Here is a 57,671-nt window from a genome sequence, read left to right as displayed (position 1 = left end):
GAAATGGCGATACAGTTTTATGATTATGATAACACCTATGATGAGTATGAGACAAGAAAAATATGTGTGATATTGAGAAAATAGAACTTATGTGTTACTATATAAAAAACATTTTAACAAAATGCGTATATACACGTAATGGAGGCCGCATTATGACAATTGATAAGAAGTTGGAAGGAACAAAACTGGAAATTACTTTGGAGGGAAGACTGGATACCATCACAGCCCCCACATTAGAGGGAGAGTTAAAACAATCTCTGGATGGGATTACAGAGTTAGTCTTTGATTTTGGAAAGCTGGAATACATATCTTCAGCAGGACTGCGTGTTCTTCTTGCAGCTCAGAAGATTATGAACAAGCAGGGAAGCATGATCATAAAAAATGTAAATGATGTGATAAATGATGTATTTGAAGTGACTGGCTTTTCAGATATCCTGACGATAGAATAGAATAAAAATATGGCTTTGTGGAATAGCTTCGCAAAGCCATATTTTTATTATAAAGAATGAATATAACCAACAACTTTATGAATATTATGTTGGAATATTTGAAAAATGGAGATATAATATTTGTAAGTGCGTAGCTGTAAATATTTCTCACGATCATAGCTGGAGATTATGCACTGATATTCAGAGGAGACCGTATGAAATCAGATACAAAAAAATATTATAAAATACCACAGAAAATGCTGGAAAGCTTCCTTGCGCGTGGTTATCAGGAACTTAGAGTGGAGGATCAGAGCCTGTTTGATCCGTATTATGACAGTATGAATGAACACTGGTCAGCCAACACCAGCTTTTTGAATTTGATCGGATGGAGGGATTCCTATCCTACCTACTTTAAAATAGCAGAAGGGCTTTTAATCAATATTACATATTTGAATACAGAAGGGTATCCGGTAGCTGTTCCGTTTGTAGGAAACTATACGGAGGAAAAGATAAAGAAAGCTATGCAGATCCTGAAGGAAGATTTTGCGGAATTTGATGCACAGCTGATCATTATGGATGTGGTTCCATGGATGCTTCCTTATTATGAAGCCAGCGGCATTCAGTTTGAAATAGAGGATAACCGTGATTATATGGATTATACCTTTACGCCTGAGCAGTTTCTGGCAGGTATGGATACGCAGGATGACCGTTACCGTTATAATTATTTCAAACGCAGATTTGCATATGAGACAGAAGAGATAACCCCTTTCCATCGGGAGGAGATCCGGGAATTTATGGAAAGGGAATGGTGTGGGGAGAAAACTTGTGAGGAGTGCCACTGTGGCTGCCTGCTCCGGGTGATCGACAATCTGGTTCCTGTTTTTGACAAAATCAGGATCAATGGAATCCTTGTACGGGTAGAGGAAAAAATGGCAGGACTTTGTATTGTGAGCTGTCGTAACGGGCTTGGAGTATATCAGTATAAAAATGCAGTTAACCGGATCAAGGGAATTAATGAGTATTTGCTGAGGGAAAGCTTTGAACGATATCTGCAGTCTGCAGATACGATCAATTACACAGAAGATATGGGAGTTGAAAATCTGCGTTATTATAAAGAGCATATGGCACCTGCCCATACCCTGTTATCAAAACTTACATTAACAGAAAGAGGTTAAGGTGCATGGAACATAAGAGAAAAAAACAGTGGATTCTAATAATTGTGCTGCTTTTGACAGTATGTTCTGTGCTTGCAGTGTATGCAGGCAGGGAATGGATGTTTACCAATCCTTTTAAACTTTATACATTTTCAGCAGTGTCCTATGCATCCGGAGATGGGGATGGATGTACTTATGTGATTGATGATTCCAACAGGAAAATATTGAAAATATCTGCTGACGGAAGGCTTTTATGGCAGACATGTGCCTCTGATAAAAGTTTTCTGAGTGCCGAGCGGGTTGTGGCAGACGGAGACGGAAATGTATATCTTCATGATGTCCGTATTGAGCAGGGCGTTCAGATTGCCAGGGAAGGAATCGTCAAACTGTCATCAAAGGGAAAATATATATCAACGGTTGCTTCTGTAGAAGCAGAGAAAGGCAGTGTAAGGCGCAACATTGTGGGAATGGTACCCACAGAGCATGGTGTGATCTACATGCAAAAGGAAGATGACAGTATTCTGGTCAGCAATACAGAGCAGGGAAGCTCAAAGGCTTTTTCTGTTGCTGATGCGCAGGACAGGATTTTGTGCTGTGCTTATGACAGAGACAGTGATAGCCTGTTTTATGTGACTTATGATGGTAAAATTTATAAATATACAGACAGCGGACAGGATGAACTGCTCTATGACAGTGATACAGTTGACGGAAGTATTCCGCAGGAAATCAGTTACTCAGATGGAGTGCTTTATTCAGCCGATATAGGCCTCAGGGATATTATACGGATATTCTGTGATGTCGAAAATACCGGAAGTACAGACAGACTTACTGTGGAAGAGCCTTTGAAGGAAAGAGAGATCGCATATCATGTGAGTGCACCGGGAATCTTGGTTTCTTCCACCAATTATTCTGTTATATTGTGGAACGGAGAGGATTATGAACAGTTCTGGGACGTTCCGTTATCAGGAAAACTGCAGGTATGGAACTGCCTGTTGTGGGCTGCCTGTGCAGTGATTGTCGCTGCTGCTTTGCTTTTTGCGGTGACTTTGTTAAAGATACTGGTAAAAAAATTCAGCTTTTATGCAAAGATTACCATGGCAGTCATAGGGATTATTGTGGGAGTTGCGGTTCTGTTTATTGGCACCTTGTTTCCGCAGTTTCAAAGTCTGCTGGTCGATGAAACCTATACAAGAGAGAAATTTGCCGCATCAGCAGTAACAAACAGACTTCCTGCAGATGCATTTCAGAGGCTGGAAAAGCCTTCTGATTTTATGAATGAGGATTACAGACAGGTCCGGCAGGTGGTACGGGATGTATTTTTTTCAGATTCTGACAGTTCACAGGATTTGTACTGTGTGCTTTATAAAGTAAAAGACGGAACTGTTACCCTGGTTTATACCCTGGAGGATATTTGTGTGGCTTATCCTTATGACTGGGAATATGAAGGCACAGATCTTCAGCAGGTTATGGAGCAGGGGGCTACAAAAACCTATGCTACAAATTCAAGCTCCGGAAGCTTTGTATTTATCCATAGTCCCATCCGGGATAAAAGCGGAGATATTATTGGGATTATAGAAGTCGGAACAGATATGAACAGTCTGACAGAGAAAAGCAGAGAGATCCAGGTGTCTCTGATCATCAACCTGATCGCAATTATGGTAGTATTTTTCATGCTTACCTTTGAGGTGATTTATTTTATAAAGGGAAGGCAGGAACTGAAAAGACGAAAACAGGAGGAAAACAATAGCAGACTTCCTGTGGAAATTTTCAGATTTATTGTATTTCTTGTTTTCTTTTTTACAAATCTGACCTGTGCGATTCTTCCCATCTATGCAATGAAGATTTCTGAGAAGATGTCAGTACAGGGATTATCACCGGCCATGCTTGCAGCAGTTCCTATATCTGCAGAGGTGTTATCCGGCGCCATTTTCTCAGCATTTGGAGGAAAGGTAATACATAAGCTTGGGGCAAAGAGATCTGTTTTTGTAAGTTCTATACTACTTACAGCAGGACTTGGATTGCGAGTGGTTCCCAATATATGGCTGCTTACGTTAAGCTCCCTGCTTCTTGGAGCAGGCTGGGGAGTATTGCTTTTACTTGTCAATCTTATGATCGTGGAGCTTCCTGATGAGGAGAAGAACAGAGCCTATGCCTATTACAGTGTATCCTCCCTGAGCGGTGCAAACTGTGCAGTTGTGTTTGGTGGCTTCCTTCTGCAATGGATGTCCTATACAGCGTTGTTTGCTGTCACTGCAGTACTCAGTGTGTTGCTGTTTCTGGTAGCAAATAAGTATATGAGTAAATATACTTCAGATAACGAAGAGAAAAACTGCGAAACAGAAGACACGCATATGAATATTGTTCAGTTTATCTTTCGTCCAAGGATTATTAGTTTTTTCCTGCTGATGATGATTCCGCTTCTGATCTGTGGATATTTCCTGAATTATATGTTCCCTATTGTTGGTTCTGAATGGGGACTTTCGGAAACCTATATTGGATATACCTATCTTTTAAACGGAATTTTTGTACTGATCCTGGGAACTCCTCTCACGGAATTCTTTTCCAACAGAGGATGGAAGCATTTGGGGCTTGCAGCAGCTGCGTTTATTTATGCAGCAGCTTTTCTGGAGGTGGCAATGCTTCAGAATATACCATCTCTTCTGATCGCACTGGCATTGATCGGAGTTGCAGACAGCTTTGGGATTCCATTACTTACCAGTTATTTTACAGATCTGAAGGATGTAGAACGATTTGGATATGACAGAGGACTTGGGGTTTACAGCCTGTTTGAGAACGGTGCACAGTCTCTGGGTTCCTTTGTGTTTGGCTATGTGCTGGTCCTTGGTGTAGGCAGAGGTCTTATCTTTGTGCTGATCCTTGTGAATGTGCTTTCAGCAGCTTTCCTGATCAGCACCACATTTGCAGCACACAGAGACAAAAAAGGAGGTCAAAGAGCATGGAAAAAAGACGAAAGCTGAATGTTGAACTGATTAAATTTCTCATCGGTTCTATGTTGGTGGTTGGGGTTTTAATGCTTCTTGGAAGTTCTCTTGTGAATAACAGACAGTATAGAAAACTCTATAATGACAAAGCGCTTGAAATCGCGAAGACGGTATCAGATCAGGTAAATGGGGATTTTATCGAAGAACTGTGTAAAGAGATAGATACAGAGGAATTTGAACAGATCCAGGAAAAAGCAGTAGCAGCTGATGATGAACAGCCGATCATAGACTGGCTTAAAGCGAAAGGCATGTATCAGAATTATGAGAGGATAAATGAATATCTTCATTCTATACAGGCAGATATGAATATTGAATATCTGTATATTCAGATGATCCAGGATCATTCCAGTGTGTATCTGTTTGATCCTTCGTCAGGCTATCTGACTCTTGGCTATAAGGAAGAGCTTTCGGAAAGATTTGATAAACTGAAAGGAAACGAACGCCTGGAGCCTACTGTGAGCAGAACAGAATTTGGATGGCTGTCATCTGCCGGAGAGCCGGTACTTTCATCTGACGGAGAAAAATGTGCAGTTGCCTTTGTAGATATTGACATGACAGAGATTGTCAGAAATACCATTCGTTTTACTGTACTGATGGTATGTCTTTGCATTCTGATCATCCTGGCTGCCGGTATGGGCATATCCAGAAAAATCAAAAAGAGAATATCCAGGCCTATTGAACTGCTTACGGAAGCAACACACAAATTTGGCAATGGCGAGGAAGGGTATGATGAGAACAACATCGTAGATCTTGATATTCATACCAGAGATGAGATAGAAGAACTTTATCACGCAACCCAATCCATGCAGAAAAGCATTATTAATTATATGGATAACCTTACCCGGGTGACTGCTGAGAAAGAGCGTATTGGAGCAGAGTTGAATGTGGCAACACAGATCCAGGCTTCTATGCTTCCCTGTATATTCCCTGCATTTCCTGACAGAGACGAGATGGATATTTATGCGACCATGACACCGGCAAAGGAAGTTGGCGGAGATTTTTATGATTTCTTTATGATTGATGACAGACATATGGCAATTGTTATGGCTGATGTTTCCGGCAAGGGAGTTCCGGCAGCCCTTTTCATGGTTATCGGCAAAACCCTGATCAAGGATCATACACAGCCAGGCAGAGACCTGGGAGAGGTCTTTACAGAGGTCAATAATATTCTGTGTGAATCCAATGAAAACGGAATGTTTATTACAGCCTTTGAGGGTGTGCTGGATCTTGTGACCGGTGAATTCAGGTATGTAAACGCCGGACATGAAATGCCATTTGTTTACCGCAGGGAAACCAATACCTATGAAGCCTACAAAATACGTGCTGGTTTCGTCCTTGCAGGGATAGAGGACATCGTATATAAGGAACAAAAGCTTCAGCTGAATATCGGAGACAAAATATTCCAGTATACAGATGGAGTGACAGAGGCAACGGATAAGGACAGAAAGCTGTACGGAATGGACAGACTGGATCATGTTCTGAACCAGCAGTGCTTAAGCAGTAATCCGGAAGAAACCCTGAAGCTTGTAAAGGCGGATATTGACGCTTTTGTAGGAGACAATGACCAGTTTGATGATATTACAATGCTGTGTCTTGAGTATACAAAGAAAATGGGGGACTAGCCAATGAAGGAAATAACTGTTGATGCTGTTGCCGCAAACATAGATAAGGTAACAGAATTTGCAGATGATATTCTGGACAGCTATGGTTGTCCTGTAAAAGTCAGAATGCAGATAGATATCGCGATTGATGAGATTCTCAGCAATATTGCATATTATGCCTATGGTGAGCAGGGAGGAAAGGTGACTGTAGGATTTCAGATCCAGGATAATCCGAAAATGGTCTGTGTAACATTTTCAGATAAGGGAATTCCCTATAATCCACTGGAAAAAGAAGATCCTGATATCAGTCTGACCGCAGAAAAACGGGAAATTGGCGGTCTTGGCATTTATATGGTTAAAAAAAGTATGGATGAAATGTCTTATTGCTATTCTGATGGGAAGAATATACTTGTTATAAAAAAGAATTTATAGTATATGCTTGATAAAATGATGAACAGGAGGAAATGATTATGAGCAAAAAGGTTTATATTTTTCTGGCAGATGGTTTTGAGGATATTGAGGGGCTTACAGTTGTGGATCTGCTGCGTCGTGCAGGAGTAGATATTCGTACGGTTTCTATAAAAAACACAAAAGAGGTGCAGACTGCCCATGGTATTTGTCTTCTGACAGATGAGGTATTCGGAGAAGTGGATTTTTCAGATGCAGATATGCTGGTGCTTCCGGGAGGTATGCCGGGGACAAAGTATTTGGCAGGCTATAAGCCACTTACAGAACTGCTTACAGAGTTTTACGATGATGGCAGGAAAATTGCGGCAATCTGTGCCGCTCCCAGCGTTTTCTCAGGGCTTGGTTTCCTAAAAGGCAGAAGGGCAACTGCTTATCCTTCATTTATGGATGTGATTGAGAGAGACGGAGCAATGACCAGTACAGATAGTGTAGTGGTTGACGGGAATGTTACTACAAGCCGTGGACTGGGGACTGCCGTGGACTTTGCACTTTCTATTATCACTCAGCTGGAGGGAAAAGAAAAAGCACAGGAAATTGCAGAATCTGTAGTATACAGAGCATAGAAGATATACCGGAAAAAGAAAAAAGATGGATAAAACCGCGATTTTTATGTAAAAAACACTAGCACTTTTTATTTTTTTGTGATATACTGCTACAATGACTGTAAATATATAGATGAGTATAAGGAGTTCTCCCGCTTCTGCAATAGTGGGAGCGGAACCTGAACTTAAATATATAGAAAATAGAGCTGCCAGGCAGCGAATAGTGTCAAAAATTAAAATGATATAACCTGAAAATTAAGGAGGAACATGTAACATGAGTTTACAGGTGGAGAAAATGGAGAAAAACATGGCGAAACTTACCATTGAAGTTTCCGCTGAAGATGTAGAAAAGGCTATGCAGAGCGCATATCAGAAAGCCAAAGGAAGAATTTCTATCCCAGGCTTCCGTAAAGGTAAAGCTCCGAGAAAGATGATTGAGCAGATGTATGGAAAGGGAGTTTTCCTGGAAGATGCTGTCAACGCTCTGATTCCTGAGCATTACAGCAAAGCTTTAGGAGAATGCGAACTTGAAATCGTTTCTCAGCCAAAAATCGATCTGGTACAGACAGAGCCTGGTAAGGCACTGATCTTCACCGCAGAAGTAGCTGTTAAGCCAGAAGTAACTTTAGGTGAGTACAAAGGTGTAGAAGTACCGAAGTCTGAAATTGAAGTAACAGACGAGGAAGTAGAGGCAGAAGTTAAAAAGGAACAGGAGAAAAACTCCAGAACTATCAATGTTGAAGATCGTGCAGCTCAGTTAAACGATATTGTGACAATTGATTTCGAAGGTTCTGTAGACGGAGTACCTTTTGATGGCGGACAGGCTACAGAATATCCTCTGACACTTGGATCCAACACATTCATCCCTGGATTCGAAGATCAGCTGGTTGGCGCTAAAGTTGGCGATGACGTAGATGTAAAAGTTACATTCCCTGAAGAATATCAGGCAAAAGAACTTGCAGGAAAAGAAGCAATCTTCAAATGTGCAGTTAAGAAAATCGAAGCAAAAGAACTTCCTGAGCTTGATGATGATTTTGCAAAAGACGTTTCTGAGTTTGATACACTTGCTGAGTACAAAGAGCATGTTAAGACAAACCTGGTAGAAAAGAAAGAAAACGAAGCAAAACATGCAAAAGAAGATGCAGCAGTTGATAAGATCATCGAGAATGCACAGATGGATATTCCTGAAGCAATGCTTGAGACACAGTGCCGTCAGATGCTTGATGATTTCAGCAGAAGAATGCAGTCTCAGGGTCTTTCCATGGATCAGTACTTCCAGTTCACAGGCATGACAGCTGAGAAAATGATGGAAGATATGAAACCACAGGCATTAAAGAGAATCCAGACAAGACTGGTTCTGGAAAAAGTTGCAGAAGTTGAGAACATTCAGCCTACAGAGGAAGAAGTAAATGAAGAGATTTCCAAGATGGCTGAAGCTTATAAAATGGAAGCAGACAAGTTAAAAGAATTACTGGGAGAGCGCGAGCTTGAGCAGATGAAGAAAGATATGGCTGTACAGAAAGCAGTTACTCTGGTAGCGGACGCTGCAAAGGAAGTTTAATTCAGCCAAAATGGAGGCGTTTATATGAGTTTAGTACCTTATGTCATTGAGCAGACAAGCAGGGGCGAGAGAAGCTACGACATTTATTCAAGGCTTCTGAAAGACAGAATCATTTTTCTTGGCGAAGAAGTAAATGATGTGAGTGCAGGACTGATCGTATCACAGCTTCTTTTCCTGGAAGCAGAGGATCCCGGAAAGGACATCCAACTTTACATCAACAGCCCGGGTGGTTCCGTAACAGCAGGTATGGCTATCTATGATACCATGCAGTATATCAAATGTGATGTTTCCACTATTTGTCTGGGAATGGCTGCCAGCATGGGAGCTTTTCTCCTGGCAGGGGGTGCAAAGGGTAAGAGATTTGCTCTTCCGCATTCTACGATCATGATTCATCAGCCGTCAGGCGGTGCACAGGGTCAGGCAACAGAGATCCAGATCGTAGCAGATCATATCGCACAGACCAAGAGAACTTTAAATGAATTATTGGCTGCAAATACCGGTCAGCCGATAGAAGTTGTTGAGCGTGATACAGACCGGGACAACTATATGACTGCCGAAGAGGCTAAGGCATATGGACTGATTGATGGTGTAGTCATGCATAAATAATGCGAAAGATAAGACTCCTGTGAATCGTCACAGGAGTCTTTTTAGAGTTATTGTATAGAAAGGATAATAAAATCCATGGCGGAAAAGATAAGAGAAGGAAAAATAAGATGCTCTTTTTGCCAGAAAACGGAAGATCAGGTGAGAAAGCTGATCGCAGGTCCGGACGGCAAGACGTTTATCTGTGATGAGTGTATCGGTATCTGTTCAGAAATCATGGAAGAGGAACTGAATTATGAGGATGAGGCTCTGGAGGCAGGGATTAATCTGCTGAAGCCGGAGGAAATCCATGCAATTCTGGATGACTATGTAATTGGACAGGACGAGGCTAAGAAAGCACTTTCTGTAGCTGTATACAATCATTATAAAAGAATTACTGCTGCAGCTTCCTCTGATGTGGAGCTTCAAAAAAGTAATATTCTGATGCTGGGACCTACCGGATCAGGAAAAACACTTCTGGCACAGACTCTGGCAAGACTGTTAAATGTACCTTTTGCTATTGCAGATGCCACAACTCTTACTGAGGCTGGTTATGTGGGTGAAGATGTGGAAAATATTCTGCTGAAGATCATTCAGGCTGCAGATTATGATATCGAACGTGCACAGTATGGAATTATTTATATTGATGAGATCGATAAGATTACCAGAAAATCTGAGAATGCATCTATTACCAGAGATGTTTCAGGTGAGGGCGTACAGCAGGCACTTCTGAAGATACTGGAAGGAACAGTTGCCAGTGTACCGCCTCAGGGTGGACGTAAGCATCCTCATCAGGAGTTTATCCAGATTGATACTACAAATATTCTGTTTATCTGTGGCGGTGCCTTTGACGGAATTGAAAAAATTATTGAATCCAGACAGGATACCAAATCTATTGGATTTGGTGCAGATGTTTCTGTCAAGGAAGAGAGAAATGTAGGAGAAATCCTGAAGGATGTTATGCCTGAAGACTTTATCAAATTCGGACTGATTCCGGAATTTATCGGACGTGTTCCGGTGGTAGTTACACTGGATGCACTGGATGAAAAAGCACTGATCAGCATTTTGAAGGAGCCGAAGAATTCTCTGACGAAACAGTACCATAAGTTGTTTGAACTGGATGGTGTGGAACTGGATTTCCAGGATGATGCGCTGGAACTGGTGGCAAAGAAATCTCTGGAACGAAAGACAGGTGCCAGAGGACTTCGGGCTATCATGGAAGGATCTCTGATGGATCTGATGTACAAGATTCCTTCTGATGATACAATCCGCAAATGTACAATTACAAAAGACGTAGTAGAAGGTACCGGTGAACCGGAAATCGTCTACGGGGAAGCTCCTGCACCGGCCAAGAAGACCAATAGCAGAAGAACAGCCCGTACACGCCAGAAGGGTAAACCGGAGACAGCCTGATGGAAGGGACTAGATAATAAATGACGAATCAAAATGCGATATTGCCAGCTATTGCCTTACGGGGAACTACAATTCTTCCGGGAATGATTGTTCATTTTGATGTGAGCAGAGAACGTTCAAAGAAAGCAATTGAGGCGGCAATGCTTCATGATCAGAAAATATTTCTGGTGACACAGATAGATCCGGAAGTAGAAAATCCGGATGTGTCAGGAGTTTACCGGGTAGGTACGATTGGCTATATCAAGCAGGTAGTGAAGCTTCCCCAGGATATTCTGAGAGTTCTGGTGGAGGGCACAGGCAGGGCAGTTCTGGAGGATTTTCAGCAGGATTTCCCTTATCTCACAGGTGTGATATCACCTGTGAAAGAGGAGGAGACCTTGTTACCGGATACAGTGACAGAGGCAATGTACCGAAGTCTGAAAGAACTGTTTCACAGATACTGCATGGAAAATGGAAAAATCAGCAAAGAGCTGATTTCGCAGATCCTGAATATTGAAAGCCTGGAAGAACTGATCGAACAGATTGCTGTGAATATTCCTTTATCCTATCAGAACAAACAGAAGATTCTGGAAGCCTTGACTCTGGAAGAGCGCTATGAGGTTCTGGGAGGAATTCTGGGCAGTGAGATTGAGGTCATGCAGATCGGCAGAGATCTTCAGAAAAAGGTGAAAGCCAGAATTGATAAAAATCAGAGAGAATATATTCTGAGAGAACAGCTGAAACTGATTCGTGAGGAACTGGGAGAGGATAATTCTGCAGATGTTGCAGATGAATTCAAAAAGAAGCTTCAGGAGCTTTCTGCCAGTGATGAAGTGAAGGAAAAGATCAGCAAAGAAATTGAACGTTTCAAAACTACAAATAACAATGTGTCCGAGAATTCGGTGCTCAGGGGATATATTGAGACTTTGCTGTCCCTTCCCTGGGACAACAGATCCGAAGATTCTGAGGATCTGAAGGAAGCATGGGAAATACTGGAGAGAGAGCATTATGGTTTAAAGGATGTAAAGGAACGTATTATGGAGTTCCTTTCTGTCCGTAAACTGACACATAAGGGTAAAAGTCCTATCCTTTGTCTGGTAGGGCCTCCTGGAACAGGTAAGACATCGGTTGCCAAATCTGTGGCTGAGGCTTTGCATAAAAAATATGTACGGATCTGTCTGGGCGGTGTTCGGGACGAGGCAGAAATCCGTGGCCACAGAAAAACTTATGTGGGAGCAATGCCGGGAAGAATCACAGTCGCTTTGCAGCAGGCCGGGGTAAATAATCCGCTTATGCTGCTGGATGAGATTGATAAGACCAGCAGTGATTATAAGGGGGACACTTCTTCTGCCCTTCTTGAGGTTCTGGATCCGGAGCAGAACAGCAGGTTTATGGATCATTATGTAGAACTTCCACAGGATTTATCTGAGGTGTTGTTTATTGCTACTGCCAATGATGTACAGGAAATTCCCAGACCATTGCTTGACCGTATGGAACTGATTGAAATTTCAGGTTATACAGAGAACGAAAAAGAGCATATTGCCAAAGAACATCTCATTCCGAAACAGATGGAAGAGAATGGGATCTCCAAAGGTGAGCTGACGATTCAGTCGGCAGCATTGAAGAAAATTATTAATAATTATACAAAAGAAGCCGGTGTACGAAACCTGGAAAGGATGATTGGACGGATCTGCCGGAAAACTGCCCGTGCCATTATGGAAGAGGGCAAAAAGAAGGTGACAGTTACAGCTAAAAATCTGTCGGATTTCCTTGGCAAGGAGCATTTTAATTATCTCATGGCAAACAGGAAAGATGAAATTGGTATTGCAAGAGGGCTGGCATGGACACAGGTAGGAGGAGATACTCTCCAGATTGAGGTCAATGTAATGCCCGGTAAGGGTGAACTGCTGCTTACAGGACAGCTGGGAGATGTGATGAAAGAGTCTGCCCAGGCAGGAATCACCTATATCCGTTCCGTTGCAGAGGGCTATAAGGTAAAACCGGAGTTTTTCCAGGAAAATGATATACATGTACATATTCCGGAAGGGGCAGTCCCAAAGGATGGTCCATCTGCAGGTATTACTATGGCAACAGCCATTCTTTCAGCAATTATAAGAGAGCCTGTCCGTGCAGATCTTGCCATGACTGGTGAGATTACACTGAGAGGACGTGTTCTTCCTATTGGTGGGCTGAAGGAGAAGCTTCTGGCTGCCAAGTATGCAAAAATAAAAGAGGTTCTTGTGCCGGCAGAGAATAAGCCGGATGTACAGGAACTGGATAAGGAAATTACAGACGGGCTTACGATCACTTTTGTAAGTTCCATGAAGGAAGTATTAAACAGAGCGTTGGTATAAGGCCAGGGAAGGTCTGCTTTACGCTGAAACCATAAATCAGTAAAAACAGAGGAAAATAATGGTTATTAAGAATGTATCTTTAGATATTGTATGTGGTATTACAAGTAAGCTTCCGGATACCGGAAGACCGGAGGTGGCTTTTGCAGGTAAGTCAAATGTGGGGAAATCTTCCCTGATCAATGGACTGATGAACCGTAAATCTCTTGCCCGCACCAGTGCACAGCCTGGAAAAACGCAGACCATTAATTTTTACAATATCAATGAGGAAATGTATCTGGTAGACCTTCCTGGTTACGGATACGCAAAGGTGTCCCAGTCCGAGAAGGAAAAATGGGGCAAAATGATTGAGAGATATCTTCATACCTCAAAAAATCTTAAGGCAGTTTTTCTGTTGGTGGATATCCGCCATGATCCTTCTGCCAATGATAAAATGATGTATGACTGGATTCTGCACAATGGTTATCAGCCCATTATCATAGCTACCAAGCTGGATAAGCTGAAACGAAGCCAGGTGCAGAAAAATATAAAAGCAATCAGAGAAGGACTGAAGCTTGGCAAAGATGGAATCATTCTTCCTTTTTCAGCAGAGACAAAACAGGGAAGAGAGGAAATCTGGGCTTTGATCGACGAGTTGACCGGGCTGGTTCCGGCGGCTACTGAAGAGGTTGAAAACTGATTGACAGACTGACAAGAAAAGCAGCAGGTATGAAAAAGATACCTGAAATATTAAGAGGAAAAAATATTATGGGAATTATCAAGGCATTCAAGCTGGGATTTGACTATCTCAAGTATGATGAAGACGGCAATGTGCAAGATACACAGCGTGCTGTCAATGATGTAAACCTGGACATTGAAGCCGGACAATTCGTGGCTGTACTGGGGCATAACGGCTCCGGAAAATCTACTCTGGCAAAGCATCTCAATGCACTTCTGATTCCAACAGAGGGTACCTTGTGGGTAGATGGAATTGACACGTCTAGGGAGCCGGAATTATGGAAAATCCGACAGAAAGCAGGGATGGTTTTTCAGAACCCTGATAACCAGATCATCGGTACAGTGGTGGAAGAGGATGTAGGTTTTGGCCCTGAAAATATGGGAGTTCCTACTGAAAAAATATGGGAACGTGTAGATGAAAGCCTGAAGAAAACAGGTATGACATCCTATCGTTACCATTCCCCTAACAAGCTTTCGGGAGGGCAGAAGCAGAGAGTTGCCATTGCAGGCGTTATGGCAATGCGTCCAAAATGCATTATCCTGGATGAACCAACAGCAATGCTGGATCCTAACGGACGAAAGGAAGTTCTGGAGGCGGTCAGTGACCTTAACAGACAGGAAGGAGTGACAGTCATTCTGATCACCCATTATATGGAAGAAGTTGTTCATGCGGACAAGGTATATGTTATGGACAATGGAGAAGTGGTGATGCAGGGAACACCCAGAGAAATTTTTTCACAGGTGGAAACCCTGAAAGAATACAGACTGGATGTGCCCCAGGTAACACTTCTGGCACATGAACTTCATAAAGCCGGAGTGGATGTTCCGGAGGGAATACTGACTACAGAGGAGCTGGTGAATGCCTTATGTCAATAGAATTAAAAAATGTAACTTATACCTACAGTCCGGGAACTGCCTATGAGATCCATGCGCTGAAAGACATCAATCTTTCTATTCCGGACGGACAGTTTATCGGAATTATCGGACATACAGGAAGTGGAAAATCTACACTGATCCAGCATTTCAATGCTCTGATCCGTCCGACTTCCGGTACCATCACTTACAATGGAGAGGATATCTGGGGAGAGAAATATGACCGGCGTACCCTGCGAAGCGAGGTAGGACTGGTATTCCAGTATCCGGAGCATCAGCTTTTCGAGAATGATGTACTTTCTGATGTCTGCTTTGGTCCCATGAATCAGGGATTATCCAGGGAAGAGGCAGAAGTAGAAGCAAAGAAAGCACTGCAGCACGTAGGCTTTAAGGAGAAAAATTTCAGTAAATCCCCTTTTGAGCTTTCCGGCGGACAGAAGAAAAGAGTTGCTATTGCCGGTGTACTGGCAATGAATCCGAAAATTCTGATCCTGGATGAGCCAACTGCAGGCCTGGATCCAAAAGGTCGGGATGACATCCTTGACCAGATCGCAGAGCTTCATAAAGTAAGAGGGATTACCATTATCCTTGTATCTCACAGTATGGAGGATATTGCAAAATACGCAGAGAGACTGATTGTAGTCAATGACGGAGAAATTGCATATGACGATGCTCCCAAAGCAGTATTTGCCCATTACAGAGAGCTGGAAGCCATGGGACTTGCGGCACCGCAGATCACTTATATCATGCATGCACTGAAGGAAAAGGGGCTGGATGTGGATGTGACTGCTACTACAGTGGATGAGGCGAAAGAGAACATCCTGGCAGTACTGAGAAAATGTAATTCCGGGAAACTAGTTCAGTCAGACAGGACTTTATCTGACAACGGACAGAAAAAAACGGAAAGAAAAACTTTGGTCAGTGAAATGGAAACAGATCTGACAGAAGATAAAAAGGGAGGGCAGGAGATATGATCCGAGATATTACAATAGGACAGTATTATCCTGCAGATTCCGTTCTGCACAAAATGGACCCCAGAGCAAAGCTGGTAGGTACGCTGGTGTTCATCCTTTCTGTCTTTGTGTTCCATACATTTCCGGGATATGCGGTAGCTACTGTATTTCTGGCAGCAATGATCATTCTTTCTAAAGTACCTTTGAAATTTATGTTCAAGGGACTGAAGGCGATCGTAATGCTCCTTATGATCACAGTGGTATTTAATATCTTCCTGACACCCGGAAAGGTTCTCTGGCAGTGGGGAATCCTGCATGTGACAGAGGAGGGCCTGAAGCTGGCTGGCAGAATGGCCATCCGCCTGACCTATCTGGTAATCGGTTCTTCTCTTATGACGCTGACTACCACACCCAATCAGCTTACAGATGGCTTGGAACGACTTCTCAGACCGTTGAATAAGCTTCATGTGCCAATCCACGAGATTGCCATGATGATGTCTATTGCGCTGCGTTTTATTCCAATCCTTCTGGAGGAAACAGATAAGATTATGAAAGCGCAGATTGCCCGTGGTGCAGACTTTGAGAATGGAAATATAATTCAGAGAGCCAAAAATATGGTACCTCTTCTGGTGCCGCTGTTTATCTCTGCTTTCCGCAGAGCCAATGATCTGGCAATGGCCATGGAAGCAAGATGCTACCATGGCGGTGACAATAGAACTCAGATGAAGCCATTGCATTATGAGTCCAGAGACTACATTTCCTATGTGGTGATGTGGACTTATCTGGGAATCGCCATTGTTTTCCGAATTGTGGGAATCTGAGAAAGTACTGATATAATTTATAAGGATATTTTATATGCTGTAATTCGGTAAAAAGGATTACAGCATATTGTTTATTTTATATATAGCAAAAGTTTTCAATTTATGGAGGAAAACAGATGAAAAGAATTGGTCTTGTAGTTGCATATGACGGAACCAACTACTGCGGCTGGCAGACACAGCCAAACGGGATTACCGTACAGGGGGTTTTAAATGATACGCTGTCAGAGCTTCTTGGTGAGAAAATAGAAACCATCGGTGCCAGCCGTACAGATGCAGGTGTTCATGCTATGGGAAACGTGGCAGTATTTGATACTGATACACGGATTCCCGGGGAAAAGATTTCCTATGCATTAAACCAACGTCTTCCGGAGGATATTCGTATTCAGCTCTCTGAAGAGGTAGAACCGGATTTCCATCCCCGTTACTGTGACAGTGAGAAAACCTATGAATACCGCATTCTGAACCGCAAATTTCCGGTTCCCACAGAGCGCTTATACACCTATTTTTATCACTATAAACTGGATGTAGATAAAATGAAAGCTGCAACCTCATATCTGATCGGACAGCATGATTTTGCATCCTTCTGTGGGGCAAAAGCGCAGGTGAAAACAACGATCCGCACAGTAACCGGAATTGATGTGTGGCGTGACGGAGATCTTGTAACCATCCGGGTAACAGGAACCGGATTTCTTTACAACATGGTCCGTATTATCTCCGGAACTCTGATCGAAGTAGGAAACGGACAGTATCCACCTGAGAGAGTAAAAACAATCCTGGAAGCCTGCAACCGGGAAATGGCAGGACCGACAGCTCCGGCCCAGGGACTGACACTGATGGGAATTGAATTTTTTGACTGAAAAATAAAAATGAGAGAGTAACGAAAAAAATTGAAAAAACGACACAAAACCTATTGACAGAACAGAACCCTTATAATATAATAACCAAATGTGACGTAGTGCGAGATGCTTAAGCCAAATAGCCCAGGCGAAAGTATTTATCAGCGGTTTCGGACATTTCCGCATTTTTAGCACCGGCGTTTCCAATAACTTATATTCGCGGGAAATTCCGCGGTTAATTAAACTATCGTTGATAAATAACAGGAGGTAAAACCATGCAGACTTATATGGCTAATCCAGATAAAATCGAAAGAAAATGGTATGTAGTTGACGCTGATGGATGTACTCTTGGCCGTCTGGCTTCTGGAGTAGCAAGCGTTTTAAGAGGAAAAAATAAACCACAGTTTACACCACATGTAGATACAGGTGATTATGTAATCATCGTAAACGCTGACAAGATCAAAGTTACAGGTAAGAAATTAGATCAGAAAATCTATTACAACCACTCCGATTATGTTGGTGGAATGAGAGAAACCACATTAAAAGAAATGTTAGCAAAGAAACCTGAAAGAGTTATCGAGCTCGCAGTTAAAGGTATGCTTCCAAAAGGACCTTTAGGAAGAAGCATGTACACAAAGCTCTTCGTATATGCAGGACCGGAACACAAACATGAAGCTCAGAAACCAGAAGCTTTAACATTTTAATTAGGAGGTAGAAAACATTGGCTAGCGCAAAATTCTACGGAACAGGAAGAAGAAAAAAATCAATCGCAAGAGTTTATCTTGTACCTGGAACTGGTAAGATCACAATCAATAAAAGAGATATCGATGAATATTTTGGATTAGATACACTGAAAGTTATCGTTCGTCAGCCTTTAACTGCAACAGAAACAGAAGGCAAATTCGACGTATTAGTTAACGTTCATGGCGGTGGATACACAGGACAGGCTGGTGCCATCAGACATGGTGTTGCAAGAGCACTTCTTCAGGCAGACAACGACTACAGACCAGTTCTGAAGGCTGCTGGATTCTTAACTCGTGACCCACGTATGAAAGAACGTAAGAAATACGGCCTCAAAGCGGCTCGTCGCGCTCCGCAGTTCAGCAAGCGATAATCGACTGCTCAGACTATATCAAAATGGTTCAAAAAGCCCGGAAAATCAAGGTTTTCCGGGCTTTTGCTATATCTAAACGGGCTGATATGGTTTGACCAAATTTGGCAAAACGAGAGCCGTTTTCACCCAATTTTTAGTGGTTAAATATAGGACAACCGGCAAAAATGGGGTCAAAAAACGGCCTTAGTGGTTAAAAAATAGGACAACCAGAGAGCAATTTCGGGGGTATTTTTGAGGGTGATTTTGGCACTCTCAGACACCGGATTTTTCTCTGGAGGGTTTGGCATAATCTGACCAAATCTGAACAATTAAATACGATTCTAATGCAGGCATTCAGTAACAAATAACTGGGTGCTTTTTTGTTTCAGAGATTCCGGCATTAGAAAGGGCCGTCACTTTATGATTTTGAAGTGGCGGCTTTTTCTATTTCCAGAAGCAACAGCGATAATTAGAAATGAGGTGAAGTCAATGAACACGCAAATCATCGCCATCGCCAACCAGAAAGGCGGCGTTGGCAAAACAACAACCTGTGCGAACTTGGGAATAGGTCTGGCACAGGCCGGAAAGAAAGTGCTTCTGATCGACGGGGACCCGCAAGGAAGCCTGACAATCAGCTTGGGAAATCCGCAACCGGACAAGCTGCCATTTACACTGTCGGATGCAATGGGCAAAATTCTGATGGATCAGCCTATACGCCCCGGAGAAGGTATTCTGCATCATGCAGAAGGCGTTGACCTGATGCCCGCCGACATTCAACTTTCCGGTATGGAAGTATCCTTGGTAAATGCTATGAGTCGTGAGACTATCTTGCGGCAATATCTGAACACACTGAAGGGGCAATACTCCCATATCCTCATCGACTGCCAGCCCTCCCTTGGTATGCTCACAGTCAATGCGCTGGCGGCTGCGAACAGGATCATCATTCCCGTTCAGGCAGAGTATCTGCCCGCTAAAGGGCTGGAACAGCTGCTCTCCACGGTAAACAAGGTAAAGAGGCAAATCAACCCCAAGCTCCAGATTGACGGTATCCTGCTGACGATGGTGGACAGCCGAACCAACTTTGCCAAAGAGATTTCCGCGCTCCTGCGGGAGACCTATGGCAGCAAGATCAAAGTATTCGGCACAGAGATCCCCCATTCTGTCCGGGCAAAGGAAATCAGTGCAGAGGGAAAAAGTATTTTCGCCCATGACCCTGGCGGCAAGGTGGCAGAGGGGTATCGAAATCTGACGAAGGAGGTGTTGAAACTTGAAAAGCAGCGCGAAAAAAATAGAGCTGGCCTCGGTAGATGATCTGTTCTCCACCGAAGAAGGTCGGCAGGATGCAAAGCTGGAAAAGATTCAGGAGATTCCGCTGTCTGAACTGCATCCCTTTAAGAACCACCCATTCAAAGTCAAGGATGACGAAGCCATGATGGAGACCGCTGACAGTATCAAGCAGTATGGCGTTCTGGTTCCGGCGATTGCTCGACCGGACCCGGAGGGCGGTTATGAGCTGGTAGCCGGACACAGACGGCACAGGGCCAGTGAGCTGGCAGAAAAGGAGACCATGCCGGTCATTGTTCGGGATTTGGATGATGATGCCGCCACGATCATTATGGTTGACAGCAACCTGCAACGAGAAAGCCTGCTTCCAAGTGAGAGGGCCTTTGCCTATAAAATGAAGTTGGAGGCTATAAAACATCAAGGAGAACGCTCAGATTTAACTTCTCGCCAAGTTGGCGAGAAGTCGCAGACATCAATTCAGCTGGTTGCAAATCAAGCAGGAGAAAGTCAAAGGCAGGTTCAGAGATTTATTCGCTTGACTGAGCTGATTCCCGAACTGCTGGACATGGTGGATGAAAAGAAAATTGCCTTAAATCCCGCCTATGAGCTGTCCTTTCTCAAAAAGGAGGAACAGGTAGACCTGTTGGACGCGATGGACAGCGAACAGGCTACCCCTTCTCTTTCTCAAGCCCAGCGGCTCAAGAAATACAGTCAGGAGGGGCATCTGACCCTCGATATGATGCGTGTCATCATGGGTGAGGAAAAGAAAAGCGATCTGGACCGAGTGACATTTACCTCTGACACCTTGCGGAAGTATTTCCCTAAAAGCTATACGCCCCAGCGGATGCAGGAAACCATCATCAAGTTGCTGGAGGCATGGCAGAAAAAGCGTCAGAGAGACCAGGAACGATGAAAGGAGCCGCCTATGAAAGATATTTCAGCAAGGGAGCTGAAAGGACATAACATTCTTGCCGTGGAACGCTTTGAGGACAGCACCCGATGGATGATTGAGTTTGTTGTTCTCCATCCGTGCAGTGCTTACGGGAGCAGAGGTGATGAAATGCGTCTGTTTCTTGCAGAGGACAGCTATCAGAACGCTCTCCAAGATCATCAGCTCCGGAAAATCAAAATCAAGCGGTATGCCCGTGTTGTTGAGGGACACATTCTCGACTTTAAGCCGGGAAAGAAATGCACAAGAAAATATAGAGAAAGTTGAACGCCACAATTCTTTGATTTAGGATTGCGGTTTTTTGTACCCAAAATTCGGAAGGAGTGAGGTCGATGGCCGTTTTTCGCATTGAACGGACCCGTGATTATACCGTGATGAGCAATCATCATTTACGAAATGCAAACCTGTCGTTAAAAGCCAAGGGACTGCTTTCCATGATGTTATCTTTGCCAGAGGACTGGAATTACACCACCCGTGGTCTTGCAAAGATCTGTAAGGAGGGCGTGGATGCCATAGGCGCTGCGTTGCGGGAATTGGAGGCTGCTGGTTACATTGTGCGGCACAAGCTGCGTGACCGGCAGGGACGCATCAGCGATATAGAGTATGTCATATACGAGCAGCCACAGCTTAGAAAACCGGATACGGATTCACCAGATACGGAAAACCCGGATATGGATAAACCGGATACGGAAAAGCCCGCAGAATTAAATATAGAGAAATCTAATACTCAAAAACAAAATATTTATGGATCAAGTACCGATTCCATTCCCTTCCGGGATTGCGCGGCAGATTGTCTGCCGGAACGGAAAGGAAGGGATGCGATGTCACTCACAGAGATAGAGAGTTATCGGGAATTGATTCAGGAGAATATCGGGTATGAATACCTGTGTCAGCAGTATGAAACTTATCGGGAGGATTTGGATGAGATTGTGGAGCTAATCGTGGAAACGGTCTGTGCAAAGCGAAAGACCACCCGTATTGCAGGAAGTGATTTTCCGCATGAAATCGTTCGTTCCAGGTTCTTGAAGCTGGATAACTCGCACATTGAGTTTGTCATGGACTGTTTACAGAAGAACACCACGGAAATTCGCAACATGAAGCAGTATCTTCTGACCGTTCTGTTCAATGCACCGACCACGATAAGCAATCATTACACCTCACAAGTAAATCACGATCTGTATGGCGGCTGGTAAATGGTCGCTTTTTTATTGCCCGGAACTGCCGGGAGAAAGGAGCAAGCATGATGTCTGAGGGAAAGACCATAGGGCAGCTGATGGAAGAAATGCGGGCAAAGGCAGGAGCGCAGAATTATCACGGTCATGGATATATGGACCTCCAGCGTTTTGCGGAGGACACCCGGCACATGATTATTTTTGATGTGCTGACGAACGATTCCCCTGTTGGCTGGAAAGGCGAACGAACCCGCCTGTTCCTGTCGGATACCGGTTATGAAAAAGCACTGGATAGTCAGGAAAAGGGACAGATTAAGATTTTGAGCCACGCAAAGGTACGTCAGGGCAATCTGCACTATGACCGTTCTGACCAGTTACGCTAAGGAGGGCGGTATGAAGCGTTATCTTCTGCGGCGGCTGGTGGTTCCGCCTTAGCAAAAAAAGAGATTCCCTGCAAACTTCGTGGAAAGGAGGCGAGAAAATGCAGGAAGAAGTGGAAAACAGAACTTTGACGCTGGTTGTCAGTGGAACAAAGTTTACCGGCAGAATGTTTAAGGCTGCCATAAGCAAGTACATGGCACATCGCAAGGAAAAGAAGCTGGAAAAACAGAGAAGCCGTGATGCGCCGGTTGTTCCGCATGGGAAACAGACTGTGAAGCAGCTTGTCGGGCAGAATCAGGGAATATCCAATATTGAGATCACAGACCCCTCTATCAAGGCGTTTGAGAAAATTGCCCGGAAATATGGTGTGGATTATGCGGTGAAAAAGGACCGCAGCAGTTCTCCGCCAAAGTACCTGATTTTTTTCAAAGGCCGTGATGCAGATGCTCTGACAGCAGCTTTTACAGAGTACACCAACAAAAAGGTCAAAAAGGCAACGAAAACAGAGCGCCCGTCCGTACTGGCAAAACTTAACCAGTTCAAAGAGATGGTTAAAAATGCTGTGGTGGATCGCACCAAGCGAAAGGAGCTGGAACGATGAAAAAGACATTGGACATCAAAAAGCTCATTTTGCTGAATATGCCGTATATCCTGCTGGGGCTGTTTGCTACCAATTTTGGAGAGGCATGGCGAATGGCACAAGGGGCGGATGCTTCAGAAAAGTTTCTTTCGCTGGTTGCGGTTCTGCCTGGGGCGCTGCAAAGTTTCTGGCCCAGCCTTCACCCGTTGGATCTGCTGGTGGGGCTGTGTTGCGGTGCTGGTCTGCGTCTGGCGGTGTACCTCAAAAGTAAAAACGCCAAGAAATATCGACATGGTTTGGAATATGGTTCGGCCCGCTGGGGAACCCGTGAGGATATTGCACCTTACGTTGATCCTGTATTTCAGAACAATGTGATTCTGACGAAAACGGAGAGCCTGACAATGAACAGCCGCCCCAAGGACCCAAAGACCGCCAGAAACAAAAATGTGCTGGTGATTGGCGGCTCCGGTTCCGGTAAGACCCGCTTCTGGCTCAAACCGAATCTGATGCAGATGCACAGTTCCTATGTGGTCACAGACCCGAAGGGAAACATTTTGGTGGAGTGCGGAAAGATGCTCCAAAGGGGCGCACCCAAACTGGGGAAAGACGGAAAGCCCATGAAGGATAAGCACGGCAAGGTCATTTATGAGCCGTACCGAATCAAGGTTCTAAATACCATCAACTTCAGGAAGTCCATGCACTATAACCCTTTCGCCTATATCCATAGCGAAAAGGACATCTTGAAGCTGGTCACAACGCTGATCGCCAATACCAAAGGCGAAGGCAAGGCCGGAGACGATTTCTGGGTAAAAGCAGAAACCTTGTTGTACTGCGCGCTTATTGGCTATATCCATTATGAGGCCCCGGTGGAGGAGCAGAACTTCTCCACCCTCATTGAGTTCATCAACGCTATGGAAGTCCGTGAGGATGACGAGGAGTTCAAAAACCCCGTAGACCTGATGTTTGACGCATTAGAAGCCGAGAAGCCAAACCACTTTGCGGTGCGCCAGTATAAGAAATATAAGCTGGCCGCCGGAAAAACAGCCAAGTCGATTTTGATTTCTTGCGGTGCGCGTCTTGCCGTATTTGATATTGCGGAGTTGCGTGAGGTCACAGCTTATGACGAGCTGGAGCTGGACACTCTGGGAGACAGGAAAACTGCCCTGTTCCTCATCATGAGTGATACGGACGATAGCTTTAACTTCCTAATCTCTATGTGCTACACCCAGCTGTTTAATCTGCTCTGCGAAAAGGCGGACGATGTGTATGGCGGCAGGCTTCCAGTCCATGTGCGCTGTCTCATTGATGAAGCCGCCAATATCGGGCAGATTCCTCGTCTGGAAAAGCTGGTGGCCACCATCCGAAGCCGTGAGATCTCCGCCTGTCTGGTGTTGCAGGCGCAGAGTCAGCTCAAGGCGATTTATAAGGACAACGCCGATACCATTATCGGAAACATGGATACTTCCATCTTCCTGGGTGGTAAAGAGCCGACTACCCTCAAAGAGCTGGCTGCCGTGCTGGGCAAGGAAACCATCGACACCTACAACACCGGAGAGAGCCGTGGCCGGGAAACTTCCCACTCTCTCAACTATCAAAAATTGGGGAAAGAGCTGATGAGCCAGGATGAGCTTGCAGTTATGGATGGCGGCAAGTGCATCCTCCAGCTGCGCGGTGTGCGTCCTTTCCTTTCGGATAAGTACGACATCACCAAGCACCCCAATTTCAAGTACACTGCCGACGCGGATGATAAGAACGCTTTTGACATTGAAGCATTCTTGTCTGCAAGGCTGAAACTCAAGCCCAATGAGGTCTGCGATGTATATGAAGTAGACACGGAGGGCGTGTAATACGGTTCCGCTGAGAAAGGAGTGATCGTATCTATTTGCCGCAACTGCCTCTGTTGAGGCCATTGGCGTACAAAGCGGACAATCGCAAGAAAAATAATGAAAAAGGAGGACAGCCGGAATCATGCCCCCGGAAACCGGGCGGCAGATTGTTCCGGCTTTTGTATGCCTATGAAACATGACAAACCTAATTTTTAATCAGATTCCGGCTAACAAACTATATGGCATTTTTTGAACAGGCAATCACCGTTCTTCAGACCCTCGTTATCGCGCTCGGTGCCGGTCTCGGTATCTGGGGCGTTATCAACCTGCTCGAAGGTTACGGCAACGACAACCCTGGTGCAAAATCACAGGGCATGAAGCAGCTCATGGCCGGTGCTGGTGTAGCCGTAGTCGGCATGGTCCTTGTACCTCTGCTCTCCGGGCTGTTCTCTGTCTAAGCGTCCCTGCATGAAATCCTTGCCGCTCCCGCAGTTTTGCGGGGGCGGCGGAAAGGAGGTTGACACCGTATGGATTTCTTACTTGAAGCCCTGACAAATTGGCTGAAAGAAATGCTGGTGGGCGGTATTATGAGCAACCTTTCGGGGATGTTTGACAGCGTAAACCAACAGGTCGCAGATATATCCGTACAGGTAGGCCAGACACCACAGGGATGGAATGGCAGTATTTTCAGCATGATTGAGAATCTGTCCAACTCCATCATGGTGCCGATTGCAGGCGTGATCCTGGCTATTGTGATGACCGTAGACCTGATCCAGATGATCGCAGACAAAAACAACCTGCATGATGTGGATACCTGGATGATTTTCAAGTGGGTGTTCAAATCAGCCGCCGCCATCCTCATTGTCACAAACACATGGAATATCGTGATGGGCGTCTTTGATATGGCGCAGAGCGTGGTGGCACAGGCGGCAGGGATCATCGGTTCGGATGCGTCTATTGACATTTCCTCAGTTATGACCGATCTGGAACCGAGGCTGATGGAAATGGATCTGGGACCGCTGTTCGGGCTGTGGTTCCAATCCCTCTTTATCGGCATTACCATGTGGGCGCTGTATATCTGTATCTTTATCGTCATTTATGGCCGTATGATCGAGATTTATCTTGTGACTTCGGTGGCTCCCGTTCCAATGGCTGCAATGATGGGTAAAGAATGGGGCGGTATGGGACAGAATTACCTCCGATCCCTGCTGGCGCTGGGCTTTCAGGCGTTTCTCATTATCGTCTGCGTGGCAATTTATGCTGTGCTGGTGCAGAACATCGCTCTGGAAGATGACATCATCATGGCAATCTGGAGCTGCGTGGGCTACACCGTACTGCTGTGCTTTACACTATTCAAAACCGGCAGCCTCGCAAAATCAGTCTTTCAGGCGCATTAAAACGGAAGGAGGTTTCCACATTGGCTTATGTACCCGTACCCAAGGACTTAACAAAAGTCAAAACAAAGGTCATGTTCAATCTGACCAAGCGGCAGCTTATCTGCTTCACGGGCGGAGCGCTTATTGGCGTACCGCTTTTCTTTTTGCTCAGAAAACCTACCGGGAACAGCGTAGCGGCTATGTGTATGATGCTGGTTATGCTGCCCTTCTTTATGCTGGCTATGTACGAAAAGCATGGACAGCCCCTGGAAAAGATTGTGGGCAACATTCTCAAAGTAGCTGTGATCCGTCCCAAGCAGCGTCCCTACCAGACCAATAACTTTTATGCCGTATTAAAGCGGCAGGAAATGCTCGATAAGGAGGTGTATGACATTGTTCACCGCAATAAAAAAATGGCTGCATCGTATGTTCGGGAAAACCGAGGAAAAAACTGTGCAGCCGGTAAAGACAAAGAAAAAGCTGTCCCGCGCCGATAAGAAGCAGATCGACGCGGCCATTGTCCGCGCCAACCGCACGGACAAAAAAGGAAAATCTGCGCAGGACAGTATCCCTTATGAACGGATGTGGCCGGACGGAATCTGCCGCATATCGGACAGCCACTACACAAAGACCATTCAGTTTCAGGACATCAACTATCAGCTCTCCCAAAACGAAGATAAGACGGCAATCTTTGAGGGTTGGTGTGATTTCCTCAATTATTTTGACAGCTCGATTCATTTCCAGCTGTCTTTTTTGAACCTTGCGGCATCGGAGGAGACCTTTGCTAACTCCATTTCCATCCCGCCCCAGAGGGACGCCTTTGACAGTATCCGCGAGGAATACACCACAATGCTGCAAAATCAGCTGGCCAGAGGTAACAACGGTCTCATCAAGACCAAATACCTGACCTTTGGTATCGACGCGGACAGCATCAAAGCCGCCAAGCCCCGTCTGGAGCGTATTGAGACCGATATACTTAATAACTTCAAGCGTCTTGGTGTGGCTGCCAGAACGCTGGACGGTAAAGAAAGGCTTTTTCAGCTTCATGCGGTATTCCACATGGATGAACAACTCCCGTTTCAGTTTGAATGGGACTGGCTGGCTCCTTCCGGTCTGTCCACAAAGGATTTTATTGCACCAAGCTCCTTTGAGTTCCGCACCGGCAAGCAGTTCCGTATGGGTAAGAAATACGGAGCTATTTCTTTTTTGCAGATCCTCGCACCGGAACTGAATGACCGTTTGCTGGCTGATTTTCTGGATATGGAAAGTTCGCTCATTGTGAGTATGCACATTCAGTCGGTGGATCAGGTGAAAGCCATCAAAACGGTAAAGCGGAAGATTACCGACCTGGACCGCAGCAAGATCGAGGAACAGAAAAAAGCAGTCCGTGCCGGATACGACATGGACATCATTCCATCTGACCTTGCTACCTACGGCAGTGAAGCGAAAAAACTCTTGCAGGATTTGCAGAGCCGCAACGAGAGAATGTTCCTTTTGACCTTTCTGGTGCTGAACACAGCGGACAATCCCCGTCAGCTTGGCAACAACATCTTTCAGGCAGGCTCTATTGCCCAGAAGTATAACTGTCAGCTGACCAGGCTGGACTTCCAGCAGGAAGAAGGGCTGATGAGCTGTCTGCCTCTGGGTCTCAATCAGATTGAAATTCAGCGAGGACTGACCACCAGTTCCACAGCTATCTTTGTGCCCTTTACTACGCAGGAACTGTTCCAGAACGGGAAAGAAGCCCTATACTACGGCATCAATGCTCTGTCAAACAACCTCATTATGGTGGACAGAAAGCTGCTGAAAAACCCCAACGGCCTGATTCTGGGTACGCCGGGTTCCGGTAAGTCCTTCAGCGCAAAACGAGAAATTGCCAACTGCTTTTTGCTTACCAATGATGATGTCATCATCTGTGACCCGGAAGCGGAGTACGCACCTCTTGTTGAGCGTCTGCATGGTCAGGTCATCAAGATCTCGCCCACCTCTACCAACTACATCAATCCGATGGACTTGAACCTGGACTACTCGGATGATGAAAGCCCGCTGTCACTCAAGTCTGACTTTATCCTCAGTTTGTGTGAGCTGATCGTGGGCGGTAAGGAGGGCTTGCAGCCGGTGCAGAAAACCATTATTGACCGTTGTGTACGGCTGGTTTACAACGAATATCTCAATGACCCAAAGCCAGAGAATATGCCGATTTTGGAGGACCTTTATAACCTGTTGCGGGAGCAGGAAGAAAAAGAAGCTCAGTACATTGCAACGGCATTGGAAATCTATGTAACGGGTTCGTTGAATGTGTTCAATCATCAGAGCAATGTGGACATTGATAACCGGATTGTCTGCTACGACATCAAGGAACTGGGCAAGCAGCTTAAAAAAATCGGTATGCTGGTAGTTCAGGATCAGGTGTGGAACCGTGTCACCATCAACCGTGCCGCTCACAAGTCTACCCGCTACTACATCGACGAGATGCACTTGCTTTTGAAGGAGGAACAGACCGCTGCTTATACGGTAGAAATTTGGAAGCGATTCAGAAAATGGGGCGGCATCCCCACCGGAATCACGCAGAACGTCAAAGATCTACTTTCCAGCCGCGAGGTGGAAAATATCTTTGAAAATTCCGACTTCGTGTATATGCTCAACCAGGCAGGCGGAGACCGTCAGATCCTCGCCAAGCAGCTGGGTATTTCCACACACCAATTATCTTATGTGACCCACTCCGGTGAGGGCGAGGGCCTGCTGTTTTATGGCTCTACAATCCTGCCTTTCGTGGATCACTTCCCGAAGAATACCGAGCTTTACCGCATTATGACCACCAAACCTCAAGAATTGAAAAAGGAGGATGAATGATGATGAACCCCAACATTTTGAATAAAAACCCGTTGATGTTTTTTGACAGGGCGGTAAATGCCCAGCGCAGCCAGCTGCTTACGGTCATGGCTGAAGCAGTCAGCGAGTGCCGCACAGCGGCAGACCAGGCAGCCGAACTGAATGAGACCGGTCAGGTGGGGCTGCTCCGTTTGGCAGAGGTGTGGAGCACCATCCGTGCCAAAGAAGGTATGGGGGGTCTGGTTCTGGAAGGAACCGAAGCGAAGATCCTGTCCGATGTGGTGGCACAGTTTTATGCCTACCTGTCCGGCTGTATGTTCAACGATCCGGTGGGAATGGCCATTTATGCAGAGCTGCACTACATGATGTCCTCCCTCATGCTGGGAGAATGGTTTGAATAAGGAACCGCGCCTGCGCTTTACTGATGAGGAACGGTCTGACCCTGCACTGGAAAAGCCGATCCGTAAAGCGGAGAAAGCTGCGGCCAGAGCAGATAAGGCGCAGGCCAATATCCCAAAGAAAAAGGTCAGGCAGACGGTCATTGACCCGGATACCGGAAAAAAGACCTCGAAGCTGACCTTTGAGGACAAGAAAAAGCCACCTTCCAAAGTTTCTCAAGGAGTCAGGGAAGCTCCCGCCCATCTGGTCGTGGGCAAGCTCCACAAAGAGATACGGGAAACAGAGCAGGACAATGTGGGCGTGGAAAGCGCCCACAAGTCCGAGGAGGCGGTGGAGACCGGCGCTTATCTGGTGCGGGAGGGCTATCGCAGCCACAAGCTGAAGCCGTACCGCAAAGCAGCACAGGCAGAGCGCCAACTGGAAAAGGCAAATGTAAATGTTCTGTACCAGAAATCTTTGCAGGAAAATCCCCAGTTTGCCAGCAATCCGCTTTCCCGCTGGCAGCAAAAGCAGGCCATCAAAAGGCAGTATGCCGCCGCCAAACACGCCGGTCAGACTGCCGGAAATACCGCCCAGGCTGCGTCCAAAACCGGAAAAGCCGCAAGGACGGTGAAAGAAAAGGCACAGCAGGCAGGGGCGTTCGTCGTGCGCCACAAGAAGGGTTTCCTGATGGCAGGGGTTTTGTTCCTCATTACCTGTATGCTGATGAATACCATGTCCTCCTGCTCCATGATGGCGCAGAGCATCGGTTCCGTTCTCTCCGGTACCACTTATCCGTCGGATGACCCGGAAATGCTGGCAGTGGAGGCAGATTATGCAGCCAGAGAAGTCCAGTTGCAGGAGGAAATCGACAACATTGAAAGCAGCCACCCAGGGTATGACGAGTATCGCTATGACCTTGGTATGATCGGCCATGACCCTCATGAGCTGGCAGCATTTCTGTCTGCCGTCTTGCAAGGTTACACCCAGCAGAGCGCTCAGGCAGAGCTGGCGCGTGTGTTTGCAGCACAGTATCAGCTGACGCTTACTGAGGAAGTGGAGATTCGCTACCGCACGGAGACCTCCACCGACCCGGAGACCGGCGAGACCACCTCAGAAGAAGTCCCCTATGAGTATTACATTTTGAATGTGAAACTCACCAGCAAGCCCATTTCCGCTGTGGCGTCGGAGTTACTGACCCCGGAGCAGATGGAAATGTATCAGGTTTACCGGCAGACCATGGGCAATAAGCCGCTGTTGTTTGGCGGTGGTTCCCCTGATACCAGCGGCTCGGAAGATCTGTCCGGTGTGCAGTTCATTAACGGTACCCGCCCCGGCAATCCTCAGCTGGTGGAACTGGCCAAGCGTCAGGTGGGCAATGTGGGCGGCTATCCTTATTGGAGCTGGTATGGCTTTGACAGCCGCGTGGAGTGGTGCGCCTGCTTTGTATCCTGGTGTTATAACCAGGCTGGAAAAAGTGAACCGCGCTTTGCAGGCTGTGAGTGGCAGGGCGTTCCGTGGTTCCAGTCTCATGGACAATGGGGTGCAAGAGGCTATAACAATCTGGCTCCCGGAGATGCAATTTTCTTTGATTGGGATTTGGATGGGACAGCAGACCATGTGGGTATCGTGATCGGTACGGATGGCAGCCGTGTTTATACGGTGGAGGGAAATTCCGGCGATGCCTGCAAGATCAAAAGTTATGACCTGAATTATCAAAGTATTAAGGGCTACGGCCTGATGAACTGGTAACAGACTTTGTGGAAAGGAGTGAACGGTTATGGCAAAAAACAAAATTGAACGTATCGACCAGGAAATTGAGAAAACCCGTGAGAAGATTGCGGAATATCAGGAAAAGCTCAAGACCCTGGAAGCACAGAAAACGGAGGCAGAGAATCTGGAAATCGTTCAGATGGTTCGTGCGTTACGCATGACTCCAGCACAGCTGAACGCTATGCTTTCCGGTGGAATGAACCACGGCAGAGATACAGCACTGTCGGAATCAAATAATCAGGAGGTTACCGCTTATGAAGAATAAAAGAATTTGCAAAACACTTTCCACCCTTTGCCTGACAATGGTTGTGGTATTTGGCTTTACGATCCCTGCTTTCGCACAGGGGTCAGAACAGGCTCCGGCGGCACCGGCAGAGGATTCTACCAATGACAGCAATGTGATTGTGGAAGAAACAGAACCGGCACCGGCACTTACACCAGATGGCAATGCCGCTCTGGTGGATGATTTTGGTGGCAATAAGCAGCTCATTACCGTTACCACCAAGGCTGGCAACTATTTTTACATTTTGATCGACAGGGCTAATGAGGATAAAAAGACTGCTGTTCACTTTCTGAATCAGGTGGATGAAGCGGATTTGATGGCATTGATGGAAGATGAAAATGTCAAAGAGGAGCCGGCTGCTGTGTGTAGCTGCACGACAAAATGTGAAGCAGGGGCAGTCAATACGGCCTGCCCGGTCTGCGCAACTGATAAGAGTAAATGTACGGGCAAAGCACCGGAACCTCCGGCAGAAACATCGGAGCCGGAAAAAGAGAAGCCTGCCGGATTGAACCCGGCTGCGCTGGCCCTTTTGCTGGCTCTGCTTGGTGGCGGTGGCGTATTTGCCTACTCGAAGCTCGTTAAGAATAAGCCTAAGACCAAGGGCAATGACAGTCTGGACGATTATGATTATGGCGAGGAAGATTCCGAGGAATGGGAAACCGAGGATGAGGAGTCGGACGAACCGAATGCTGACGGGGGCAGCACAGAAGAAGATGATGAGGACAGTGTGAAATGACCCGTTTCACAGACAGCCCCTACGAACGCATGATGACACGCAGGCCGGAGGGCGGGAAGGAAACTTCCCGTCCTCCTTCTTTACCCCACAGCCACCCCTGCTATGGTTGCGGGAATTATGGAAGACCATGCGTAGGTATCTGTCACCGGGAAATGTCCCGATGGCTCAAAGAGAGGAGGAACCATCATGGCTCAACATAAATTGGTAATTGCCGAAAAACCATCAGTTGCCCAGAGTTTGGCGGCGGTGATCGGCGCAACCGTCCGTAAAGACGGGTATCTGGAGGGCAACGGCTGGCGTGTCAGCTGGTGCGTGGGCCACCTGGCCGGTCTTGCGGATGCAGACAGCTATGACCCAAAGTATGCCAAGTGGCGATATGATGATCTGCCTATCCTGCCGGAACATTGGCAGATGGTGGTAGGAAAAGATAAGAAAAAGCAGTTTGATATTCTCAAAAAGCTGATGAATGCCCCGGATGTGACGGAAGTGGTAAATGCCTGTGATGCCGGACGCGAGGGCGAGATGATCTTCCGTAGCGTCTATGAGCTGGCAGGTTGCAAGAAGCCGATGAAAAGGCTCTGGATTTCTTCGATGGAAGACTCCGCCATAAGGGAAGGCTTTGCAAACCTGCGCCCCGGTGCGGACTATGACGGACTTCGGGATGCTGCCCTCTGCCGTGCCAAGGCCGACTGGCTGGTGGGGATCAATGCGACAAGGCTTTTTTCCGTGCTGTATCACCGAACCCTCAACATCGGGCGCGTGATGTCCCCGACGCTGGCGCTTATTGTTCAGCGAGAAGCTGAGATCGACACCTTTAAGCCGATTCCCTTTTATACCGTGGCGCTGGAGCTGCCCGGTCTTACCGTATCCGGGGAGCGCATGGCGGATAAGGCTGCTGCTGAGCAGCTGAAAGAAGCCTGTCAGGGTGTAAATGTCACAATCAAAAAGGTGGAATGCAAGGAAAAGTCCGAAAAGCCGCCTGCCCTCTATGACCTGACTACTCTGCAAAGAGATGCCAACCGCCTGCTTGGATTTACAGCCCAGCAGACCCTGGACTATCTGCAAAGCCTGTATGAAAAGAAGCTCTGCACCTATCCCCGTACTGACAGCCGCTATCTGACTGGCGATATGGCAGACAGCCTGCCGGTGCTGGTGAATCTGGTTGCCAATGCTATGCCGTTTCGCAAAGGAATCGCCATTACCTGTGATCCGCAGACGGTAATCAACGATAAGAAAGTAACCGACCACCACGCAGTAATCCCTACCAGAAATCTCAAGGACGCAGACCTTTCTGCCCTTCCTGTGGGAGAAAAAGCGGTGCTGGAGCTGGTGGCTCTGCGTCTGATGTGCGCCGTAGCCCAGCCCCATATCTATTCGGAAACCGTTGTGATTGCAGCGTGTGCCGGTGGGGAGTTTACCACAAAAGGGAAAACAGTGAAGCACCTCGGATGGAAAGCACTGGAGGACGCTTATCGTGCCAAAATGAAGGATGCAGAGCCGAAAAAAGAGGGCGTAGAGAAAGCCTTGCCGGAGCTGACCGAAGGACAGACACTTTCGGTTTCTGCGGCAATCGTCAAAGAAGGCAAAAGCAGTCCGCCTCAGCACTTTACGGAGGACACCCTATTGTCCGCAATGGAGACTGCCGGGAAAGATGATATGCCAGAGGATGCTGAGAGAAAAGGTCTGGGGACACCGGCCACCCGTGCCGGTATTTTGGAAAAGCTGGTATCTGCCGGTTTTCTGGAGCGAAAAAAGAACAGAAAAACGGTGCAGCTTCTTCCTTCCCACGATGCAGTATCCCTTATCACGGTGCTGCCGGAACAACTGCAATCGCCGCTTCTGACTGCCGAGTGGGAGTATCGCCTGGGCGAGATCGAGCGCGGGCAGCTTGCCCCAGAGGAGTTTCTGGACGGGATTAGCACCATGCTGAAAGATCTGGTGGGGACTTATCAGGTCATCAAGGGAACTGAGTACCTGTTCACTCCGCCCCGTGAGGTGGTGGGCAAATGCCCTCGCTGCGGCGGTGAAGTTGCAGAACTGCAAAAAGGCTTCTTCTGTCAGAATGATTCTTGCAAATTTGCAATCTGGAAAAACAACAAATGGTGGGCTACCAAGAAAAAACAGCCGACCAAAGCTGTGGTGTCTGCGCTGCTGAACGATGGCTGTGTCCGTGTGACGGGGCTATATTCGGAGAAAACCGGCAAGACCTACGATGCCACTGTGGTTTTGGAGGACGATGGACAGTATGCCAACTTCAAGCTGGAATTTGACCAGCGGAAAGGAGGCAGCCGATGAAGCTCTCTTTAGTGGAACGGGAAACCATTCTCCTCTATAACCAGGCAGAACCAATGGCTGAGGTCTATACCCACGATCCTCGTCTGATGGAGAAGCTGGAACTGCTGGCAAAAAAGCATCCCGACCAGATCACCCGAAAGGACGCCCATAACTTTACCGTCCCCAAGCGGTGTGTATCAGTCCGGGAGCCATACAGCACCGAGCGTCGCAAAGCTGCCAGTGAGCGTGCGAAAGCCGCCGGATACCAGCCCCCTGTGAAAAAGTCCGGCAGTTAAAGGCACATGGCAGAGAATGTATTTGAAGCGGTCAAGCAGTCGGTCAGCACCAGAGAAGCGGCAGCGTTTTATGGGATCGAGGTCAAACGAAATGGTATGGCCTGCTGTCCCTTTCACGATGATAAGAACCCCAGCATGAAGGTAGACCAGCGGTTCCACTGCTTTGGTTGCGGTGAAGATGGGGATGTGATCGACTTTACCGCAAAGCTCTTTAACCTCTCCCCAAAAGAAGCGGCGGAGAAACTGGCACAGGACTTTGGCCTGATCTATGACAGTCAGGCCCCGCCCCGCAGGAGATATGTCCGGCAAAAAACCGAGGCACAGAAGTTTCGGGAGAATCGACAGCGCTGTTACCGTGTACTGTCCGATTACTACTATCTGCTGAAAAAATGGGAAGCCGACCGTTCTCCCAGGACACCGGAGGAAGAACCGCACCCCCGCTTTGTGGAAGCAATCCAGAAGAAACCCTATGTAGAGTACCTGCTGGACCTTTTTCTTTATGAAAGTGAAGAAGAACAAAAGGCATGGATTGCAGAACACACAGCAGAAATCACACACTTGGAAAGGAGATTGAAAATCATGGCTGAGAACAAACCCACCAACCGAGAACGGCTAAGGGAAATCACAGATGGCATCGAGCAGGGCATCAAAGAACTGTTTGAGAGTGAAAAGTATATGCGCTATCTGTCCGTCATGTCCCGCTTCCACCGCTATTCGGTAAACAACACCATGCTCATCTATATGCAGAAGCCGGACGCCACATTGGTAGCCGGATACAATAAGTGGAAAGACCAGTTTGAGCGTCATGTAAAAAAGGGCGAGCATGGCATTACCATCATCGCCCCAACACCGTACAAGAAGAAAATCGAGGAGCAGAAGCTGGACCCGGATACCAAGGCTCCGATTCTGGATAAAGACGGAAAGATCGTCACAGAGGAAAAAGAAATCGAGATTCCCATGTTCCGCCCAGTCAAGGTCTTTGATGTGAGTCAGACCGACGGGAAACCTTTGCCGGAGCTTGCTTCCTCCCTTTCCGGCAATGTGCCAAATTATGAGGCATTCATGGAGGCCCTGCGCCGCAGCGCACCGGTGCCGATTACTTTTGAAGCAATGGCCGCCGATACGGACGGCTATTTTTCTGCCGATCATCAGAAAATTGCCATTCGTCAGGGCATGAGCGAGGTGCAGACGGTTTCGGCCACAGTACACGAGATTGCCCACAGCAAGCTCCATGACCCTAAAAAATATGAAATGCTACCGTCATGGAAGGTTGTGCAGGAGAGTGAAGGTGGAACCAAGCATGATTTCAAGTTGGATTTTGCCACAGAAAAAGAAGCCGAACAGTTTGCTTCTGATATGGATTGGCGTTATGTGGACGAAAATCAGTTTGAATGGCGTCTTGCAGTTGAGGAAGATGCAACCGCAGAAAAACAGGCAATCAAAAACCGTCACACGGAAGAAGTGGAGGCTGAAAGCATCTCCTATGCAGTCTGCAAATATTTTGGCATCGAGACAGGAGAAAACAGCTTTGGCTATATTGCCAGTTGGAGTCAGGGCAAGGAACTGAAAGAGTTGAGAGCCAGTTTGGAGACCATCAACAAAACCTCCGGCACTTTGATCTCCGACATTGAGCGCCACTATAAGGAAATCTGCAAAGAGCGCGGAATCGACCCTCATGCAAAGGTAGAGCCGGAAACCGCCCCGATAGAGCAGCCAGCAGATGCCATTAAGGTATCTGATAGGCTGCCGACCGGCGATCTGACCTACTATGTAGCAGAGTGCATGGAATTTCCAAACCTCGGAAAATACCACGATAACCTGTCTTTGGAGGAAGCAATCCGTATTTATCAGGAGATTCCGGCAGAACGAATGAACGGGATCAAGGGCATTGGTTTTGAACTGAAAGACGGAAGCGACTATGAAGGACCGTTTCCGATTTTGACCGGGCAGACCATTGACCTGGACACTATTCAGGCAATCGACTATTACCGTGACAATCCGCTGGTACAGAAAGCGGTAAAGGAACTGGCTGCGGCAATGCCGGAAATGGAAGTGCTGGGGGCGGACGCCAATCAGCAGGAGGCTTTGTTTCTGATCGACAATGCCATCTATCTTCATATCCAGTCCTGTGACAGCGGCTGGGACTATACCCTTTACGATGCCGCATCCATGAAAGAGTTGGATGGTGGTCAGCTGGATATGCCGGGGATTTCCCGCATGAAGGCAGTTCTCCAGATTTGTGATGACAACGATTTGGACAGAGACTCGGTAAAATACGCACCGTTGTCCATGATTGAGACCTTGCAGGAAGCCGCCTACCAGCAGATGCAGGCAGAGGCCAGTCAGATGGCTGCTTCTTCCCAGCTGCCGGAAGCACAGGAGCAGGCGCTGGATGAATACCCAACGCCGGATGAGCAGGTCTCTACACCGGATATGCAGGAATACGGATACTCCTATGATGGGATGCTCCCTGTTACCAGAGAACGGGCGCTGGAACTGGATGCCGCTGGTTTGACTGTCTATGTGCTGCATGAGGACAATACGGAGAGTATGGTATTTGACTCGCAGGAAATCATGGATCATGGCGGCCTTTTCGGTGTGGACCGTGAGGAATGGGAGAAAAGCCCTCAGTTCCACGAAAAGGTCATGGAGCGCCAGGAACATCAGCAGGAACGGGAACAGGCATTTCTTGCTCAGAACAGAGATTGCTTTGCCATCTATCAGGTGAGCCGTGACGATCCACAGAATGTGCGCTTTATGAATCTGGACTGGTTAAAGTCCCATGCCATTTCCATAGACCGCAGCAATTATGATCTCATTTACACTGCTCCGCTGAGGGAGTCTGGCACGGTACCGGAGCAGCTGGAAAAACTATATGAGCAGTTTAATCTGCAAAAACCGGCGGATTTTCACAGTCCTTCTATGAGTGTCAGTGACATCGTTGCGATCAAGCAGGATGGTAAGGTATCCTGTCATTACTGTGACAGTGTTGGTTTTACCCAGATCCCCGGATTCCTGCCGGAAAATCCGCTGAAAAATGCGGAGATGGCCGTGGAGGACGATTACGGCATGATCGACGGTATCATCAATAATGGCGCAAAAGAGCCTACGGTGGCAGAGCTGGAACAGCAGGCCCGCAGCGGTCAGCTCATTTCCCTGATGGATCTGGCTGCCGCTGCCCATCGGGAGGAACGGGAAAAGAAAAAGTCCGTCATGGAGCAGCTGAAAAGCCAGCCCAAGGCAGAACACAAAAAGATAGCGCCAAAAAAGAGTGCGGAAAGGGAGATTTGATATGGGAAACTTTACTTTTGAGGAAATGAACCTGATGTGCATTTACAATACCGGCAGCCGTACCGGACTGATCGACAGCCTGCGTGAGATGCGCGGCGAGCTGGCCCCGGAGGAAACCGAGCTGCGGGAGTTGACAGACAGCGCACTGGGCAAGCTCCAGGCCATGAGTGATGCCGAGTTTGCCGAGCTGGAGTTGTACCCGGACTTTGACCAGTAAACACCATAATCGCAGGGATGGGGTGGCAATATGCCACCCCACCTCTTTACCCCAAAACCGAAAGGAGGACAGGACACTATGCCAACCAAAGCTGAACTATATGCACAGATGGCGGAGAAGGTGACAACGCAGCTCACGGGGAGTTGGCAGGAATGGGCAGGGTTTCTCACTACTGCTTCCCGCCTTTACAAGTACCCGTTCCATGAGCAGCTGATGATCTATGCCCAGCGACCGGACGCCATCGCCTGTGCGGAGTACGATTTGTGGAATGAAAAGATGGGCCGGTATGTAAGGCGCGGTTCCAAAGGGATTGCTCTGGTGGACGATTCCGGGGACAGACCTCGCCTGCGTTATGTCTTTGACATTTCCGACACCGGAACCCGTGAACATTCCCGCACTCCCTGGCTGTGGCAGCTGGAGAAGCGCCATCTGGATTCCGTGCAGGCCATGCTTGAGCGCACCTATGATGTTTCCGGTGATGACCTTGCCGGACAGCTCACGGAGGTAGCCGGAAAACTGGCTGAGGAATACTGGACGGAGCATCAGCAGGACTTCTTCTATATCGTTGACGGTTCCTTTTTGGAGGAATATGATGAGTTTAACATCGGAGTACAGTTCAAGGCAGCAGCCACCGTCAGTATCACTTACGCTTTGATGTCCCGCTGTGGACTGGAACCAGAACGCTACTTCGACCACGAAGATTTCATGGCGATCTTTGATTTCAATACCCCGGCAACTATCGGGGCGCTGGGAACAGCGGTCAGTCAGATTAACCAGCAGGTGCTGCGGCAGATCGGCGTTACCGTCCGAAATGCAGAGCGCGAAGCCAACCAAGAAAGGAGCAAGCAAGATGAACAATCCCATGACCTACATCCAGAACGGAGACTATCAGATTCCCGACCTGAAGCTGAGCCAGCAGCGGTCGAAACCCCTGGGCAAGTACGGCAGGATGAGGAAAACCTACCTGAAGGAACATCGTCCCATCCTCTACAACCAGATGCTGCTGAGCGAGAAGTTGTACCAGCACCTTCTGGAGATCGACGAGACCGCCCAGAGCAGACTGGAGCAGATGATGCCCCAGCTGGCGAAAGAAGCGGGAGCCACCGAGGAACTGAAAGCCAGCGATCCCATGAAGTGGGTGGGGCTGATGAACACCTGCAAAGCCCAGGCAGAGGAGATCCTGATGGCGGAGCTTATCAACAGCTGACCCTAAACCTGTTCCTCTCCGAAGCGGAGCAGATCCAATCCATAGATGAAGCAGAGAATGTAGCGCATACATCCTCTGCTTTTTCTTTTGCCCAAAATGATATTGACCATGTGCTGCGTTTGGGAGGCAATACAGATCGTCAGAGAGAGCGTGTGGTTGCAGCCTTTGAAAAGCAGAAAACCACCGCTGAGATTGCCGAGATACTGAAAACGCTGTATCACGGCGGTAACGGCCTTGGCAGTGTGAGTGCATGGTATGCCGAGGATGGTATCCATCTTTCCCACGGGAAGTTTGTCCGTTATGACAGGTCTGCCCAGGTCATTTCCTGGGAGAGTGCCGCAGAGCGTATCGGGGAGCTTTTGAAAAGTGGTCAGTTTGCCTCCAATGTGGAGCTTGCAGAAGCGGCAGGCTATGAACGCTCCCTTCTCTCGGAAAAGCTCTGGCATCTGTATCACGATCTCAGCGAGGACGCCAGAAAAGCCGGATATTTGTCCTGCCTGTCAGAGATCAAAGGCAATGGTTTCCCAGAGGAGACCCGCCGCCTGACGGAGCAGCTGAGTGACCCGGCTTTCCGCCAGACACTCAAGGAAGAATACGCCGCCTTCTGGACTGCCTATCAGCAGGATCGTGACCTGTTGCGTTTTCACTATCACAGACCAAGGGAGATCTGGGAGAACCTGAAGGACCTTAACCTGCCACGCAGGACCTTTTCTTCAGACCTTTCCCAAGTGCCAACCGTTCAGCACTTCATTACCGAGGATGAGATCGACGCCGCTATGACCGGCGGCAGCAGTTTCGCCGGAGGAAAAGGCCGTATCTATGCGTTCTTCATGGCAAACCATACGGATAAGGAGAAAGTGAGATTCCTCAAAGACGAGTATGGCATTGGCGGACGCTCTCATGCCCTGTCCGGCGCAACACACAGCGGCGAAGATCACGATGGGAAAGGACTGCACTATAAAAAGCAGGACTGCCCGGATGTTCACTTGAACTGGGAAAAGGTTGCCAAGCGCATTACCTCACTTGTCCAGAAAGACCGCTATCTTACCGAACAGGAACAGGCACAGTATGACAAGATCCAGTCTGAACAGGAACTGGCCGAAGAAGATGCCATTCAAGCCCAGCAGCCGGAGATGGATGAAGAAACACCAAAGCCTACCCTTGGGGAGCAGTTTGAGCAGTATAAGCCTGTGGTGACTGCCGCTATTTCCGAGGATGCCGCATACCGCAATGCCTGCGGGCATTCTGACCGTGAAAATGCTGTCATCGAGGGTAATGCCGCTGTGCGCCGTGCAGTCCTTGGTTCTAAGGATATGGAGCTGATCCGACTCTATTCGGATGTGCCGGAGTTCCGTCAGCGTTTACACCGGGAAGTGATCGACGAGACCTATCCAAAGCTCCATGAGCTTCTGCGCCCTCTTTCTCAGGAAGATATTGATACTGCCCTTTGTGCATGGAACGGCAATATCGAGAGTAAACACGCTGTTGTCCGCTATATGAAAGACCATGCAAGAGAAAAAGATACCGCCGCATGGCTGGCTCAGGAATACGGCGGCAGTAACAGCAACAGCCTGTTCGTTGTCCGTGCCGGCAGCCCGGAGGAAACGCAGCTGCCCTGGCCGAAGGTACAGCGCAGGCTTGCCCAGCTCATTCAGGAGGACCGGTTCTATACCGAAGAAGAACAGGACCGTTTTGACGACATCGACCCAATCGCCATCCGGGAAGCTCTGGAGGAAAGAGGGATTGTCAACGGCCAGGTGGCAGACCCGGAAAAACTGGACAATGATCCGTTTATCCAACAGGTGATGTCGGATGTAGAGCAGATCGCAGCTGCTGAGACAGAGCAGACTTCCGAAGTTGCTATTTCCGATGAGGAATATGATGCAGTTCGCCGCCCAACTCCGCAAAGAACATCCTATGACCCTGCTGCCCTGGTCTATGCCGTGGGCGATACCGTGTATATCGAGGATGACGCCTATCAGATCACCGAGCTGCGTGAGGACACCGTACAGCTTCTGCCCACCGGGATGGTATATCCCATCTACCGGGCAGAGCGCAAAGAACAGTTCGAGCAGCTGCTTCGGGCAGACCGCCGCAATGCTTACTATACCGAGTTTCTTCCTACTGACCCGGACAAGGCAGATCAGGACTTGCGGGATGTATTGGCTCATGGACTGATGGATGAAGCGGATAAAAAGAAGATTTCCACGCTGCTGCAATCCGGCAGGAGCAACAGCGAGATTGCCTACTGGCTGAGCAGAGCCTATTCCGGTGAGATCGAGACACTGAATCTGGAGACCGGCGATATTGCCGATTACCGTACCACGGCACAGGGCATAGAACTGGAAGTCATGGATGCAGAGGAAAAGCGTCTGGCTATGCTGTATTTCCGCTGGGATGAGGTTGCGCCTTTGCTGCGCGGGATGTATGCCCGTCAGCAGGACGGTTTTGGACAGGAACAGCCCCAACCGGCTACCGAATCCCCAACCTTCCATTCCGAGACCATGGCCGTCTATCCGGGCGATAAGAACAATCTGCCTTATGATGTGGTGGTGGAACGACTGCATATCGAGGAGCCGGAGCCACCAGCCCCTGTGACTGAGCCGGAGAAAACCTTTGAGGAAGTGCTGGACGAACACCCGGTTTCCATTCAGGTCAATGGCCAGTGGCAGACCTTCCCCAATGCCAAAGCTGCCGAGAAAGCCTCCTATGAGGAATACAAGGCTAACCTGCGCCGCAATGCAAAAAACTTTCGCATTACCGATGAGCATTTGGGCGAAGGCGGTCCGAAAGCCAAGTTCCAGGCAAATGTCAATGCGATTCGTTTGCTGAAAGAGCTGGAAGCTGCCGGACAGCAGGCGAGCCCCGAACAGCAGGAGGTTCTTTCTCGATACGTGGGCTGGGGCGGTCTCTCTGATGCGTTTGACCCGGAGAAACCGGCATGGGCTTTAGAGTATGCCCAGCTAAAAGAACTGCTGACCCCGGAGGAATATGCCGCCGCCAGAAGCTCTACCCTCAACGCCCATTACACCAGCCCTACGGTCATTCAGGCCATCTATGAAGCGGTGGACCGTATGGGATTTGAGACCGGAAATATTCTGGAGCCGTCTATGGGTGTGGGCAATTTCTTTGGTATGCTGCCGGAGAAAATGCGAAACAGCCGTCTGTACGGCGTGGAGCTGGACCCTGTTTCCGGGCACATCGCAAAGCAGCTCTATCCCAAGGCGGACATCACAGTAGGCGGCTTTGAGACCACCGACAGGCGTGACTTCTTTGACCTTGCCATCGGCAATGTGCCGTTCGGTCAGTATCAGGTCAACGACAAAGCCTACAACAAGTTGAATTTCAGTATTCATAACTATTTTTTTGCCAAAGCACTGGACCAGGTGCGTCCCGGCGGTGTGGTAGCTTTTGTGACCTCTCGATATACCATGGACGCCAAGGATTCCACCGTGCGCCGATATCTTGCCCAGCGTGCTGAGCTGCTGGGAGCTATCCGTCTGCCTAATGACGCGTTCAAAAAGAATGCCGGTGCCGAGGTGGTATCGGACATCATCTTCTTCCAAAAGCGGGACCACCCGTTGGACATCGTGCCGGAATGGACCCAGACCGGACAGACGGAGGACGGGTTTACCATCAACCGGTATTTTATCGACCATCCGGAAATGGTGCTGGGCAGACAGGAGCCGGTAAGCACTGCACATGGTATGGACTACACCGTGAACTCCATCGAGGGACTGAAGCTTTCCGACCAGCTGCATGATGCTGTGAAGTACATTCATGGCACTTATCAGGAGGCAGAGCTGCCGGAGCTGGGCGAAGGCGAAGCCATTGACACCTTCATTCCTGCCGATCCTAATGTGAAGAACTATTCCTATGCCATTGTAGACGGGCAGGTGTACTACCGGGAAAACAGCCGCATGGTGCGCCCGGATCTCAACACCACCGCAGAAGCCCGCGTAAAAGGTCTTGTGGGACTGCGTGATTGTGTGCAGGAACTGATCGACCTTCAGATGGATGCAGCGGTTCCGGACAGCACCATTACCCAAAAGCAGGCGGAACTGAACAGCCTGTATGACAGCTTTTCTGAAAAATATGGCCTTATCAATGACCGTGCAAACCGACTGGCCTATGCAGATGATTCTTCCTATTACCTGCTCTGTGCGCTGGAAGTCATCGACGAGGACGGAAAGCTGGAACGCAAGGCAGATATGTTCACCAAACGGACCATCAAGCCCCATCAGGCGGTGGCTGTGGTGGATACGGCAAGTGAAGCACTGGCGGTGTCCATCTCGGAAAAAGCCTGCGTGGATATGGACTATATGAGCCAGCTTACCGGAAAAACAAAAGAAGAACTGGCCGGAGAGCTGCAAGGCGTCATCTTCCGTATACCGGGACAGTTGGAGCAGGACGGAACGCCCCATTATGTGACTGCTGATGAATACCTCTCTGGCAATGTACGCCGCAAACTGCGTCAGGCGCAGCGGGCGGCACAGCAGGACCCGGTTTATGCAGTCAATGTGGAAGCTCTTACCGCCGCCCAGCCCAAAGACCTGGATGCGTCGGAGATTGAGGTGCGTCTGGGCGCTACCTGGATCGACAAAGAGTACATCCAGCAGTTTATGTACGAGACCTTCAACACCCCGTTTTATCTCCAGCGCAGTATCGAGGTCAACTATTCGTCCTTTACCGCTGAATGGCAGATCAAGGGGAAATCTTCTGTATCCTACAACGATGTGGCAGCTTATACCACCTATGGGACCAGTCGTGCCAATGCCTACAAGATTTTAGAGGACAGCCTGAACCTGCGGGATGTCCGCATCTATGACACCATAGAGGATGCAGACGGAAAAGAGCGCCGCGTGCTGAACGCCAAGGAGACCACCCTGGCGGCTCAAAAACAGCAGGCGATCCGGGAAGCCTTTAGGGACTGGATCTGGAGAGACCCGGAGCGCCGCCAGACTTTGGTGCGTCAGTACAACGAAGAAATGAACTCTACCCGTCCCCGCGAATATGATGGAAGCCATATCACTTTTGGGGGCATGAACCCGGCCATTACCCTGCGGGAACACCAGAAAAGCGCCATTGCCCATGTGCTGTATGGAGGAAATACCCTGTTGGCACATGAAGTAGGCGCAGGCAAAACTTTTGAGATGGTGGCCGCTGCGATGGAAGCCAAACGCCTGGGACTGTGCCAGAAATCTCTCTTTGTGGTTCCCAACCACCTGACTGAGCAGTGGGCATCGGAGTTTCTGCGCCTCTATCCTTCTGCCAACATCTTAGTCACAACCAAAAAGGACTTTGAGACCCATAACCGCAAGAAGTTCTGCGCCCGTATTGCGACCGGTGACTACGACGCCATCATCATGGGACACAGCCAGTTTGAGCGTATCCCCATCAGCCGGGAGCGTCAGGAACGGCTTCTCTATGAGCAGATCGACGAGATCACCGAGGGTATCGCAGAGGTGCAGGCCAGCGGCGGCGAGCGTTTTACCGTCAAGCAGCTGGAGCGTACCAGAAAGTCTCTGGAAGCCAGACTGGAAAAGCTGCAAGCCGAGGGGCGAAAAGATGATGTGGTAACTTTTGAGCAGCTGGGTGTGGACCGGCTGTTTGTGGACGAGGCCCACAACTACAAGAACCTGTTTTTATACACAAAAATGCGGAATGTGGCTGGTCTTTCCACATCGGACGCGCAGAAATCCTCCGATATGTTTGCCAAGTGCCGCTATATGGATGAGATCACCGGAAACCGTGGCGTGATCTTTGCCACCGGTACACCGGTCAGCAACTCCATGACCGAGCTTTACACCATGCAGCGTTATCTTCAATATGAACGCCTGCAAGAACTGAACATGACCCACTTCGACTGCTGGGCTTCCCGATTTGGGGAGACCGTCACAGCATTGGAGCTGGCACCGGAAGGCACCGGATACCGGGCAAGAACGAGATTCAGCAAGTTCTTTAATCTGCCGGAGCTGATGAACCTGTTCAAAGAAGTGGCGGACATTAAGACTGCCGACCAGTTAAATCTCCCTACCCCGGAAGTGGAGTACCACAACATCGTGGCGCAGCCCACCGAACATCAGCAGGAAATGGTCAAGACCCTTTCGGAGCGCGCATCGCTGGTACACAGCGGAACTGTTGACCCGTCCCAGGATAACATGCTCAAGATTACCTCGGATGGCCGTAAGTTGGGGCTTGACCAGAGGATCGTCAACCAGATGCTGCCGGACGAACCTGGCACAAAGGTCAATCAGTGTGTGGACAACATCATGCAGATCTGGCGGGACGGCAAAGCTGACAAGCTGACCCAGCTGGTGTTCTGCGACATTTCTACACCACAGGCCAAAGCTCCTGCAAGCAAGGCGGCGAAAACGCTGGATAATCCACTGCTTCACGCATTGGAAGGCGCTGTGCCTCTGCCGGAACAGGAACCGACCTTTACGGTATATGACGATATTCGTCAGAAACTCATTGCTCAGGGGATGCCTGCCGACCAGATCGCTTTTATCCATGAAGCCAATACCGAAGTGCGGAAAAAGGAGCTGTTCTCTAAAGTCCGTACCGGTCAGGTTCGTGTCCTTTTGGGCAGCACCGCCAAGATGGGCGCAGGCACCAATGTGCAGGACCGTCTGGTGGCACTTCATGATCTGGATTGTCCGTGGAGACCCGGAGACCTTGCCCAGAGAAAGGGGCGTATCGAGCGTCAGGGCAACCAGAACCCCCTTGTTCATGTGTACCGCTATGTGACCGAGGGAACCTTTGACGCATACCTCTGGCAGACAGTGGAGAACAAGCAGAAATTCATCAGCCAGATCATGACTTCTAAATCGCCGGTGCGCTCCTGCGATGATGTGGATGAAACCGCCCTCAGTTTTGCAGAGATTAAGGCTTTGTGTGCCGGAGACCCCCGTATCAAAGAGCGTATGGATTTGGATGTGGAGGTATCCCGCCTGAAGCTGATGAAAGCCGACCACCAGAGCAAGCAATATCGTCTGGAGGACCAGCTGCTCAAATACTTCCCGGAGGAGATTGAAAAGCACAAAGGCTTTATCAAGGGCTTTGAATCCGATCTGGAGGTTTTGACAGCTCACCCGCACCCGGAGGACGGTTTTGCTGGTATGGAGATTCGTGGAGACCTGCTGACCGATAAGGAGAACGCCGGTGCAGCCCTTTTGGATGCCTGCAAGGAGGTCAAAACCTCCGATCCGGTGCAGATCGGCAACTACCGGGGTTATGCCATGTCCGTGGAATTTTCCGCTTGGAAACAGGAGTATACGCTCCTGCTGAAAGGACAGATGACCCACCGGGCAACCCTTGGTACAGACCCTCGCGGAAATCTTACCCGTATCGACAATGCCCTCGCCCAGATGCCCCAGCGTCTGGAGGCGGCAAAGGCCCAGCTGGATAACCTCTATCAGCAGCAGGCTGCCGCAAAGGAGGAAGTCGGAAAGCCATTCCTTTATGAAGAAGAACTGAGAAGCAAAAACGCCCGTCTGGTGGAGCTGGATACCCTGCTCAACATCGACGGAAAGGGGCAGGCACACACTGAGTCTGTTGTTGCCAAAAGCACACGGCCTTCGGTGCTGGATAACCTAAAACGCCCGGTGCAACCCCGCAGTACAGACAAGAAACCAAAACAGCATGAGGAGGTGCGGTAACATGAATACTAACGATCTGAATACAGCTCTTTATGAAAAGATGGCTGCCGAACAGGACAAGTTCCGGGACTGGCTGAAAAGCCAGCCCCCGGAAGAAGTCTTAAACCATGCCTATGAGTACACCACCCGCGAGGACATCGTGATGGCAATGGAGGAACTGGAGTTGACCGACACCCAGGCTCAGGCACTTTTGGAATCTCCCTCTCCATTGGCGGATGTGTACCGCTATTTTGAAAAGCTGGAGACCGGCTATATGGGTGTGATCCGGGACAGCATTGAAAGCCGTGCCGACGATGTGTGCAGAGCCAAAGAGGAACTGCGAACAACACCGGTCTATCCCCATTCAGCTGCCTATGCGAGAGAACATGGGGGGCTGGAGCAGTACCGAGCTTCCAACAATGTAAATCGCCAATGCAAGGAGTCTATTGAAGCGGCGGTGCGGGAGCACTTCGACGGAATGTATCTCAGCCACGATGCGGCAAAGGGTGTGATCGAGACCTATGGCATGGAGCGTGTGTCTATGGTTCTGTCTAACACGGTCCAGCTCCAGGACTGGGATGGGCGCTACTCCCGACGCAACAAAGAATGGGCTAAGACCATTCCTAATGATAATCCCGAAACCGTCCGTTGTGGTTATGCCTTAAACAGCCACCCTGCTGTTCTGGATGGTTTTATTGATCTGGTGCGTGAAGAACAGCAGCGCAGCCGTACCCAGAGAGAAAAGCTGGAACCGTCCCGTCCCTCAGTACGGGATAAGCTCAAACAGGAACTGCCCGCCCATAAGTCTGCCGCCCCGAAAAAATGGGAGCCGGAGCGATAACCATGGCAAAGCGCAAGCGGGATGTTCCGGTTTTGTTTTGGGTGTCCGCAGAAGAACTGGAACTGATCCATCAAAAGATGCAGCAATACGGGACAGAGAATTTGAGCGCTTATCTGCGGAAAATGGCGCTGGATGGTTATGTGGTCAAGCTGGAACTGCCGGAGCTGAAGGAGTTGGTCTCCCTGATGCGCCGAAGCAGCAACAACTTGAATCAGCTGACCCGTAAAGTGCATGAGACCGGACGGGTTTATAATGCTGACTTGGAGGATATATCCCAGCGGCAGGAACAACTGTGGGAGGGAGTGAAGGAAATCCTTACCCAACTCTCCAAACTTTCATAACAGGGATAGATACTCCATTTGCGGAGGGAGGAACGGCATTTCTTCGCCGCACCTTCCTCCGCTTTTTCTTTTTGTCTGTATCCTTGTCTTTTGACTGTCCGTACCGGATAATATGAGTAGAATAAGAAGCGTAGTAAAGGAGTGAAAACAGATGCTGACCTTTGAAAAGGTGCTGGAGATTTTTGCGGATTACCTGACCGCAGACGAGACCATAGAAGTTTATATCAGCCGCCATGGATGTGTAAGAGTTGAATTTGACCAAGATTTTCACTATTGCTCTGGCGAGGTGTGCCATACTCCCAAGGAACTGTTCGACCTCTTAGCCGATGATTACCGGACTTATCTGGAGATTGAACTGACCAAAGGAAAACGGGAAGTGACGGAAGATGATGAGAGAGAAGCGGATGCCCTGTGCAAACGGCATCTGGAGCGTTGGAAGGAGGAACAGGAATGAAGATTTTGAAATGTCTGCTGATGATCGTAACTGCACCAGTCGTTTTGGTGTTGACGCTTTTTGTCTGGCTCTGCACGGGGCTAATCTATATATCCAGTCTGGTGCTTGGTCTGCTCAGCACGGTAATTGCTCTGCTTGGCGTGGCTGTGCTTATTACCTATTCCCCGCAGAATGGTGTGATTTTACTGGTTATAGCTTTTTTGATTAGCCCGATGGGATTGCCGCTTGCGGCGATCTGGCTGTTGGGTAAGGTGCAGGATTTGAAATTTGCGATCCAGGATTGGATGTATGGGTAAATGATGTGAATAAATCTGGAATGAAAAGAAGCAGGACAATGGGAGATGAGACCCAGTGCCCTGCTTCTTGGTTATTTGGAATGAACGGTAGTGTATTTCTGGTTTTTGCTTTTGGGTTTGTCTGGAAACATCATTTCAAGTTTACCAGAAGATAATAAAGGCTTGAGGTAATATTTGCTGAAGTGAGAACGGCTGGAAACATCAATATATGCTTGCATTTCATCTCGACTTTTAGGGTCTGCACAAAATTCCAATAGCAAGTTTTGCTTGCTGATCACAGATGTATCATGTGCGGCATCATGTGCTGTATCATGTGCGGAAGCACCGCACATGATGTAGTTTACATTTTTCAAGATGACTCTGAAATCTGTCGGTGTTGAGGAAAATTCGGGCTTATATGCCTCTGTGTATCCAGGCAGCTTTTCAGTTTCACTGACGATTTTGCGCAGACCACTTCCACGGCGTTCCATGTACTTCATGCGGTGGAACAGGTCAGCGATCACAGGGTTTCGTCGCATCGAACGAATACTGTAAATATCGTATTCCTGAATTGAGCCGCCGCCAAACATACCGCCCGGAGATGTGATTTCCACCCGATCATCAAACATATCAATGTGGACTTCGCTGCCAAGCACAATATAATCACGATGGATGAGAGCGTTGACAAGAGCCTCTGTTACAGCTCGTTCAGCATAATCCGGCTTGTCTACCCGATACTGAGCTTCTTTGACAAAACGGACTTTGGAATTATTGCGAATAAATTCACTGCCGCTTTTCAGTAAATAAATCAAATTCCCCTCGTATTCCTTATCGTCCAGCGCATCATCAAAGATAGAGCCTTTTTCCAAGCCATTCCACCGGGTACAGAACATACGGGAGTTATAAACTGTGTGCTGATCGGTCATGAGCTTTCCGGCATTGGTCAAGAACCCATTTTTGTCAGCCAAACCGAAGGAGACATAATCGGATGGCTCGAAGCGGAGGCCGGTTCGTTCCAGATAGGTTGCCTCCAGGAGTGTGAAGCTGTAATCCTTTTTCACAGCTTCTGTTGTTAAGGTGTCAAAGGACTGATTGGTTCCCTTTAAGATCAGTTCATTCACAATGTAATCCGGTGCAATTACGCTTTCATTTCCAACACGGATGTATGCCTCCATCACGCCGTCTGCCTTGTAATAGTATGGGGTGCTGCGGCCAGAAGAAACCTCCAGAGCCAACAGGTTTTTACCATCTTCCTGCAATGGCTTTAAGATAAACTGCGGTAATGGTGTGATACGTTCTTTGATTAAGCGGCTGATCGCTTCAGCATCCTTTTGAACATCGGACAAGCCGATAGGCTCCCGGTCATCAGAGACTCCGAAAAACAGAGTGCCGCCGATCCCATTGGAAAAGGCACTGACACTTTTTAACCAGCTTTTTGGCTTTTTTGTTTCGAGAGCAACTTTGAAATCACATTCCGTTGCTTCGGCAATGAGCTGTTCTATCATAAAATCCCTCCCTTGAGGTTGTAGAATGTTCTTTTTTATTATACCCAGCGGAGAAAGTTATTGCAACGATAGAAGCAAAGAGTTCAGCGAAAAAATATTTATGAGAGGAGGGCCTTCTATTATGGCAACTACAAGAATCATGCCGCTTCATGTTGGCAAGGGTCGCACAGAAAGTCGGGCAATCAGTGACATCATCGACTATGTAGCAAATCCACAGAAAACAGATAACGGCAAGCTCATTACCGGCTATGCGTGTGACAGCCGGACTGCGGATGCGGAGTTCCTTCTGGCAAAGCGGCAGTACATTGCCGCTACTGGACGAGTGCGTGGCGCAGATGATGTGATTGCCTATCATGTGCGCCAGTCCTTCCGCCCTGGTGAGATTACCCCGGAAGAAGCAAACCGGCTGGGCGTAGAATTTGCAAAGCGTTTTACTAAAGGCAATCATGCCTTTGTGGTCTGCACTCATATAGACAAAGCCCACGTTCATAATCACATTATCTGGTCATCGGTCAGCTTAGAATATGACCGGAAGTTCCGCAATTTTTGGGGCAGCACCAAGGCGGTTCGTCGGCTAAGTGACACCATCTGTATTGAGAATGGACTGTCCATTGTAGAGAATACGAAACTTCACGGAAAGAGCTATAACAAATGGCTGGGCGATCAGGCAAAGCCCTCTCACCGAGAGCTGCTGCGAGTAATGATTGACTGTGCGCTGGAGCAGAATCCAGCGGACTTTGATGCGCTGCTGAAACTGCTTTCCGAAATGGGCTGCGAGGTATCCCGGCGCGGGAAAGCGATCCGGCTCAAAGCACCCGGCTGGAAGAATGTAGCCCGCATGGATGACAAGCTGGGGGCCGGGTACAGTGAAGCGGAAATTCGTGCGGTGCTGGCCGGAGAAAAACAGCATACGCCCCGTAAAAAAAACGTCGTGCAGCCGGAGCCGCCGAAGGTCAATCTACTGGTGGACATTCAGGCAAAATTGCAGGCCGGAAAGGGTGCTGGCTATGCTCGATGGGCCAAAGTTTTCAATCTGAAGCAAATGGCGCAGACCATGAATTACCTGTCAGAGCATAACCTGCTGGAGTATGCGGTTTTGGAAGAAAAGGCTACGGCTGCCACGGCACATCACAATGAACTTTCGGCGCAGATCAAAGCGGCTGAAAAGCGCATGGCAGAGATCGCTGTTCTGCGTACTCACATCGTAAATTATGCCAAGACCCGTGAGGTCTATGTGGCATACCGCAAGGCGGGTTACTCTAAGAAATTCCGGGGGGAATATGAGGAAGAAATTCTGCTCCACCAGGCTGCTAAGAATGCCTTTGATGAGATGGGAGTCAAGAAGCTTCCCAAGGTCAAAGAGTTGCAGACGGAGTACGCGAAATTGCTGGAAGAAAAGAAAAAGACCTATGCCGAGTACCGGCGTTCCCGTGAGGAAATGCGGGAGCTTTTAACGGCAAAGGCAAATGTAGATCGAGTGCTGAAAATGGAGGTAGAACAGGATGTTGAAAAAGAAAAAGACCACGGCCAGCGGTAAGCTGGTTCTGGTCAAAAGCGTTCGCAGAACGCGCAGCCACAGAATGAAATTCTGTGTTCAAAGGGGCTTGGGGGCGCTGCCCTCAACAAGCAAGCAGAGAGGAAAATCACAAAGGGATTTTCTTCTCTGCGGGCCTGTGTGTATTAACACAGGCATTGCTTGCCACTTTTGTTCGCAAACAATATCCGTATCCTTTACACGATGATTTACTTTTATTATCATAGTCGTAATAAGTATATAAACTACTTACATATAAGCACCTAAAATATGAAAGGGCTGATAAAATGATGACCTTTGAAAAGGTTTTAGAAGTATTCAACGATTACCTAAATAAAGATAGTGTTTTGGAGGTGGTGAACACTAAGCGAGGATACACCGTTATGATTTGGGATGAAAAAGATGAGCAATGGTTTGGTGTGGAACATTGCAAAGCCCCCGAGCTTTTACGGGATGCCTTACTTGATGGCTATCGTGATTTTTTAGAGCAACAACTTACTCATAACCGCAGGAGTTTAACCGAAACAGAAATCTTAGATATTCAAAACCGATGTGAACAGCTTTATGATTTGTGTGGAGAATAAAAAAATAACCTAAAAAGTGCGATAGCCTGTGTAGGTGTCGCACTTTTTTCAGTTGGCTTGGCTTACGAAAACAGCGTTAATTATTCCGCAGTTTCTCTTGCCTTTTTCAAGCCTTGAGCCGTAGCTTCCATCACGATAAGCTCCTTTTCTTCCATATCATTCAACAGTACATCAACTTGTTTGCGGCGATTGTTGTCGCCATCTTCATTGCATGGAAAAAAGAACTGGTCTACAGAGATGTCAAGCAAGGTAGTAATGAGATAAAATTTGTTAAGCCTTGGGTGCTGCCCCCTGTTCTCTATATACATAATAGAGCGTGGCGTAAGGTCTACCAGTTGGGCAAGATATTCCTGTGTCCACCCTTTTGCTTCCCGAGCTTTTTTTATCGCTATACCTAACGGCTTAAAATCAAGTTTTCTTTCATCTTGGTACATTTTAATATCATCCTATATCATTGTACATTTCGGGTGATGATATTTGAACGAAGTATGATTTTATGTTTAGTAGTGTATAATTTCGTATTAGTGGAGAGAAACTTGCTATTATTCGTCATTCCGTATATAATAATTATATACTCTTTGCGAAAGGAAGTTGATATTATGAATTACATTTCTGTGAAAGCCGCTTCTGAAAAATGGGGCATATCGGAAAGACGGATACAAAAATTATGTGAGGAAAATCGCATTGACGGAACTGAAAAATTTGGTCGTGCATGGATGATACCAAAAGATGCAGAAAAACCCGTTGATGGACGTATGAAAACAAGGAACAAACAGGAGGAGAATCATGGAATTTAATGAAAAGCTACAACAGCTTAGGACTGGAAAGAACTTAACGCAGGAACAACTTGCGGAGCAATTATATGTATCAAGAACAGCCATTTCAAAATGGGAAAGCGGCAAGGGTTACCCTAACATTGAGTCGCTCAAGTGTATTTCTAAATTCTTTTCTGTGACCATAGATGAACTGCTATCGGGCGAAGAACTGATTACACTTGCCGAAACTGAAAATCGTTCCAACTTGAAAAAAATTTACAGTTTCATTTATGGAATATTAGATATGATGGCGGTTACTTTTATACTTTTGCCGTTGTATGGTAACCTTGTTGACGGATATATTTATTCTGTCAATCTACTTTCATTTACAGACACTACCCCAATATATCTTGCAATCTATTGGATTGTTTTTATTGTTTTGATTGCACTTGGGATAGCGAAACTGATGTGTGTTTGTTTTGAAAAGGAATCATGGAGCAACATAATCACAAAATGCTCTCTCGTGCTGAGTACGCTTTTTATTTGCTTCTTCGCTGCGGCAAGACAACCCTATGTAACCGCCCTTATGTTTCTGCTATTTGTTGCTAAAATATTTGTCTGGATAAAGCAAACCCAAACAAAGTAAAATGCCATAAACCCTTTAAAATAGGCTCTGACACGATAAGTGTCGGAGCTTTTTTCGTGCTGACATCTATTGTGTCGGCATTGTGACGGTAGATTTCTTGGCTTCTATGCAATACTCGTGGATAATAAGATTGTGGTCAGCGAAAACAAGAACAGCAACCCACGGAAAGGAGAATCAAATATGGATTATATCATTGAAACAGAAAATCTTACGAAGCGATACGGAACAGCCACCGTTGTCGATAAGGTAAATCTTCATGTGCCAAAGGGCAAAATTTATGGTTTGCTCGGCAGAAACGGAGCAGGCAAAACCACAGCAATGAAAATGATGTTGCAGCTTGCTTTCCCAACGGAGGGAACGGTACGCTTGTTTGGCACAAACTATAAGGAAAATATCCATACCCTTTATAGCAAAGTAGGCTCTATTATCGAAACACCGGGATTTTACAGTAATTTAACAGGGTATGAGAATTTGCAAATTCTCGCTAAACTGCGAGGGGGAGTATCTAAAAGTGGAGTAGAAAAAGCTCTTGAAGTTGTGGGGCTGCATAAGGAGAAAAGAAAAGTCTTTTCCGATTATTCCCTCGGAATGAAGCAACGGCTTGGTATTGCCGCCGCCATTATGCACGAGCCGGAGCTTTTAATACTTGACGAACCGATTAACGGACTTGACCCCATTGGAATAGTTGAAATACGCTCATTTTTATCTGAACTTAGTCACAATCATGGCATTACCATTTTTATCTCAAGCCATGTTTTAAGCGAGATTGAACAGATAGCAGATATTATCGGCGTTATGCACGAGGGGCATTTAGTAGAGGAAGTGAATATATCCGAGCTTCACAAAAGGAATCGAAAATACATTCAATTTGATTTATCTGACAGTGAGATAGCCGGAAAGATTTTAGAAAACCACTACCACATGACGGATTTTACAGTGCAGGACGGTACGGTGAGAATTTATGACTTTAGCCAAAGTGTTGGAGAAATCAATCGAGAATTTGCACGAAATGGACTGCTCGTGACAAGGATAAATGATAGTGAGGAAAACTTAGAGGACTACTTTTCTAAACTGATTGGAGGTGGCGGTATTGCTTAATCTTATTTCTTGTGAATTATTAAAACTAAAGCGTTCAAAAATGGTGCTAATTAGTGTGGCAGGGGTATTATCTACCCCACTTTTGATGTTAATAGAAGCCTTGCAAACACATTTTGATAAGCCGGAGATTATCTTTACCTTGTCTGACATATACAGCGACAGTGTACTGTATATCATGCTGCTGGTAAACATTATGATATATGTGGCAATTGCAGCTTACTTGTTTAGCAGAGAGTACACAGAAAGCACCCTCAAAACCATATTGCCCATACCCATTTCAAGGACAAAACTATTAATTGGAAAATTTTGCACCCTGCTTCTTTGGATTGTTATGCTAACCCTTGTAACATGGGCAGGTATATTTATCGTTTGTGGGCTATATGACGCTGTCTTTACATTGGAGGGATATAGCTTACTAGTGGCAATAGTATGGCTCCCCAAGTTTTTGTTTGGCAGTATCCTGATGTTTTTAACAGTTTCTCCTTTTGTGTTTGTTGCTATGAAAACAAAAGGATTTGTCGCCCCGATGATTGGCTCTGCCGTGATTGTCATGGGAAGTGCCGCACTTTCAAATCAAGAATGGGGAGCGTTGTATCCGTGGACAGCCACCTATTTCTTGGTGCAGGGTAAACTTCAGAGTACCGGCTATCCTACACTGCTGTCTGTATCTATTATTATTCTTGTATCAGCAGTTGGTTTTCTTATGACCTTTCATCATTTTAAAAAGGAGGATTTGAAATAATGGTACTTGATTTTATAGAAATTTTAAAAGTTATTTTTCTTGGAATTGTTGAGGGTATTACTGAGTGGCTACCTATCAGCAGCACAGGACATATGATTCTTGTGGACGAATTTATCACACTTAATATGAGCGAAGCATTTAAAGAAATGTTTTTTGTTGTTATTCAACTTGGAGCTATACTCGCAGTGGTTGTAATGTTTTGGAACAAGATGTTTCCCTTTCAATTTAAGAACAAAGCACAGTCAATTGTTAAAAAGGATACTTTCTCGTTGTGGTTCAAGGTTGCGGTAGCTTGTGTACCGTCAGCTATTATGGGGATTCTATTTGATGATTATTTGGATGCTTACCTCCAAACCCCCATTGTGATTTCAATCATGTTAATCTTTTATGGTTTGTTATTCATTCTCATAGAAAATTGGAATAAAAAGCGTACTCCTACTACTATGGCACTTTCTGACATCAGCTATAAAACAGCAATCTTGATAGGGGCATTTCAAGTGTTATCACTTATACCCGGCACATCACGGTCGGGAGCAACGATTATAGGTGCTTTACTCATAGGAGTTTCACGAGTGGCAGCAGCAGAGTTTACTTTTTTCCTCGCAGTACCTACTATGCTTGGAGCAAGTGCTTTTAAGCTGTTAAAATTCGGGTTTGAATTTACAAGTGCAGAACTGCTCGCTCTTGTTCTCGGTATGGCTGTGGCATTTGCGGTATCTGTCTTAGTAATTAAATTCCTAATGAACTTTATCAAAAAACATGATTTTAAGGTGTTTGGTTGGTATCGAATTGTGCTTGGTATACTTGTTGTACTTATAAAATCTTAATAATGCGTTTTCTTTGTGCGCGAATAAAAATGCCAGCTGGTCCTTAAGATCAGCTGGCATTTTTGTTTCTGGGGATGGAAAACAACCCAGAGATTCTCGTTGTCGATCTCCTCCTGATTTTAGTTTGCATGGTGAATTTTGCAAATTGAATCTACAGGAGGTTAATAATGGGATTTAATTATGGATATGAGAAAAAGAAGTTTGATAGTAGATGGAAGCGTTTAGAAGTTGAGTATTGTGATGCAGGGATGAGCGAAGAACAGATTGCTGCCATGAAAGAATATGACTGGGCATGGTTTTGCAGTCAAAGGGTTTTTCAAAACCATACGCAACCAATACCTTGTGAACAATATGATGAAGTATGTGGTCAATCACAGCTGTTCCGAAAGTTTGCATCGTTATCTTATCAATGGGATGTTGATAAGATTGATCAAACGCGATATGGATGGTTGGCTTCGGTGGAAAACGAACAACTACTGTTGAGATTGAAGAAGCTGTCGAAGAAAGATTTGGAGCTATTGACATTACTTTTTGTGGATGGTTATCGTCAAATTGATGTAGCACGTCTTTGGCATTGTTCCAGAAGTGCTGTTGCACAAAGATTTAAAAAAATAAAAAAATTTTTGAATAACACTTAACAAATGAAGCGTATCAGTGCCTACCCATTGAGGGAAGAACATTCTCCCAATGTGGAGCTTGACAATTTCATAGACGGCATTTCCGGTACATAACCTATGTACGAGCGAATCAGGCACGCCGCGAAGATGGACAGCCCCAGGAGGTGATGAATAGGACTGTTCCGAGCGATCCACGTCAGCCTGATACCCGAAAGTGGCATTTCAGGGCGCGATGACTGCATAGGGGTTAAAGATACTTCCTCACGGCCTCCTAAAGACTTGGGGGGAACTCTGCGGCGCACGAGTAAAACGACGCTGTGGAGTTATGACAGCCGCGCCAGCGGAGACCGGAATGTCCCCATCGCCAGGGGTGCGTGGCAAATGTGGCGAGTAAATTTTTCAAAGTCAGATACCATGCGCTGGCAGCTTCGGTTGCCAGCGCATTCATGTGATTTTGAAAGCAACAACCACATCTTTGACAGAAAGGGGGACCCCTGTGTGTTAGGATAGATGTCAGTGAAGCTTGAAAGTTTTTGTGGTAGTATATAGATAGCTATCACGGGAAGGAGCTTTCACTATGAAC

54 protein-coding genes are annotated in these 57,671 nt (G+C 47.4%); 51 read left to right on the top strand and 3 right to left on the bottom strand.

Features of this window, described 5'->3' with window-relative positions:
* Positions 1-152: 152 nt before the first annotated feature.
* From ACTNDS_RS04330 to ACTNDS_RS04150, 37 genes are all read left to right on the top strand, one after another.
* Positions 153-449, top strand: a complete 297-nt coding sequence (locus tag ACTNDS_RS04330; protein WP_173742748.1) for an STAS domain-containing protein — start codon at positions 153-155, stop codon at positions 447-449.
* 194 nt (positions 450-643) lie between these two features.
* Entirely contained in the window at positions 644-1,603 is a 960-nt protein-coding gene (locus ACTNDS_RS04325; protein ID WP_441033922.1) for a phosphatidylglycerol lysyltransferase domain-containing protein, read from the top strand.
* 5 nt (positions 1,604-1,608) lie between these two features.
* Complete coding sequence (locus tag ACTNDS_RS04320) at positions 1,609-4,560, top strand: MFS transporter (RefSeq protein WP_441033920.1); 2,952 nt, start codon at positions 1,609-1,611, stop codon at positions 4,558-4,560.
* Positions 4,539-6,206 (top strand): SpoIIE family protein phosphatase, encoded by a 1,668-nt coding sequence (locus tag ACTNDS_RS04315; RefSeq protein ID WP_441033918.1) that lies wholly within the window; start codon positions 4,539-4,541, stop codon positions 6,204-6,206. The genes ACTNDS_RS04320 and ACTNDS_RS04315 overlap by 22 nt, the downstream gene beginning before the upstream one ends.
* Positions 6,207-6,209: 3 nt before the next feature.
* On the top strand, positions 6,210-6,617 hold the full coding sequence (locus ACTNDS_RS04310; protein WP_019160787.1) for an ATP-binding protein: 408 nt from the start codon (positions 6,210-6,212) through the stop codon (positions 6,615-6,617).
* 38 nt (positions 6,618-6,655) lie between these two features.
* Positions 6,656-7,216, top strand: a complete 561-nt coding sequence (locus tag ACTNDS_RS04305; protein ID WP_186994178.1) for a DJ-1 family glyoxalase III — start codon at positions 6,656-6,658, stop codon at positions 7,214-7,216.
* 253 nt (positions 7,217-7,469) lie between these two features.
* Positions 7,470-8,756, top strand: a complete 1,287-nt coding sequence (gene tig / locus ACTNDS_RS04300; protein WP_441033915.1) for a trigger factor — start codon at positions 7,470-7,472, stop codon at positions 8,754-8,756.
* A gap of 24 nt (positions 8,757-8,780) precedes the next feature.
* Positions 8,781-9,362 (top strand): ATP-dependent Clp endopeptidase proteolytic subunit ClpP, encoded by a 582-nt coding sequence (gene clpP, locus ACTNDS_RS04295; RefSeq protein WP_008705991.1) that lies wholly within the window; start codon positions 8,781-8,783, stop codon positions 9,360-9,362.
* 75 nt (positions 9,363-9,437) lie between these two features.
* Positions 9,438-10,751, top strand: a complete 1,314-nt coding sequence (gene clpX / locus ACTNDS_RS04290) for an ATP-dependent Clp protease ATP-binding subunit ClpX (protein WP_019160790.1) — start codon at positions 9,438-9,440, stop codon at positions 10,749-10,751.
* A gap of 20 nt (positions 10,752-10,771) precedes the next feature.
* Positions 10,772-13,084: an endopeptidase La gene (lon, locus tag ACTNDS_RS04285; protein WP_441033912.1), complete on the top strand. Its 2,313-nt coding sequence runs from the start codon at positions 10,772-10,774 to the stop codon at positions 13,082-13,084.
* Between the two features lie 58 nt (positions 13,085-13,142).
* A complete protein-coding gene (gene yihA / locus ACTNDS_RS04280) occupies positions 13,143-13,760 on the top strand; it encodes a ribosome biogenesis GTP-binding protein YihA/YsxC (protein ID WP_019160792.1) in 618 nt (205 codons plus the stop codon).
* Positions 13,761-13,828: 68 nt separating this feature from the next.
* Positions 13,829-14,674: an energy-coupling factor transporter ATPase gene (locus tag ACTNDS_RS04275; protein WP_441033909.1), complete on the top strand. Its 846-nt coding sequence runs from the start codon at positions 13,829-13,831 to the stop codon at positions 14,672-14,674.
* The gene (locus ACTNDS_RS04270) at positions 14,665-15,645 is read left to right on the top strand and encodes an energy-coupling factor transporter ATPase (RefSeq protein WP_303242076.1); all 981 of its coding nucleotides are present in this window, start codon (positions 14,665-14,667) and stop codon (positions 15,643-15,645) included. The genes ACTNDS_RS04275 and ACTNDS_RS04270 overlap by 10 nt, the downstream gene beginning before the upstream one ends.
* On the top strand, positions 15,642-16,445 hold the full coding sequence (locus ACTNDS_RS04265; protein ID WP_441033906.1) for an energy-coupling factor transporter transmembrane component T family protein: 804 nt from the start codon (positions 15,642-15,644) through the stop codon (positions 16,443-16,445). Before ACTNDS_RS04270 ends, ACTNDS_RS04265 begins: the two co-directional genes overlap by 4 nt.
* A gap of 116 nt (positions 16,446-16,561) precedes the next feature.
* The gene (gene truA, locus ACTNDS_RS04260) at positions 16,562-17,302 is read left to right on the top strand and encodes a tRNA pseudouridine(38-40) synthase TruA (protein ID WP_173742738.1); all 741 of its coding nucleotides are present in this window, start codon (positions 16,562-16,564) and stop codon (positions 17,300-17,302) included.
* 254 nt (positions 17,303-17,556) lie between these two features.
* Entirely contained in the window at positions 17,557-17,985 is a 429-nt protein-coding gene (gene rplM, locus ACTNDS_RS04255) for a 50S ribosomal protein L13 (protein ID WP_173742737.1), read from the top strand.
* Between the two features lie 17 nt (positions 17,986-18,002).
* A complete protein-coding gene (gene rpsI, locus ACTNDS_RS04250; RefSeq protein WP_117677245.1) occupies positions 18,003-18,395 on the top strand; it encodes a 30S ribosomal protein S9 in 393 nt (130 codons plus the stop codon).
* A 468-nt stretch (positions 18,396-18,863) separates the two neighbouring features.
* On the top strand, positions 18,864-19,685 hold the full coding sequence (locus ACTNDS_RS04245) for a ParA family protein (protein WP_441033903.1): 822 nt from the start codon (positions 18,864-18,866) through the stop codon (positions 19,683-19,685).
* Positions 19,642-20,571, top strand: a complete 930-nt coding sequence (locus ACTNDS_RS04240) for a ParB/RepB/Spo0J family partition protein (protein WP_004798093.1) — start codon at positions 19,642-19,644, stop codon at positions 20,569-20,571. Before ACTNDS_RS04245 ends, ACTNDS_RS04240 begins: the two co-directional genes overlap by 44 nt.
* Before the next feature lie 12 nt (positions 20,572-20,583).
* Complete coding sequence (locus ACTNDS_RS04235; RefSeq protein WP_004798092.1) at positions 20,584-20,874, top strand: DUF5720 family protein; 291 nt, start codon at positions 20,584-20,586, stop codon at positions 20,872-20,874.
* A gap of 65 nt (positions 20,875-20,939) precedes the next feature.
* Positions 20,940-21,800: a DUF6017 domain-containing protein gene (locus ACTNDS_RS04230; RefSeq protein WP_441033901.1), complete on the top strand. Its 861-nt coding sequence runs from the start codon at positions 20,940-20,942 to the stop codon at positions 21,798-21,800.
* Between the two features lie 50 nt (positions 21,801-21,850).
* Positions 21,851-22,162 (top strand): DUF5720 family protein, encoded by a 312-nt coding sequence (locus ACTNDS_RS04225; protein WP_008728385.1) that lies wholly within the window; start codon positions 21,851-21,853, stop codon positions 22,160-22,162.
* Between the two features lie 98 nt (positions 22,163-22,260).
* Positions 22,261-22,761, top strand: coding sequence for a PcfB family protein (locus ACTNDS_RS04220; RefSeq protein ID WP_004798089.1), 501 nt, complete (start codon positions 22,261-22,263; stop codon positions 22,759-22,761).
* The gene (locus tag ACTNDS_RS04215) at positions 22,758-24,587 is read left to right on the top strand and encodes a VirD4-like conjugal transfer protein, CD1115 family (RefSeq protein ID WP_441033898.1); all 1,830 of its coding nucleotides are present in this window, start codon (positions 22,758-22,760) and stop codon (positions 24,585-24,587) included. The genes ACTNDS_RS04220 and ACTNDS_RS04215 overlap by 4 nt, the downstream gene beginning before the upstream one ends.
* Positions 24,588-24,805: 218 nt before the next feature.
* Positions 24,806-25,024 carry a Maff2 family mobile element protein gene (locus ACTNDS_RS04210; protein ID WP_003525154.1) on the top strand — a complete coding sequence of 73 codons (219 nt, stop codon included), beginning with the start codon at positions 24,806-24,808 and terminating at the stop codon, positions 25,022-25,024.
* A gap of 69 nt (positions 25,025-25,093) precedes the next feature.
* Complete coding sequence (locus ACTNDS_RS04205; RefSeq protein WP_002592890.1) at positions 25,094-25,963, top strand: VirB6/TrbL-like conjugal transfer protein, CD1112 family; 870 nt, start codon at positions 25,094-25,096, stop codon at positions 25,961-25,963.
* 20 nt (positions 25,964-25,983) lie between these two features.
* Positions 25,984-26,439, top strand: a complete 456-nt coding sequence (locus ACTNDS_RS04200) for a PrgI family protein (protein WP_441033894.1) — start codon at positions 25,984-25,986, stop codon at positions 26,437-26,439.
* Entirely contained in the window at positions 26,396-28,795 is a 2,400-nt protein-coding gene (locus ACTNDS_RS04195) for a VirB4-like conjugal transfer ATPase, CD1110 family (protein WP_441034248.1), read from the top strand. The genes ACTNDS_RS04200 and ACTNDS_RS04195 overlap by 44 nt, the downstream gene beginning before the upstream one ends.
* Positions 28,795-29,175, top strand: a complete 381-nt coding sequence (locus ACTNDS_RS04190; RefSeq protein WP_438267287.1) for a DUF3851 domain-containing protein — start codon at positions 28,795-28,797, stop codon at positions 29,173-29,175. Before ACTNDS_RS04195 ends, ACTNDS_RS04190 begins: the two co-directional genes overlap by 1 nt.
* Complete coding sequence (locus tag ACTNDS_RS04185) at positions 29,168-30,904, top strand: CHAP domain-containing protein (protein WP_441033892.1); 1,737 nt, start codon at positions 29,168-29,170, stop codon at positions 30,902-30,904. Before ACTNDS_RS04190 ends, ACTNDS_RS04185 begins: the two co-directional genes overlap by 8 nt.
* Positions 30,905-30,932: 28 nt before the next feature.
* Complete coding sequence (locus ACTNDS_RS04180; RefSeq protein WP_009003366.1) at positions 30,933-31,190, top strand: DUF4315 family protein; 258 nt, start codon at positions 30,933-30,935, stop codon at positions 31,188-31,190.
* Positions 31,180-31,944 carry a DUF4366 domain-containing protein gene (locus ACTNDS_RS04175; RefSeq protein WP_441033890.1) on the top strand — a complete coding sequence of 255 codons (765 nt, stop codon included), beginning with the start codon at positions 31,180-31,182 and terminating at the stop codon, positions 31,942-31,944. The genes ACTNDS_RS04180 and ACTNDS_RS04175 overlap by 11 nt, the downstream gene beginning before the upstream one ends.
* Complete coding sequence (locus ACTNDS_RS04170; RefSeq protein WP_009003368.1) at positions 31,941-32,144, top strand: hypothetical protein; 204 nt, start codon at positions 31,941-31,943, stop codon at positions 32,142-32,144. Before ACTNDS_RS04175 ends, ACTNDS_RS04170 begins: the two co-directional genes overlap by 4 nt.
* On the top strand, positions 32,131-34,239 hold the full coding sequence (locus ACTNDS_RS04165; protein ID WP_441033887.1) for a DNA topoisomerase 3: 2,109 nt from the start codon (positions 32,131-32,133) through the stop codon (positions 34,237-34,239). The genes ACTNDS_RS04170 and ACTNDS_RS04165 overlap by 14 nt, the downstream gene beginning before the upstream one ends.
* Positions 34,236-34,514, top strand: a complete 279-nt coding sequence (locus tag ACTNDS_RS04160) for a hypothetical protein (RefSeq protein WP_009322006.1) — start codon at positions 34,236-34,238, stop codon at positions 34,512-34,514. The genes ACTNDS_RS04165 and ACTNDS_RS04160 overlap by 4 nt, the downstream gene beginning before the upstream one ends.
* Positions 34,515-34,520: 6 nt before the next feature.
* Positions 34,521-37,805, top strand: a complete 3,285-nt coding sequence (locus tag ACTNDS_RS04155) for a YodL domain-containing protein (RefSeq protein WP_441033885.1) — start codon at positions 34,521-34,523, stop codon at positions 37,803-37,805.
* 1 nt (position 37,806) lies between these two features.
* Entirely contained in the window at positions 37,807-38,022 is a 216-nt protein-coding gene (locus tag ACTNDS_RS04150; protein WP_002576226.1) for a transposon-transfer assisting family protein, read from the top strand.
* 96 nt (positions 38,023-38,118) lie between these two features.
* Here the strand turns inward: ACTNDS_RS04150 and ACTNDS_RS04145 are convergent, their stop codons facing one another.
* Entirely contained in the window at positions 38,119-38,886 is a 768-nt protein-coding gene (locus tag ACTNDS_RS04145; protein WP_235713679.1) for a hypothetical protein, read from the bottom strand.
* On the opposite strand from ACTNDS_RS04145, the gene ACTNDS_RS04140 reads away from it, so the two are divergent.
* From ACTNDS_RS04140 to ACTNDS_RS04115, 6 genes are all read left to right on the top strand, one after another.
* Positions 38,885-39,229, top strand: coding sequence for a TnpV protein (locus ACTNDS_RS04140; RefSeq protein WP_235713685.1), 345 nt, complete (start codon positions 38,885-38,887; stop codon positions 39,227-39,229). The two genes, ACTNDS_RS04145 and ACTNDS_RS04140, sit on opposite strands and share 2 nt — an antisense overlap.
* 776 nt (positions 39,230-40,005) lie before the next feature.
* Complete coding sequence (locus ACTNDS_RS04135) at positions 40,006-46,890, top strand: SNF2-related protein (protein WP_441034245.1); 6,885 nt, start codon at positions 40,006-40,008, stop codon at positions 46,888-46,890.
* Between the two features lies 1 nt (position 46,891).
* Positions 46,892-47,710 (top strand): DUF3849 domain-containing protein, encoded by an 819-nt coding sequence (locus ACTNDS_RS04130; RefSeq protein ID WP_373729882.1) that lies wholly within the window; start codon positions 46,892-46,894, stop codon positions 47,708-47,710.
* A 2-nt stretch (positions 47,711-47,712) separates the two neighbouring features.
* Positions 47,713-48,051, top strand: coding sequence for a plasmid mobilization protein (locus tag ACTNDS_RS04125; protein ID WP_003526263.1), 339 nt, complete (start codon positions 47,713-47,715; stop codon positions 48,049-48,051).
* Positions 48,052-48,202: 151 nt separating this feature from the next.
* A complete protein-coding gene (locus tag ACTNDS_RS04120; RefSeq protein WP_007045794.1) occupies positions 48,203-48,505 on the top strand; it encodes a hypothetical protein in 303 nt (100 codons plus the stop codon).
* Positions 48,502-48,801: a CD1845 family protein gene (locus ACTNDS_RS04115; protein ID WP_119636351.1), complete on the top strand. Its 300-nt coding sequence runs from the start codon at positions 48,502-48,504 to the stop codon at positions 48,799-48,801. The genes ACTNDS_RS04120 and ACTNDS_RS04115 overlap by 4 nt, the downstream gene beginning before the upstream one ends.
* A gap of 71 nt (positions 48,802-48,872) precedes the next feature.
* Here ACTNDS_RS04115 and ACTNDS_RS04110 read toward each other — a convergent pair whose 3' ends face one another.
* Positions 48,873-50,285 (bottom strand): ATP-binding protein, encoded by a 1,413-nt coding sequence (locus tag ACTNDS_RS04110; protein ID WP_119636352.1) that lies wholly within the window; start codon positions 50,283-50,285, stop codon positions 48,873-48,875.
* A gap of 121 nt (positions 50,286-50,406) precedes the next feature.
* On the opposite strand from ACTNDS_RS04110, the gene ACTNDS_RS04105 reads away from it, so the two are divergent.
* Entirely contained in the window at positions 50,407-51,822 is a 1,416-nt protein-coding gene (locus ACTNDS_RS04105; protein ID WP_119636353.1) for a relaxase/mobilization nuclease domain-containing protein, read from the top strand.
* A gap of 284 nt (positions 51,823-52,106) precedes the next feature.
* Positions 52,107-52,403: a hypothetical protein gene (locus tag ACTNDS_RS04100; RefSeq protein ID WP_002576327.1), complete on the top strand. Its 297-nt coding sequence runs from the start codon at positions 52,107-52,109 to the stop codon at positions 52,401-52,403.
* Positions 52,404-52,483: 80 nt separating this feature from the next.
* Here ACTNDS_RS04100 and ACTNDS_RS04095 read toward each other — a convergent pair whose 3' ends face one another.
* Positions 52,484-52,837 (bottom strand): helix-turn-helix domain-containing protein, encoded by a 354-nt coding sequence (locus tag ACTNDS_RS04095; RefSeq protein WP_002576326.1) that lies wholly within the window; start codon positions 52,835-52,837, stop codon positions 52,484-52,486.
* Positions 52,838-53,002: 165 nt separating this feature from the next.
* Between ACTNDS_RS04095 and ACTNDS_RS04090 the strand changes: the two genes are divergently transcribed.
* From ACTNDS_RS04090 to ACTNDS_RS04065, 6 genes are all read left to right on the top strand, one after another.
* Positions 53,003-53,200, top strand: coding sequence for a helix-turn-helix domain-containing protein (locus ACTNDS_RS04090; protein WP_009246557.1), 198 nt, complete (start codon positions 53,003-53,005; stop codon positions 53,198-53,200).
* Positions 53,190-53,804, top strand: a complete 615-nt coding sequence (gene bcrR, locus ACTNDS_RS04085; protein ID WP_002576325.1) for a bacitracin resistance transcriptional activator BcrR — start codon at positions 53,190-53,192, stop codon at positions 53,802-53,804. The genes ACTNDS_RS04090 and bcrR overlap by 11 nt, the downstream gene beginning before the upstream one ends.
* A gap of 180 nt (positions 53,805-53,984) precedes the next feature.
* Positions 53,985-54,902, top strand: coding sequence for a bacitracin ABC transporter ATP-binding protein BcrA (bcrA, locus tag ACTNDS_RS04080; protein ID WP_002576324.1), 918 nt, complete (start codon positions 53,985-53,987; stop codon positions 54,900-54,902).
* A complete protein-coding gene (locus tag ACTNDS_RS04075; protein ID WP_002576323.1) occupies positions 54,895-55,644 on the top strand; it encodes an ABC transporter permease in 750 nt (249 codons plus the stop codon). Before bcrA ends, ACTNDS_RS04075 begins: the two co-directional genes overlap by 8 nt.
* Entirely contained in the window at positions 55,644-56,471 is an 828-nt protein-coding gene (gene bcrD, locus ACTNDS_RS04070; protein ID WP_002576322.1) for a bacitracin resistance undecaprenyl-diphosphatase BcrD, read from the top strand. The genes ACTNDS_RS04075 and bcrD overlap by 1 nt, the downstream gene beginning before the upstream one ends.
* 167 nt (positions 56,472-56,638) lie before the next feature.
* Positions 56,639-57,109 (top strand): RNA polymerase subunit sigma-73, encoded by a 471-nt coding sequence (locus ACTNDS_RS04065; protein ID WP_002576321.1) that lies wholly within the window; start codon positions 56,639-56,641, stop codon positions 57,107-57,109.
* Positions 57,110-57,671: the final 562 nt, after the last annotated feature.

It is taken from the genome of Blautia sp. HCP3S3_C12, from assembly GCF_052064155.1.
Lineage (GTDB): Bacteria > Bacillota > Clostridia > Lachnospirales > Lachnospiraceae > Blautia_A.
Note: the sequence above shows the minus strand (reverse complement) of the source record. Positions and strands in the feature narration are given on the sequence as shown.

Excerpts from the sequence above, each read along its gene's own strand:
- ACTNDS_RS04330 (WP_173742748.1), top strand. The coding sequence starts at position 153 with ATGACAATTGATAAGAAGTTGGAAGGAACAAAACTGGAAATTACTTTG.
- ACTNDS_RS04325 (WP_441033922.1), top strand. The coding sequence starts at position 644 with ATGAAATCAGATACAAAAAAATATTATAAAATACCACAGAAAATGCTG.
- ACTNDS_RS04320 (WP_441033920.1), top strand. The coding sequence starts at position 1,609 with ATGGAACATAAGAGAAAAAAACAGTGGATTCTAATAATTGTGCTGCTT.
- ACTNDS_RS04315 (WP_441033918.1), top strand. The coding sequence starts at position 4,539 with ATGGAAAAAAGACGAAAGCTGAATGTTGAACTGATTAAATTTCTCATC.
- ACTNDS_RS04310 (WP_019160787.1), top strand. The coding sequence starts at position 6,210 with ATGAAGGAAATAACTGTTGATGCTGTTGCCGCAAACATAGATAAGGTA.
- ACTNDS_RS04305 (WP_186994178.1), top strand. The coding sequence starts at position 6,656 with ATGAGCAAAAAGGTTTATATTTTTCTGGCAGATGGTTTTGAGGATATT.
- tig (WP_441033915.1), top strand. The coding sequence starts at position 7,470 with ATGAGTTTACAGGTGGAGAAAATGGAGAAAAACATGGCGAAACTTACC.
- clpP (WP_008705991.1), top strand. The coding sequence starts at position 8,781 with ATGAGTTTAGTACCTTATGTCATTGAGCAGACAAGCAGGGGCGAGAGA.
- clpX (WP_019160790.1), top strand. The coding sequence starts at position 9,438 with ATGGCGGAAAAGATAAGAGAAGGAAAAATAAGATGCTCTTTTTGCCAG.
- lon (WP_441033912.1), top strand. The coding sequence starts at position 10,772 with ATGACGAATCAAAATGCGATATTGCCAGCTATTGCCTTACGGGGAACT.
- yihA (WP_019160792.1), top strand. The coding sequence starts at position 13,143 with ATGGTTATTAAGAATGTATCTTTAGATATTGTATGTGGTATTACAAGT.
- ACTNDS_RS04275 (WP_441033909.1), top strand. The coding sequence starts at position 13,829 with ATGGGAATTATCAAGGCATTCAAGCTGGGATTTGACTATCTCAAGTAT.
- ACTNDS_RS04270 (WP_303242076.1), top strand. The coding sequence starts at position 14,665 with ATGTCAATAGAATTAAAAAATGTAACTTATACCTACAGTCCGGGAACT.
- ACTNDS_RS04265 (WP_441033906.1), top strand. The coding sequence starts at position 15,642 with ATGATCCGAGATATTACAATAGGACAGTATTATCCTGCAGATTCCGTT.
- truA (WP_173742738.1), top strand. The coding sequence starts at position 16,562 with ATGAAAAGAATTGGTCTTGTAGTTGCATATGACGGAACCAACTACTGC.
- rplM (WP_173742737.1), top strand. The coding sequence starts at position 17,557 with ATGCAGACTTATATGGCTAATCCAGATAAAATCGAAAGAAAATGGTAT.
- ACTNDS_RS04245 (WP_441033903.1), top strand. The coding sequence starts at position 18,864 with ATGAACACGCAAATCATCGCCATCGCCAACCAGAAAGGCGGCGTTGGC.
- ACTNDS_RS04235 (WP_004798092.1), top strand. The coding sequence starts at position 20,584 with ATGAAAGATATTTCAGCAAGGGAGCTGAAAGGACATAACATTCTTGCC.
- ACTNDS_RS04230 (WP_441033901.1), top strand. The coding sequence starts at position 20,940 with ATGGCCGTTTTTCGCATTGAACGGACCCGTGATTATACCGTGATGAGC.
- ACTNDS_RS04225 (WP_008728385.1), top strand. The coding sequence starts at position 21,851 with ATGTCTGAGGGAAAGACCATAGGGCAGCTGATGGAAGAAATGCGGGCA.
- ACTNDS_RS04220 (WP_004798089.1), top strand. The coding sequence starts at position 22,261 with ATGCAGGAAGAAGTGGAAAACAGAACTTTGACGCTGGTTGTCAGTGGA.
- ACTNDS_RS04215 (WP_441033898.1), top strand. The coding sequence starts at position 22,758 with ATGAAAAAGACATTGGACATCAAAAAGCTCATTTTGCTGAATATGCCG.
- ACTNDS_RS04210 (WP_003525154.1), top strand. The coding sequence starts at position 24,806 with ATGGCATTTTTTGAACAGGCAATCACCGTTCTTCAGACCCTCGTTATC.
- ACTNDS_RS04205 (WP_002592890.1), top strand. The coding sequence starts at position 25,094 with ATGGATTTCTTACTTGAAGCCCTGACAAATTGGCTGAAAGAAATGCTG.
- ACTNDS_RS04190 (WP_438267287.1), top strand. The coding sequence starts at position 28,795 with ATGATGAACCCCAACATTTTGAATAAAAACCCGTTGATGTTTTTTGAC.
- ACTNDS_RS04180 (WP_009003366.1), top strand. The coding sequence starts at position 30,933 with ATGGCAAAAAACAAAATTGAACGTATCGACCAGGAAATTGAGAAAACC.
- ACTNDS_RS04175 (WP_441033890.1), top strand. The coding sequence starts at position 31,180 with ATGAAGAATAAAAGAATTTGCAAAACACTTTCCACCCTTTGCCTGACA.
- ACTNDS_RS04170 (WP_009003368.1), top strand. The coding sequence starts at position 31,941 with ATGACCCGTTTCACAGACAGCCCCTACGAACGCATGATGACACGCAGG.
- ACTNDS_RS04165 (WP_441033887.1), top strand. The coding sequence starts at position 32,131 with ATGGCTCAACATAAATTGGTAATTGCCGAAAAACCATCAGTTGCCCAG.
- ACTNDS_RS04160 (WP_009322006.1), top strand. The coding sequence starts at position 34,236 with ATGAAGCTCTCTTTAGTGGAACGGGAAACCATTCTCCTCTATAACCAG.
- ACTNDS_RS04155 (WP_441033885.1), top strand. The coding sequence starts at position 34,521 with ATGGCAGAGAATGTATTTGAAGCGGTCAAGCAGTCGGTCAGCACCAGA.
- ACTNDS_RS04150 (WP_002576226.1), top strand. The coding sequence starts at position 37,807 with ATGGGAAACTTTACTTTTGAGGAAATGAACCTGATGTGCATTTACAAT.
- ACTNDS_RS04140 (WP_235713685.1), top strand. The coding sequence starts at position 38,885 with ATGACCTACATCCAGAACGGAGACTATCAGATTCCCGACCTGAAGCTG.
- ACTNDS_RS04145 (WP_235713679.1), bottom strand. The coding sequence starts at position 38,886 with ATGGGATTGTTCATCTTGCTTGCTCCTTTCTTGGTTGGCTTCGCGCTC.
- ACTNDS_RS04135 (WP_441034245.1), top strand. The coding sequence starts at position 40,006 with ATGACCGGCGGCAGCAGTTTCGCCGGAGGAAAAGGCCGTATCTATGCG.
- ACTNDS_RS04130 (WP_373729882.1), top strand. The coding sequence starts at position 46,892 with ATGAATACTAACGATCTGAATACAGCTCTTTATGAAAAGATGGCTGCC.
- ACTNDS_RS04125 (WP_003526263.1), top strand. The coding sequence starts at position 47,713 with ATGGCAAAGCGCAAGCGGGATGTTCCGGTTTTGTTTTGGGTGTCCGCA.
- ACTNDS_RS04120 (WP_007045794.1), top strand. The coding sequence starts at position 48,203 with ATGCTGACCTTTGAAAAGGTGCTGGAGATTTTTGCGGATTACCTGACC.
- ACTNDS_RS04115 (WP_119636351.1), top strand. The coding sequence starts at position 48,502 with ATGAAGATTTTGAAATGTCTGCTGATGATCGTAACTGCACCAGTCGTT.
- ACTNDS_RS04110 (WP_119636352.1), bottom strand. The coding sequence starts at position 50,285 with ATGATAGAACAGCTCATTGCCGAAGCAACGGAATGTGATTTCAAAGTT.
- ACTNDS_RS04105 (WP_119636353.1), top strand. The coding sequence starts at position 50,407 with ATGGCAACTACAAGAATCATGCCGCTTCATGTTGGCAAGGGTCGCACA.
- ACTNDS_RS04100 (WP_002576327.1), top strand. The coding sequence starts at position 52,107 with ATGATGACCTTTGAAAAGGTTTTAGAAGTATTCAACGATTACCTAAAT.
- ACTNDS_RS04095 (WP_002576326.1), bottom strand. The coding sequence starts at position 52,837 with ATGTACCAAGATGAAAGAAAACTTGATTTTAAGCCGTTAGGTATAGCG.
- ACTNDS_RS04090 (WP_009246557.1), top strand. The coding sequence starts at position 53,003 with ATGAATTACATTTCTGTGAAAGCCGCTTCTGAAAAATGGGGCATATCG.
- bcrR (WP_002576325.1), top strand. The coding sequence starts at position 53,190 with ATGGAATTTAATGAAAAGCTACAACAGCTTAGGACTGGAAAGAACTTA.
- bcrA (WP_002576324.1), top strand. The coding sequence starts at position 53,985 with ATGGATTATATCATTGAAACAGAAAATCTTACGAAGCGATACGGAACA.
- bcrD (WP_002576322.1), top strand. The coding sequence starts at position 55,644 with ATGGTACTTGATTTTATAGAAATTTTAAAAGTTATTTTTCTTGGAATT.
- ACTNDS_RS04065 (WP_002576321.1), top strand. The coding sequence starts at position 56,639 with ATGGGATTTAATTATGGATATGAGAAAAAGAAGTTTGATAGTAGATGG.